At 64.8% G+C, this 56,054-nt stretch carries 51 protein-coding genes, 4 pseudogenes and 2 riboswitches (2 of these 57 running past the window's edge); of the genes and pseudogenes, 26 read left to right on the top strand and 29 right to left on the bottom strand.

The window, feature by feature from the left end:
- From AUC70_RS05775 to AUC70_RS05755, 5 genes and pseudogenes are all read right to left on the bottom strand, one after another.
- Positions 1 to 1,187 (bottom strand): annotated as a pseudogene (locus tag AUC70_RS05775) (DUF3141 domain-containing protein); it reaches 1,242 nt to the left of the window's first position.
- The gene (gene fabI, locus AUC70_RS05770) at positions 1,102 to 1,866 is read right to left on the bottom strand and encodes an enoyl-ACP reductase FabI (RefSeq protein WP_069443963.1); all 765 of its coding nucleotides are present in this window, start codon (positions 1,864 to 1,866) and stop codon (positions 1,102 to 1,104) included. The pseudogene AUC70_RS05775 and the gene fabI overlap by 86 nt, the downstream one beginning before the upstream one ends.
- Before the next feature lie 156 nt (positions 1,867 to 2,022).
- A complete protein-coding gene (locus tag AUC70_RS05765) occupies positions 2,023 to 3,201 on the bottom strand; it encodes an osmoprotectant NAGGN system M42 family peptidase (RefSeq protein WP_069443962.1) in 1,179 nt (392 codons plus the stop codon).
- Between the two features lie 72 nt (positions 3,202 to 3,273).
- Positions 3,274 to 5,037, bottom strand: coding sequence for an N-acetylglutaminylglutamine synthetase (ngg, locus tag AUC70_RS05760; protein WP_083241297.1), 1,764 nt, complete (start codon positions 5,035 to 5,037; stop codon positions 3,274 to 3,276).
- Positions 5,038 to 5,044: 7 nt separating this feature from the next.
- Positions 5,045 to 6,820 carry an N-acetylglutaminylglutamine amidotransferase gene (locus AUC70_RS05755; protein WP_069443961.1) on the bottom strand — a complete coding sequence of 592 codons (1,776 nt, stop codon included), beginning with the start codon at positions 6,818 to 6,820 and terminating at the stop codon, positions 5,045 to 5,047.
- 455 nt (positions 6,821 to 7,275) lie between these two features.
- Between AUC70_RS05755 and AUC70_RS05750 the strand changes: the two genes are divergently transcribed.
- Entirely contained in the window at positions 7,276 to 10,626 is a 3,351-nt protein-coding gene (locus tag AUC70_RS05750; RefSeq protein ID WP_141701977.1) for a L,D-transpeptidase scaffold domain-containing protein, read from the top strand.
- Positions 10,627 to 10,635: 9 nt separating this feature from the next.
- On the opposite strand, the gene AUC70_RS05745 is transcribed toward AUC70_RS05750, so the two are convergent.
- From AUC70_RS05745 to cobS, 4 genes are all read right to left on the bottom strand, one after another.
- A complete protein-coding gene (locus tag AUC70_RS05745) occupies positions 10,636 to 11,952 on the bottom strand; it encodes a UDP-N-acetylmuramate--L-alanine ligase (protein WP_069443959.1) in 1,317 nt (438 codons plus the stop codon).
- A complete protein-coding gene (locus AUC70_RS05740; RefSeq protein ID WP_069443958.1) occupies positions 11,876 to 12,574 on the bottom strand; it encodes a L,D-transpeptidase in 699 nt (232 codons plus the stop codon). The genes AUC70_RS05745 and AUC70_RS05740 overlap by 77 nt, the downstream gene beginning before the upstream one ends.
- Positions 12,575 to 12,654: 80 nt before the next feature.
- A complete protein-coding gene (locus AUC70_RS05735; protein ID WP_141701975.1) occupies positions 12,655 to 12,936 on the bottom strand; it encodes a hypothetical protein in 282 nt (93 codons plus the stop codon).
- A 145-nt stretch (positions 12,937 to 13,081) separates the two neighbouring features.
- Positions 13,082 to 13,831: an adenosylcobinamide-GDP ribazoletransferase gene (gene cobS / locus AUC70_RS05730; protein ID WP_069443956.1), complete on the bottom strand. Its 750-nt coding sequence runs from the start codon at positions 13,829 to 13,831 to the stop codon at positions 13,082 to 13,084.
- Between the two features lie 52 nt (positions 13,832 to 13,883).
- Here cobS and cobT point away from each other — a divergent pair.
- Positions 13,884 to 14,901 (top strand): annotated as a pseudogene (gene cobT, locus AUC70_RS05725) (nicotinate-nucleotide--dimethylbenzimidazole phosphoribosyltransferase).
- Here cobT and AUC70_RS05720 read toward each other — a convergent pair.
- From AUC70_RS05720 to AUC70_RS05705, 4 genes are read right to left on the bottom strand one after another with little or no spacing between them, the layout of a single operon-like run.
- Positions 14,902 to 16,215, bottom strand: coding sequence for a cobyrinic acid a,c-diamide synthase CobB (locus AUC70_RS05720; RefSeq protein WP_069443955.1), 1,314 nt, complete (start codon positions 16,213 to 16,215; stop codon positions 14,902 to 14,904). It lies immediately after the preceding pseudogene.
- Positions 16,212 to 16,973, bottom strand: a complete 762-nt coding sequence (gene cobM, locus AUC70_RS05715) for a precorrin-4 C(11)-methyltransferase (RefSeq protein ID WP_069443954.1) — start codon at positions 16,971 to 16,973, stop codon at positions 16,212 to 16,214. The genes AUC70_RS05720 and cobM overlap by 4 nt, the downstream gene beginning before the upstream one ends.
- Positions 16,970 to 17,356 (bottom strand): cobalamin biosynthesis protein, encoded by a 387-nt coding sequence (locus AUC70_RS05710; protein ID WP_069443953.1) that lies wholly within the window; start codon positions 17,354 to 17,356, stop codon positions 16,970 to 16,972. Before AUC70_RS05710 ends, cobM begins: the two co-directional genes overlap by 4 nt.
- The gene (locus tag AUC70_RS05705; RefSeq protein WP_069443952.1) at positions 17,353 to 18,600 is read right to left on the bottom strand and encodes a bifunctional cobalt-precorrin-7 (C(5))-methyltransferase/cobalt-precorrin-6B (C(15))-methyltransferase; all 1,248 of its coding nucleotides are present in this window, start codon (positions 18,598 to 18,600) and stop codon (positions 17,353 to 17,355) included. The genes AUC70_RS05710 and AUC70_RS05705 overlap by 4 nt, the downstream gene beginning before the upstream one ends.
- Between AUC70_RS05705 and AUC70_RS05700 the strand changes: the two genes are divergently transcribed.
- A complete protein-coding gene (locus AUC70_RS05700; RefSeq protein WP_069443951.1) occupies positions 18,599 to 19,357 on the top strand; it encodes a cobalt-precorrin-6A reductase in 759 nt (252 codons plus the stop codon). The two genes, AUC70_RS05705 and AUC70_RS05700, sit on opposite strands and share 2 nt — an antisense overlap.
- Here the strand turns inward: AUC70_RS05700 and AUC70_RS05695 are convergent.
- The 8 genes and pseudogenes from AUC70_RS05695 to AUC70_RS05665 all read right to left on the bottom strand — a co-directional run bounded on the left by AUC70_RS05695 (position 19,321) and on the right by AUC70_RS05665 (position 27,474).
- The gene (locus tag AUC70_RS05695; protein ID WP_069443950.1) at positions 19,321 to 20,085 is read right to left on the bottom strand and encodes a precorrin-3B C(17)-methyltransferase; all 765 of its coding nucleotides are present in this window, start codon (positions 20,083 to 20,085) and stop codon (positions 19,321 to 19,323) included. The genes AUC70_RS05700 and AUC70_RS05695 overlap by 37 nt on opposite strands.
- Positions 20,082 to 20,801 (bottom strand): precorrin-2 C(20)-methyltransferase, encoded by a 720-nt coding sequence (locus AUC70_RS05690; RefSeq protein WP_069444161.1) that lies wholly within the window; start codon positions 20,799 to 20,801, stop codon positions 20,082 to 20,084. Before AUC70_RS05690 ends, AUC70_RS05695 begins: the two co-directional genes overlap by 4 nt.
- A 19-nt stretch (positions 20,802 to 20,820) precedes the next feature.
- Complete coding sequence (locus tag AUC70_RS05685) at positions 20,821 to 21,453, bottom strand: precorrin-8X methylmutase (RefSeq protein ID WP_069443949.1); 633 nt, start codon at positions 21,451 to 21,453, stop codon at positions 20,821 to 20,823.
- Positions 21,446 to 21,577 (bottom strand): hypothetical protein, encoded by a 132-nt coding sequence (locus AUC70_RS18315; RefSeq protein WP_280138228.1) that lies wholly within the window; start codon positions 21,575 to 21,577, stop codon positions 21,446 to 21,448. The genes AUC70_RS05685 and AUC70_RS18315 overlap by 8 nt, the downstream gene beginning before the upstream one ends.
- 5 nt (positions 21,578 to 21,582) lie before the next feature.
- Positions 21,583 to 22,725, bottom strand: a complete 1,143-nt coding sequence (locus tag AUC70_RS05680; RefSeq protein ID WP_158007369.1) for a precorrin-3B synthase — start codon at positions 22,723 to 22,725, stop codon at positions 21,583 to 21,585.
- Positions 22,722 to 26,058: pseudogene (cobN, locus tag AUC70_RS17365) on the bottom strand (cobaltochelatase subunit CobN). Before cobN ends, AUC70_RS05680 begins: the two are co-directional and overlap by 4 nt.
- A 16-nt stretch (positions 26,059 to 26,074) precedes the next feature.
- Positions 26,075 to 27,127, bottom strand: coding sequence for a cobalamin biosynthesis protein CobW (gene cobW / locus AUC70_RS05670; protein WP_069443947.1), 1,053 nt, complete (start codon positions 27,125 to 27,127; stop codon positions 26,075 to 26,077).
- Positions 27,124 to 27,474 carry a DUF1636 family protein gene (locus AUC70_RS05665; protein WP_342021990.1) on the bottom strand — a complete coding sequence of 117 codons (351 nt, stop codon included), beginning with the start codon at positions 27,472 to 27,474 and terminating at the stop codon, positions 27,124 to 27,126. The genes cobW and AUC70_RS05665 overlap by 4 nt, the downstream gene beginning before the upstream one ends.
- Positions 27,475 to 27,658: 184 nt before the next feature.
- Positions 27,659 to 27,881, bottom strand: a riboswitch (cobalamin riboswitch).
- Positions 27,882 to 28,256: 375 nt separating this feature from the next.
- Positions 28,257 to 28,458, top strand: a riboswitch (cobalamin riboswitch).
- 36 nt (positions 28,459 to 28,494) lie between these two features.
- Between AUC70_RS05665 and AUC70_RS05660 the strand changes: the two genes are divergently transcribed.
- From AUC70_RS05660 to AUC70_RS05645, 4 genes are read left to right on the top strand one after another with little or no spacing between them, the layout of a single operon-like run.
- Complete coding sequence (locus tag AUC70_RS05660) at positions 28,495 to 29,124, top strand: HupE/UreJ family protein (RefSeq protein ID WP_069443946.1); 630 nt, start codon at positions 28,495 to 28,497, stop codon at positions 29,122 to 29,124.
- Between the two features lie 7 nt (positions 29,125 to 29,131).
- Positions 29,132 to 29,668: a bifunctional adenosylcobinamide kinase/adenosylcobinamide-phosphate guanylyltransferase gene (cobU, locus tag AUC70_RS05655; protein WP_069443945.1), complete on the top strand. Its 537-nt coding sequence runs from the start codon at positions 29,132 to 29,134 to the stop codon at positions 29,666 to 29,668.
- Positions 29,665 to 30,282 carry a cob(I)yrinic acid a,c-diamide adenosyltransferase gene (gene cobO / locus AUC70_RS05650; RefSeq protein WP_069443944.1) on the top strand — a complete coding sequence of 206 codons (618 nt, stop codon included), beginning with the start codon at positions 29,665 to 29,667 and terminating at the stop codon, positions 30,280 to 30,282. Before cobU ends, cobO begins: the two co-directional genes overlap by 4 nt.
- 2 nt (positions 30,283 to 30,284) lie before the next feature.
- Entirely contained in the window at positions 30,285 to 31,745 is a 1,461-nt protein-coding gene (locus AUC70_RS05645; protein WP_069443943.1) for a cobyric acid synthase, read from the top strand.
- A gap of 39 nt (positions 31,746 to 31,784) precedes the next feature.
- Here AUC70_RS05645 and cbiB read toward each other — a convergent pair whose 3' ends face one another.
- Complete coding sequence (gene cbiB, locus AUC70_RS05640; RefSeq protein WP_342021967.1) at positions 31,785 to 32,705, bottom strand: adenosylcobinamide-phosphate synthase CbiB; 921 nt, start codon at positions 32,703 to 32,705, stop codon at positions 31,785 to 31,787.
- Here cbiB and cobD point away from each other — a divergent pair.
- The gene (gene cobD, locus AUC70_RS05635; RefSeq protein ID WP_141701971.1) at positions 32,704 to 33,765 is read left to right on the top strand and encodes a threonine-phosphate decarboxylase CobD; all 1,062 of its coding nucleotides are present in this window, start codon (positions 32,704 to 32,706) and stop codon (positions 33,763 to 33,765) included. The genes cbiB and cobD overlap by 2 nt on opposite strands.
- A 21-nt stretch (positions 33,766 to 33,786) precedes the next feature.
- Here the strand turns inward: cobD and AUC70_RS05630 are convergent, their stop codons facing one another.
- The 3 genes and pseudogenes from AUC70_RS05630 to ligD all read right to left on the bottom strand — a co-directional run bounded on the left by AUC70_RS05630 (position 33,787) and on the right by ligD (position 35,994).
- Positions 33,787 to 34,008, bottom strand: a complete 222-nt coding sequence (locus AUC70_RS05630; RefSeq protein WP_069443941.1) for a hypothetical protein — start codon at positions 34,006 to 34,008, stop codon at positions 33,787 to 33,789.
- Between the two features lie 149 nt (positions 34,009 to 34,157).
- Positions 34,158 to 34,843, bottom strand: a pseudogene (locus AUC70_RS16150) (extensin-like domain-containing protein).
- 224 nt (positions 34,844 to 35,067) lie between these two features.
- Positions 35,068 to 35,994, bottom strand: coding sequence for a non-homologous end-joining DNA ligase (gene ligD, locus AUC70_RS05615; RefSeq protein ID WP_069443938.1), 927 nt, complete (start codon positions 35,992 to 35,994; stop codon positions 35,068 to 35,070).
- A 223-nt stretch (positions 35,995 to 36,217) separates the two neighbouring features.
- Between ligD and AUC70_RS05610 the strand changes: the two genes are divergently transcribed.
- Positions 36,218 to 37,102, top strand: coding sequence for an SDR family NAD(P)-dependent oxidoreductase (locus AUC70_RS05610; protein ID WP_083241294.1), 885 nt, complete (start codon positions 36,218 to 36,220; stop codon positions 37,100 to 37,102).
- A gap of 49 nt (positions 37,103 to 37,151) precedes the next feature.
- Here AUC70_RS05610 and AUC70_RS05605 read toward each other — a convergent pair whose 3' ends face one another.
- From AUC70_RS05605 to AUC70_RS05595, 3 genes are read right to left on the bottom strand one after another with little or no spacing between them, the layout of a single operon-like run.
- Entirely contained in the window at positions 37,152 to 37,805 is a 654-nt protein-coding gene (locus AUC70_RS05605) for a response regulator transcription factor (protein ID WP_045364002.1), read from the bottom strand.
- Complete coding sequence (locus AUC70_RS05600) at positions 37,806 to 39,326, bottom strand: ATP-binding protein (protein ID WP_069443936.1); 1,521 nt, start codon at positions 39,324 to 39,326, stop codon at positions 37,806 to 37,808.
- Complete coding sequence (locus tag AUC70_RS05595; RefSeq protein ID WP_069443935.1) at positions 39,319 to 39,870, bottom strand: hypothetical protein; 552 nt, start codon at positions 39,868 to 39,870, stop codon at positions 39,319 to 39,321. The genes AUC70_RS05600 and AUC70_RS05595 overlap by 8 nt, the downstream gene beginning before the upstream one ends.
- A 566-nt stretch (positions 39,871 to 40,436) precedes the next feature.
- Here AUC70_RS05595 and AUC70_RS05590 point away from each other — a divergent pair.
- The 14 genes from AUC70_RS05590 (at position 40,437) to AUC70_RS05530 (ending at position 53,269) form a co-directional block, all read left to right on the top strand.
- A complete protein-coding gene (locus AUC70_RS05590; RefSeq protein WP_069443934.1) occupies positions 40,437 to 42,344 on the top strand; it encodes a methanol/ethanol family PQQ-dependent dehydrogenase in 1,908 nt (635 codons plus the stop codon).
- Between the two features lie 183 nt (positions 42,345 to 42,527).
- Positions 42,528 to 43,412 (top strand): methanol oxidation system protein MoxJ, encoded by an 885-nt coding sequence (gene moxJ, locus AUC70_RS05585; protein WP_069443933.1) that lies wholly within the window; start codon positions 42,528 to 42,530, stop codon positions 43,410 to 43,412.
- Between the two features lie 77 nt (positions 43,413 to 43,489).
- The gene (moxG, locus tag AUC70_RS05580; RefSeq protein WP_083241292.1) at positions 43,490 to 44,113 is read left to right on the top strand and encodes a cytochrome c(L), periplasmic; all 624 of its coding nucleotides are present in this window, start codon (positions 43,490 to 43,492) and stop codon (positions 44,111 to 44,113) included.
- A gap of 25 nt (positions 44,114 to 44,138) precedes the next feature.
- A complete protein-coding gene (locus AUC70_RS05575; protein ID WP_069443931.1) occupies positions 44,139 to 44,435 on the top strand; it encodes a methanol dehydrogenase [cytochrome c] subunit in 297 nt (98 codons plus the stop codon).
- A gap of 171 nt (positions 44,436 to 44,606) precedes the next feature.
- Positions 44,607 to 45,665, top strand: a complete 1,059-nt coding sequence (locus tag AUC70_RS05570; RefSeq protein ID WP_069443930.1) for an AAA family ATPase — start codon at positions 44,607 to 44,609, stop codon at positions 45,663 to 45,665.
- Between the two features lie 172 nt (positions 45,666 to 45,837).
- A complete protein-coding gene (locus AUC70_RS17880; protein WP_244505508.1) occupies positions 45,838 to 46,014 on the top strand; it encodes a hypothetical protein in 177 nt (58 codons plus the stop codon).
- Positions 45,978 to 46,550 (top strand): DUF58 domain-containing protein, encoded by a 573-nt coding sequence (locus AUC70_RS17875; protein WP_483127772.1) that lies wholly within the window; start codon positions 45,978 to 45,980, stop codon positions 46,548 to 46,550. Before AUC70_RS17880 ends, AUC70_RS17875 begins: the two co-directional genes overlap by 37 nt.
- Before the next feature lie 133 nt (positions 46,551 to 46,683).
- Positions 46,684 to 47,466: a hypothetical protein gene (locus AUC70_RS05560; protein WP_083241291.1), complete on the top strand. Its 783-nt coding sequence runs from the start codon at positions 46,684 to 46,686 to the stop codon at positions 47,464 to 47,466.
- Positions 47,463 to 49,229 carry a pentapeptide repeat-containing protein gene (locus tag AUC70_RS18550; protein WP_069443929.1) on the top strand — a complete coding sequence of 589 codons (1,767 nt, stop codon included), beginning with the start codon at positions 47,463 to 47,465 and terminating at the stop codon, positions 49,227 to 49,229. The genes AUC70_RS05560 and AUC70_RS18550 overlap by 4 nt, the downstream gene beginning before the upstream one ends.
- Positions 49,226 to 49,843, top strand: a complete 618-nt coding sequence (locus AUC70_RS05550) for a hypothetical protein (protein ID WP_083241290.1) — start codon at positions 49,226 to 49,228, stop codon at positions 49,841 to 49,843. Before AUC70_RS18550 ends, AUC70_RS05550 begins: the two co-directional genes overlap by 4 nt.
- Positions 49,840 to 50,850 carry a vWA domain-containing protein gene (locus AUC70_RS05545; RefSeq protein ID WP_069443928.1) on the top strand — a complete coding sequence of 337 codons (1,011 nt, stop codon included), beginning with the start codon at positions 49,840 to 49,842 and terminating at the stop codon, positions 50,848 to 50,850. Before AUC70_RS05550 ends, AUC70_RS05545 begins: the two co-directional genes overlap by 4 nt.
- Positions 50,847 to 51,380, top strand: a complete 534-nt coding sequence (locus AUC70_RS05540) for an SRPBCC family protein (protein WP_069443927.1) — start codon at positions 50,847 to 50,849, stop codon at positions 51,378 to 51,380. Before AUC70_RS05545 ends, AUC70_RS05540 begins: the two co-directional genes overlap by 4 nt.
- A gap of 8 nt (positions 51,381 to 51,388) precedes the next feature.
- Positions 51,389 to 52,354, top strand: coding sequence for a YVTN family beta-propeller repeat protein (locus AUC70_RS05535; RefSeq protein ID WP_158007367.1), 966 nt, complete (start codon positions 51,389 to 51,391; stop codon positions 52,352 to 52,354).
- Between the two features lie 12 nt (positions 52,355 to 52,366).
- Positions 52,367 to 53,269: a trypsin-like serine protease gene (locus AUC70_RS05530; protein WP_069443926.1), complete on the top strand. Its 903-nt coding sequence runs from the start codon at positions 52,367 to 52,369 to the stop codon at positions 53,267 to 53,269.
- On the opposite strand, the gene AUC70_RS05525 is transcribed toward AUC70_RS05530, so the two are convergent.
- On the bottom strand, positions 53,253 to 53,876 hold the full coding sequence (locus AUC70_RS05525; protein WP_069443925.1) for a hypothetical protein: 624 nt from the start codon (positions 53,874 to 53,876) through the stop codon (positions 53,253 to 53,255). The two genes, AUC70_RS05530 and AUC70_RS05525, sit on opposite strands and share 17 nt — an antisense overlap.
- A 305-nt stretch (positions 53,877 to 54,181) precedes the next feature.
- Between AUC70_RS05525 and AUC70_RS05520 the strand changes: the two genes are divergently transcribed.
- The 3 genes from AUC70_RS05520 to AUC70_RS05505 form a co-directional block, all read left to right on the top strand.
- Positions 54,182 to 54,556 carry a hypothetical protein gene (locus AUC70_RS05520; protein ID WP_141701970.1) on the top strand — a complete coding sequence of 125 codons (375 nt, stop codon included), beginning with the start codon at positions 54,182 to 54,184 and terminating at the stop codon, positions 54,554 to 54,556.
- A 290-nt stretch (positions 54,557 to 54,846) separates the two neighbouring features.
- Positions 54,847 to 55,569, top strand: coding sequence for a response regulator (locus tag AUC70_RS05515; RefSeq protein WP_083241288.1), 723 nt, complete (start codon positions 54,847 to 54,849; stop codon positions 55,567 to 55,569).
- Between the two features lie 374 nt (positions 55,570 to 55,943).
- Positions 55,944 to 56,054, top strand: partial view of a PQQ-dependent dehydrogenase, methanol/ethanol family gene (locus tag AUC70_RS05505; protein ID WP_069443922.1) — the 5' end (the start) only. Its footprint extends 1,815 nt past the window's final position; the window shows 111 of its 1,926 coding nt (coding positions 1-111); it begins with the start codon at positions 55,944 to 55,946; its stop codon lies off the right edge, out of view.

Genomic DNA, 56,054 nt, shown 5'->3' with positions numbered 1-56,054 from the left:
TCGAGCACCGCCTCACCGCGTACCAGCTTGTTGCCCACGAAGAGATTCTCGACGATCCAGCGAATCTCCGCCTCGTTCATGAAGTAGAAGCCGGACCACCAGCGTTCGAAGTCCAGATAGCGCTCGGAGTCCCAATCGACCTTCGAGAAGATGTCGTAGTTCTTGCGCCAGATCGTCTTGCCGGGATTTAGCTGTTCGAAATTGTGGATCAGCGTCGCGCCGTCGAACTTGCCCGCCCCGAGATCGGCGGTCAGCAGCGCCGGAACGGCGCCGCCTTCCATGCCTGCGAGATACCGAAACGGATTCTGTCCGACCTTGCCGGCCCAATAGGAGAGCGGCGTGCCCGCGATCACCACGGGTCCCATCAGATCCGGATGGGTCGCGGCCAGGATCATGGCGGCCCAGCCTCCCTGACAATTGCCGGTGACCAGGGGTTTGGAACTCTTTGGATGGCGATCCCGAACCGCTTTCAGGAATTCCGCCTCGGCCGCGCAGACTTCGGCAAGGGTCTGATGCGGCTCGGGGTCCCGGAAGAAGATAACGAAATAGACCGGGTGGCCGTCGTTGAGGGCCTCGCCCACCTCGGACTCGCTCTTGAAGCCGCCGATGCCGCTTCCCTGACCGGCGCGCGGATCGATGATCACCCATGGACGGCGATCGTTGCGTGGTGGTGGCGTACCTTCCGGCGGAATGATTCGCACGAGCGCGTAGTTGGCCGGACGCTCGAGCAAGCGGCCGTCCACGATGATCTCGTAGTCGAAGGCGAGGACCGGCGTGAAGCCCTCGGCCTCCCGGGCCGCGCACGCATCGCCGCGCCGGCACAGCGTCTCGAGTGTCAGCACCCAGCGCTGGGCCGCATCCTTCCAATAGGGAGCCAAGCTGGCAGCGGCGAAGGGGACTGCGAAGCTTGCGGCTACCCCAGCCCACTCCGCGGCAAGCCCGCTCCAGACTGTGTGGGTCTTCTCCGCGATATCCGATCCGTGCCGTATCGAAAGCTCGCCGAGGAGGCGCGCTTGCGCCTGAGCCTGCTGCAGGTCTTCCGCCGCATGCCGGGCATAGGCGTCGCGGCTCTGTGCATGGCTACCGGTTCCGTTCGGGGTCTCATCCGACAATGTGATACCCGCCGTCGATGTAGTGCACGCCGCCCGTGACGTTCTCCGCCTCGCGGCTGGCGAGAAATGCCGCATAGGCGCCGATATCCTCGATCGACGCCAGGTGATGGGTGGGCGCGCGCTCGGCCGCCTCATTCATCAGTTCGTCAAAACGGGAAATGCCGGAGGCGGCGCGGGGTCTCAGCGGCCCCGGGGACAGGGCGTTTACGCTGATGCCCTTGGGTCCGAGTTCCGCGGCCATGTAGCGCGTGACCGATTCGAGCGCGGCCTTGGCCGGTCCCATGATGTTGTAGTTCTCGACAACCTTTTCCGCCCCGAAAAACGAGACGGTCATGCAACTGCCCCCATGGCGCATCAAGGGCTCGGCCCGGCGCACCATGCGGATGAAGGAGTAGACCGAGATGTCCATCGCCGTGATGAAACCGTCGCGCGAGCAGTCCACCACGCGGCCGTGCAGGTCCTCGCGCGGGCAAAACGCGATCGAGTGCAGACAGATATCGATATGGCCCCAGATTTGACGAATGCGGTCGAACAGCTGCCCGTACTGACCATCTTCGCGCACATCGAGGGGAAGTATGATGTCGGTGCCGAGCTTCTCGGCGAGCGGCCGCACATGCTTCTCGGCTTTATCGTTCTGATAGGTAATCGCAAGGTCCGCGCCTTGGTCGCGGAACGCCTTCGCGCAGCCGAACGCGATGGAGTCCTCGTTGGCGACTCCAAGGACGAGAGCCTTTTTTCCTGCAAGAGAGAACATGGTGTGACTCGGTAGGTCTGTGACAGTGGAACCTACCGGCGTAACATGACACTTCCGATTCAGTACGGTGGTCAGATTGCGCGTTATGGTCGCGGGCGCCCTGGCGTCCTGCGGACCTTCCCGTGCAGATTGGCGCTCGGGGGGCCGCTCGCGCCGCTACTTGTCCACGGCCTCGTCTTCGATCGCGTCCATGCGCACATCCGACGAGAGCTTTTGCTCTGCCTTCTCCGTAGGCTGGCTGGTGAAGTCCTCGAGCGTACTCACCTCCTCGGCGTCGCGCCAGAACGCGATCGGGCTGAGAAGGTAAGCTGTGATGAGTTCCGCCAGAGACCGCAAGGCGTGAACGTGAATGCGTTCCCAGCCGTGGGAAGCATCGATGCCGAAGCAGACCAAGGCCGTGCGGACGTCGTGGCCGGCCACGACAGCCGAGGCGACATCGGACCGGTAATGCCGGAAAACGTCCTTCTGGTAAAAGATGTCGTCCTCGCGGCACAGGCGCGCCAGTTTGCGCGTGAGGTGGTAGTCGAACGGACCGTTCTGGTCGGCCATGGCGAGTGTGACGCCGAACTCGGCGCTATTCTGGCCCGGCGCGGTCGTGCCATTATCGACCGCGATGAGCGAGGCGATATCCTCCGTCAAGATGTTGGCCGCGCCGATGCCGACCTCTTCCTCGATCGTGAAAAGGAAATAGGCATCCACCGGAAGCTGTTCCTTTACCGCGATCAGCGCTTTCAGCGCCGCGAACATCACCGCCACGCCTGCCTTGTCGTCGAGATGCCGCGAACTGATGAACCCGTTCTCCATGAACTCCGGCTGGGGATCGATGGAGACGACGTCGCCGACCTCGACGCCGAGCCGGGTAGCCTCTTCCGCCGTCGAGCACCGCGCATCCACACGGATCTCCACGTACGGCCAACCCGACGGCTGCTCGTCGACATCGTCGCCGAACGTGTGTCCGGAGGCCATCAGCGGCAGGATCGTCCCGCGATAGCTGCCGCGTTCGGTGAAAATCGTGCAGCGCGCACCCTCGGCAAAGCGCGCGCTCCAATAGCCGATGGGCACCACGGCCAAGCGTCCATTGTCCTTGATGGCCTTCACTTGAGCGCCGAGCGTATCGAGATGGGCTGCAATCGCGCGCGCCGGCCGCCGCTCCTTGCCACGCAAGACGGCCCGGATGGCGCCACGCCGCGTGACCTCGAACGGAATGCCAAGCCGGTCCAGTTCCTCGCCGCACCACCGCACCGCATTGTCGGTGTAGCTCGTGGGGCTCGGAATATTGAGGAAAGTCTCTAGCGTGTCGGCAAGATAGTCGAGATCGATGTGGAGAATAGTCATCACGCAGCCCTGGTGTTCGGAGCGCTTGTCGGCGCGCCCTTCATGGATTGGCTATGGGTAGTACGAGGACGCCTACATTTGAAGCGCTTTGCGCACCGTGGCAGGCACGGTCTGGGGGAACAGAAGGTCGATAAAGCGCGCTGCGGTCGGCTGGGGCTCGTGATTGGCAAGCCCAGGGCGTTCATTTGCCTCGATAAACCAGTAATCCGGTTCCGTCGGGGTCTTCACGATGAAATCGATGCCGGTCACGGGGATTTCGATCGCCTTGGCGGCATTGACCGCGGCGTCGATCAACGTCCGGTGAAGGATGCCCGTCACGTCGTGTATCGTGCCGCCCGTGTGCAGGTTCGCCGTTTTGCGGACGGCGATGGAGGCGTCGGTCTCGGGAATATCGTCGTAGGTATAGCCCGCCGCGGCCAGGCATCGTTCCGTCTCCGTGTCCATCGGTATGGACGATTCACCGCCCGTCGCGGCGAGCCGGCGTTTGGTCTGGCGCTCGATGAGTTCCCGCACGGTCGACTTGCCGTTGCCGATAATGGTGGCTGGCTTGCGGATCGCGGCCGCAACGACGCGGTAGTTGATGACGACGATCCGAAGATCGACGCCTTGGACGAATTCTTCGAGGATGACCTCGTTGCAGAGCGTCTTGGCGTAGTCGACCGCCGCCTTCGTATCGTCCCAGTTCGTGAGACCAACGGCGATGCCCTTGCCCTGCTCGCCGCGGGCCGGCTTCACCACGATCGACCCGTACCGCCCCATGAAGGCGCGGGCCGTATCCTCGTCATCCACCGTGATCTGCTCGGGAACTCTCACGCCCGCTGCGCTGACGATGCGCCGCGTGACCCGTTTGTCGTCGCAGATGCTCATGGCGATAGCGGTGGTGAGCGCGGTCAAGCTTTCGCGGCAGGCCACGGAACGGCCGCCATAGGTGAGCCGGAAGAATCCGCCCTCGGCGTCGATGATCTCAGCCGCGATGCCGCGCCGTTGAGCCTCGTCGACGATGATTCGCGCATAGGGATTGAGCGCGTCGTACTCGTCCGAGGTCTCGGTGAAAAGCTGCTCGTTGATGACGTTCTTGCGTTTGACGGTGAACGTGGCCCAGCGGATGAAGCCCAGCTTCTCGTACAGTGCGATGGCCATCTTGTTGTCGTAGAGCACGGACAAGTCCATGTACGAACAACCGCGTTCCTTGAAGTGCTCGGAGAGGCGGCGCACCAGCGCTTCGCCGATTCCAGGCAGCGTCGACTGGGTGTCGACGGCAAGGCACCACAACGAGGAGCCCTTTTCCGGATCGCCGAAGGCCGCGTTGTGGTCGACGCCCGTGACCGTTCCGACGATCGTCTTGGTCTTGTTGTCCACGGCGACGAAATACGTGATGGCCTCGCTGTCGCGGTTCTCCCAGAAGAAGTTCGGCGCGACCGTCACCATGCGACGCGCCGCATAGATGCGATTGATCTCCTCGGCGTCCTGCAGCGAGTCCAACCGCCGGATCTGAAATCCGGGCGGCGCCGTCGTCGACGGCTCGTAGGCTTTGAGATCCAGCCGATAGGTGTGCGAGGGATCGAGGAACAGTTCCTGGGGCGCCGCCGCCAGCACCACATGGGGATCCAGAATGTAGAACGCGATGTCGCGCCGCCCGGGACCTTCCGCACGCAGGCAGTCGGCCAAATCCGACGCGCTGGCGAATGTTTGGCCGAACAGAAGGCGTCCCCAGCCGCAGTCGAACGCGACGTTGCTTTGGGGTCCACCTTGCGGCGACAGGTCCGCGCGTGGGGTCGTGCCGTGCGGAGCGCCGTTTTCCGTCGCGCCTTCTACGCTGCTTTTTTCCGTGCTCATGCCGTGCCTAGATGTTGTGGGACTGAAGCCAGAGCTCCAACAACGCACATTGCCAAAGCTCCGATCCGCGCAACGGTGTGATGTGCGCTTTCGGGTCAGAGAAAAGACTGTCGAGATAGGCCGGCCGGAACAGGCCGCGATCGCTCGCGGCCTGGCAGGACAGTGCGTCGCGCGTCATCTCCAGGACGGGACCGTCGATATACTTCAGCGCAGGCACCGGGAAATACCCCTTGGGCCGGTCGATCACGGACGAAGGAATAACATCGCGGGCCACATCTTTCAGCACGCCTTTGCCTTCGTCCTTCAGTTTCATCTCGGGCGGTACGCGCGCGGCGAGTTCCACGAGTTCGTGGTCCAGGAACGGCACCCGTGCCTCGAGACCCCAGGCCATGGTCATGTTGTCGACGCGTTTCACCGGATCGTCGACGAGCATCACGGTGGTATCGATGCGCAAGGCGCGGTCCAGCGGCGTCTCGGCGCCGTCTTTCATGAGGTGCGCTTCCACGAGCCGGGCGGGCTCGTCCTCGTCGGCCATCCAGGTCTCGTTCAGGTGCGAGGCAAGTTTCTCGCGGCCACGGTCGAAGAACAGGGCCTTGTAGTCGGTCAGCACGTCGTTGGAATTCGCCAGCTTCGGATACCAATGGTACCCGGCGAAAACCTCGTCCGCGCCCTGGCCGCTCTGGACCACCTTCACGTGCTTCGCCACTTCGCGGGAGAGCAGGTAGAAACCCACATTGTCGTAGGACACCATCGGCTCCGACATCGCCGCGATCGTCTCCGGCAGGGACTCGAGCATGTGCCCCGTGGGAATCATGATCTTGGTGTGGTCGGTGCCGAAATGCTTGGCGATGATGTCCGAGTATTTGAACTCGTCGCCGGCTTCGCCGTGCGCGGCCTCGAAGCCGATCGAGAACGTCTTCAGATGCTGTTGGCCGGCCTCGGCCAAAAGACCCACGATCAGGCTGGAATCGACGCCGCCGGAGAGCAGCACGCCCACCGGAACGTCGGCGATCATGCGCCTGTCGACCGCGCGCCGCAGCGCGGCGCCGACACGGTCCTTCCACTCGTCGTCACTGGTGGCGAGATCCTCCGCCGAGCGATCGAAGCACAGCTCCCAGTACTGGGTGTCCTTGTAGCTTCCGTCGGGCTCGATCAGGCGCAAGGTCGCGGCCGGCAATTTGCGCACGCCACGCAGGATCGTGTGCGGCGGCGGCACGACCGCATGAAACGTCATGTAGTGCGCAAGGCCGACCGGATCGAGCGCCGTGTCGACATCGCCCGCCGCAACGAGCGCGGGCAGCGTCGAGGCGAAGCGAAGACGCTTGTCCGACATGGTATAGTAGAGCGGCTTGATCCCGAGCCGGTCCCGGGCCATCGCGACGCGGCCGGTGTCGCGCTCATAGACCACGAACGCGAACATCCCGTTGAAATGCTTCGGTGCTTCCGGTCCCCAGGCATGCCAGGCCTTGAGGACGACCTCTGTGTCGCTGGTGGAGAAGAACCGGTAGCCCTTGGCTTCCAGCTCTGTGCGCAGCTCTTTGTGATTGTAGATGCAGCCGTTGAAGACGAGCGTGATCCCGAGCTCCGAATCGACCATGGGCTGCTGGCCGCGTTCAGATAGATCGATGATCTTCAGGCGCCGATGGCCGAAGGCGAAGGTGCCGCGCGAGACGATGCCGCCGGCATCCGGGCCCCGCGGAACCATTGAGCAGGTCATGGCCTCCATGGCCTCGACCGATGCAGGCGAGCCGTCGAATGTGATCTCGCCGCATAATCCGCACATACTCTGATGCCTCTTTTGGGATGGTGGTTTCGGCTGGCCGCGCCAGGCCATTCCGAGAATAAAGCAAGAATGGGGCCGGACTCGCGAGGTTTCGCGCGCGCCGGCAACGGCGCTCCTAAGAACCTAGAATTGCGTTGATATTGGAAAGTATTGCATCGATGCGTGTATCGATCAAATTGAGGCCCGCTCGATGCCCGGGTCATATCCGCGCAGATGCCGTTTTTTTGGGCAGCGGCCAATGAAATCCTCGGCTCAACTCCCGGCGCGGCAAATATGGCCGTCGAGAAACCACCGGAAAGATGCGAGGCTGGCGTTTTTGTGATGGGCCGCCCCCCGGAAAGCCAAGGAACTGCCCTGTTTTGCCATTATGTTTAGGCTCTTGCGCGATCCTCTGCAAATTCATGAATGCGCCGACTACATTAGCGTTGAGGCGCGGAGCCTTTGAGGGACGACGAATGAGCGGACGATTCGCCATTATTGGGCTGACAGCGTTGGCCCTTTTGGCATTGGGGATTGGTACGAGCGCGGTTCCGGGTACGGCAACGGCGGAATTCCGCGTGCCCGGCCTCTTCGGCGGCAAAAAGGTCGTCAAGCGCAGACGTTATCGCCGGCCCCCGCCCGTCCAGCCGGTCCGAAATCCCGACCGGATATTCGCCGCCACGTCCGCCAAGACCGTCTCGCCTGATGTTGCCAAGGGCAGCGACACCGCGCTCGCCGTTGGCACCGCGTCGGCCGCCAGCGTGGCCATGGCGCTACCGGCGGCAACGCCTCTCGCGGCAAAGATAGATGATTCCGGCGAAGCGGCCGGCGACGCAAACAAGTCCAACGAGACCGATTCCAAAACCGAAACCGCGAATGCCTCCGACACGAAGCCGGAGCCGACGGCTGACGCGGAGGCCGAAGCAGACTCCGCGGACGACGACAAGACGGCTGTGACGGACTCTGAGCCCGCCGATGCCGACGAAAGTGCGTCCGAGGAGGCGACCGCCGAGGCGGATGACGCAGACAAGCCAGAGGATGCGACCGACACGGCAGCGGTGACGGAAGACACCGCCGATACGAAGTCAGCCGATGCAGAATCCGAAGAAGACGATAAACCCTCCGATACCAAGACCGCCGATGCGGCGAACGAGGACGAGGCGTCTGATGCGAAGCTGGCCGACACCGAGCCGGACAAGACCGATACCGAGACGGCAGCCGATTCTGAGGCGAACGCCGACGAGGCCGACGCTCCGGTAACAGCAGATGCCGAACCGGACGAAGAGAAGACGGCCGAGACCAAGACTGCTGAGTCTAAGACCGCTGACGACGAGACCACCGGCGCGGATGCTTCCGGTGAGCAGACGGCCGCGGGCGACAGCGACAAGACAGCGGAAGAGCCTCAGTCGAAGAGCGCCGCTGCGGACACGTCCGAAGAGACCGAACTCTCATCGGCCGATGCGTCCGCCAAGTCGGACGATGCCGCGGACAAGGACAAGCTCGACGAAGCCGCCGACGAGCCGGCGAAGGTCGCCGACACCGCCAAGGACGAAGCGGAGACAGCAGCGACGGCTGCGGCTGCCGCAGCGACCGCCGCAGCGACCGCCGCTGCGGCCGCGGCTGGAGCCATAGCCGAGAGCAAGGACGCCGAGACCGACGAGCCGGCGAAGGTCGCCGATAGCACCGAGCACGACGACGCGACGGCCAAAGACGCGAAGGTCGAAGACTCGGAGGACGTCGCCGCCAAGCAGGCGGATGACGAGGACGTCGATACCAAGAGCGCCGACACCAAGACTGCCGACGCTAAGGACGCTGACGCCAAGGCTGCCGAGGACGCGGATAGCGAGGACGTCGCCGAGAACGTCGAGGTGCCCGCCGGCAAGGCCGGCGATTCCGAGGGCGAGATCGTCACTGCGTCTCTCCCGCCCGCTCCGGAGCCGAAGCCCGAGATCGCCCGCATGGCGAGCCCGGCCAACACGCCGGAACGTGCGGCCGAGACCGCAACAGACGATGAAGACACCGAGCCGGCCCCGGACGACGAGGTGACTGCCTCGATCTCACCGTCATCCGAGCCCGACGGCATGGCTCAATCGGACGAGGCGCAGGACGTTACGGATGTGACGCGCTCGTCGGACGAGGATCTGGCGGAAGAACGCCTCGAGCTCGATCCGCGCGCCTATTCCGCCACGGTCGTTCTCGACGTCTCGCCGCCGCCAGGCGCCGAGGCGGACGGTGAGGACGCCAAAGTCGCAGCACTCGAACCCGGTTCGGCGCGTTTGACCCCCGACGATGCTGCGTCCGAAAGCGAAGACACGGAAGAGGCGGTCGATCTTGGACCGCCGCCCCCGCCGCCTGTCGATCCTGTCATCGCGGCCGTGCGCGCGAAGCTGGACGGCTCCGCACCGCCCAAGGTGGCCACCGCGGATCTGGAAGCGCTCAAGACGCTGTATGGCGAGCGTGACGACGATCCGCTATGGGTCGCCGAGGATGGCCTGACGCCCAAGGCGAAGACTCTAGTCGCGACCATCCGCGACGCGGACGACTGGGGTCTCGACGCGGATGCCTACGACGTGCCGTCCGCCGACGATACGCTGACGACGGACGAAGCCCGCGCCGATGCCGAACTCGCCCTCTCGGCGGCGACTTTAAAGTATGCACGACACGCGCAGACCGGCCGTATGACGCCGTCGAGCGCCCACAAACTCTTCGACTTCCACCCGACGGCACGTGACCCCAAGACGGTCCTCACGGAACTTGCCGCGTCGGACGCACCGGACAAATCGCTTCTCGCGCTTCATCCGCAGAGCGAGCAGTATCAGCGCCTGCATGCGTCCTTGGTTCAGGCGCGGGACGCGGCGAAGCAGTCCGGCCGCAACCCGGACAATGACCGGACCGTCCAGCTCATCGCCATCAACATGGAGCGTTGGCGCTGGCTGCCGTCCGACCTCGGCAACTTCCACGTCTGGAACAACATTCCGGAGTTCAAGTTCCGGGTCCTGAAGGGCGGCCGCACGATCTACGAGGAAAAGACGATCGTGGGGCAGACCCAATACGCTACGGCTTTCTTCTCCGCGCCGATGCGGAACATCGTCTTCAATCCCAATTGGACGGTCCCGCCGACGATCGTGAAAGAAGACATCGCACCGAAGTTGAAAGGCCCGCAGCGCTCAGGCGGCTTGTTTGGCGGACGCGAGTCCCGGAACAGGATGCTGAGCCGCTACGGCTTGAAGGTCAGCAAGGGCGGCAAACCGGTCGATGCGGACGCCGTCGACTGGCAGAGCGTGAATGTCCACACCTACACGTTCCAGCAGGATCCGGGGCCTCACAACGTGCTCGGCCAGTTCAAGTTCAACTTCCCGAACAAGCACGCGATCTACATGCACGATACGACCCAGAAGGAGCTGTTTGGGCGCCGCGTACGGACGCTGAGTCACGGGTGTATCCGCGTCAATCAGCCGGCCCGCTTCGCTGCTTTCCTTCTCAATGAGGACAAGGGCTGGTCGATGGGCACGGTCCAGGACATTCTGGCCCGCTCCCAAGGCCAGACCAAGGTGATCGCGCTCGAGCACAGGATCCCGGTCCATCTCACCTACAATACGGCGATCGCCGACGGCTACGGCTCCATCCGTGAATTCGGGGACGTGTACGGCATCGACAACCGCATGGCGGCGAAGCTCTTCAAGAATCCGGCGCACTTCAACGTGCCGGTGTCCGGGCCGGAAATCGCCGAGACGTCGCCAACCCAACGGTATTCGGAGCCACGTCCACGCCGGCGGCGCACCGCGAATAGCGTCGACGACTTCATCTCGGGAATTCTCGGCAATTAGCCGGGCGGTTTAGGCGCTCTCGATCGCACCTAGAATGTCGCGTGCGAAAGCCGTGAGCGATGGATCGCGGGCGCCCATGACAAGAACGACGTCGCCTTCGCGCGCCTCGCTTGCGATCGCTTCAATCAGCCAGTCCCGCGACGGTGCGAACGCGGCTTGCGTCCCGGTCGCGGCGATCTCGTCCACGATGTCCGCGGCGGAGAAGTCCCGCGTGGCCGTGCCGCCCGCGTAGAACACTTCGAGCATGAAAAGCCGGTCGTCCGCCGAGAGCTCGCCCGAGAACGTCCGCACGAAGTCCTGCCACAGGAAGCGCGTCGGCCCATAGCCGTGCGGCTGGTAGATCGCGAGCACACGGCGCCCGCGCAGTTTCGCTGTCCGGATCGCGGCAGCGATCTTCTCAGCATTGTGTGCGAAGTCGTCCACAATCTCGATGCCGTTCGTGTGGCCGATCGTCTGGAACCGCCGCCCGATGCCGGAGAAGCCTGCAAGCGGCTCCGCCATGCCCTCCAGCGGCAGACCCGCGGCGCGGCAAGCCGCGATGGCGGCAAGCGCGTTGGTCACGTTGTGCAGCCCGGGAACGGGAATCGCGAACGAGACGCCCTCCACATCGAAGCGCGCGCCGTCGGCACTGTGTTCCACGTTGACCGCGCGAATGTCTGCGCGCTCGCTGAGGCCGAAGCGGGTCGCGCCGCCAGAAAACGCGTCGAGGTTCGCATCGTCGCCCACGACGAGGGTCTCGCGGGTCCGCGCGCGCAGCGTGGCGAACATAGCCGCAACCTCCTCCATCTCTTTGTGGTCGCGCTGCAGATTGAGGATGATGCCGATCGACGGCGCGTAGCGGACGAGGGAACCGTCGCTCTCATCCGCTTCCACCACCAGCAAGTCGGAGGCGCCGGCGAAGGCATTGCCGATCAGCCCTTCGGCTTGCAGCGCTGGGAGGTCGCCGCCGGTGATGACGGACGGATCGGCGCCCATCCCGCGCAGGATCTCGAACGTCATGCCCGTCACGGTCGACTTCCCGCTCGTACCCGTCACCGCGATGGAGCGGTAGGCACCGACGAAATGGGCGAGCATTTCGGAGCGGTGCACGATCGGTACGCCACGGGCTCTGGCCGCGGCGAAATCGGGCACGGTCTCTTCCACCGCCGTCGATACCACGAGCGCGGCGCAGTCTTCCCCGATCCCGCTGCCGTCTTGGGTGAACACGCCGATGCCAAGCGCTTCGAATTGGGCGCGAACAGCCGCGCGCTCACCCTGGTCGAAGGCGCGGTCGCTGCCGCTCACGCGTCCGCCCTTCATCGCCTGAAACTGGGCGAGGGCGCTCATGCCGGAGCGCCGAGCCCCGCATAGTGAAAACGGCCCGACGACAGCTCGGGGATGTCCCGGCTCTCGACGGCGCGATCAGTATGAGGTCCCCCTCCTGTGCCGCGTCGAACAGGGCGGTGACATCGGCGTTGCTCATGCGGACGCAGCCGCAGGACGCCGGACGCCCGATATGCTCCTCGTGGTTGGAGCCGTGGATGTAGATGTAGCGCTCGCGGGAGTCGCAGCCCGGCCCGCGGTTCACGCCGTCCTCGAGGCCGTCCAGCGTCAGGATCCGTGTGAGGATGAGGTCGGTTTCGCAAGTCTCGCCCTGCCAGCGTTCGCCGGTCGGCTCGCGCGACGAGAAGACCGTGCCTGCCTCTGCGCCCGCGCCGATCTTCCGGTCGATGCGGTGCCAGCCCGGCGGCGTCTTGAAGGAGTTCTCTTCGCCGCCGATCCCTTTCAGCGCCGTGGAGACCGGCCAAGATCCCACAGCCGCCCTGTCCTGGATCAGCGTCGCCGTCTGCCGCTCGACGTCGACGACGAAGAGCCGGCCGGGAAGGTCCTGCGGCGCGCCGGGGCGGGCGCGGGCAGCCTCAAAAAGCGCAAGGGCGCGGGTGGTTATGGCGGAAACAGGCGGCGTCACGCGGCGCACTCTGCCACAAGGGCAAGGCGCCGTGTCACTCTTTTATTGCAGCCCCATGCAACGCAGGCCCATGAACCGGGTCAGCGCCCGGAACTGAACAGCGGTCCGCCGTACGGATAGTAGAATTTCCAATAGCGGTACTGGTAGGGGCGCCTATAGCGCTTGCATTGCCAGCCGCAATTGCGCGTGCTGCGGCGCACGGTCTTCCGCTTGCGCTTGGCGACCGTCGTGACCATCGATCCGGCGTCCTCGGCGATCGTGTGGGCCGCGGTGCCGGACAGCGGCACGGGTGCCGCGTTCGCGGGCGTAGCGGCAAGCCAAGCCGCCCCAACCATGACAAGGGCTGCAATCGCAATTCGCATGGGACAGAACTCCTTCTGGCCGGATGCATCTCGTGGCCGCTCTCAAGCAACGACGTGCACACCATATCACGCCAGTCTTTCGGCCGTCTTACGCGGCTCTTAGCGATTTGGTTACCTTGACGGCAGCCGCGATCCGATCTTCGCCTCAGGGCAGCGCGGCCGCCGTGAGCAGGATCAAGACTTCGCCGGCTTGTTCGGCCGTGCCCAGCACATCTCCGGTCTGGCCGCCGATTTTCCGGATCGCCATCCGTGCGAGCAGCACGAGCGCCACCGCAACCAAGACCGCTGAAACGAGTGTCGCGCCGAACCCGAGGCACACGAGCATCACGACAATGCCGAGGGCTACGGCGCCGGCCGCCACGTTTGCGCTGGGCCGGCCCGCGCCCGCCGACAATCCGTCCTCACGGGCCCGCGGCACGGCCCGCATGAGAAGCGGCAACGCGCCTCTTGCGCCGGTATGGGCGGCGATCAGCGCGAGGATGGCGGGGCCTGCACCCGCGGCCGCAAGGCCTGACAAAGCGCCGATGCGCAACAGAAAGGACACGATCAAGGCGATGACGCCATAGGTGCCGATCCGGCTGTCGCGCAGGATCTCCAGCACCCGCGCGCGTTCATGACCGCCGCCGAACCCATCGGCCGTGTCGGCGAGCCCGTCCTCGTGAAGGCATCCCGTCGCCAGCGCCGTGGCGGCAACGGCCAGCGTCGCCGTCACAAAGGGCGGCAGATTGAGCGCCAAGGCCACATAGAGCACCACGCCGCCTATCAGACCGACAACGGTACCGGCGATCGGGAACGTCCAGGCGGCATCGGCCAGCCGTGCGCCCGCCGTCGCCGTGACAGGCAGCCGCGTGCAAAAGGCTAGGCCCGCCCGGAGGTCCGTGGTAATGCCGCCCATAGAGTTGAATTCCCCCGTCTTTCCAGACTTGCTTTTGCGACCCTACGCTGAAATGTCCCGATTTTCCTCTCTCAAACAGTTGCGCGCCGCCTGTCTCGACCTGCCGGCGCCGGATCAATCCGCCGCGGATGCCGCCGCCGCGCGCGAAGCCCAGTTGACCAAACCGCCGGGCTCGCTCGGGCGGCTGGAGGAGCTGACCGCTTGGCTCGCCGCCTGGCAGGGCCGCAACCCGCCCGCCTTGGACAAGTGCGAGATTCTGATCTTCGCCGGCAATCATGGCGTGGCAGCCCAAGGCGTGTCGGCCTATCCGCCCGAGGTCACGGTGCAGATGGTGGCCAACTTCGCCGGTGGCGGCGCGGCCATCAATCAACTCGCCCGTGTCAACGGGGCAGCTTTGCGCGTAACGCCGCTCGATCTGGACCGGCCGACCGCCGACTTCACCGAAGCGCCTGCCATGAGCGAGGACGAGTTTCTGGACGCCGTGGGGACCGGCTACGGCCAGGTGTCCGACGGTGCGGATCTGATCATTCTGGGTGAGATGGGCATCAGCAACACCACCGCCGCCGCGGCGCTTTCCGGCGCACTCTTCGGCGGTGGCGCGCGCTTCATCAGCACCGGCACCGGTGTCGGCAAGGACGGCTTCGGCCGCAAGCGCGCCGTGATCCAGCAGGCCCTGCTCTGCCATTCCGACGTTTTGGGCGATCCTTTGCGCGCGGCGGCTGCCGTCGGGGGGCGCGAACTCGCCGCCATGATGGGCGCGTGTCTTGCCGCCCGGCACAAGCGCGTGCCGGTGCTGATCGACGGTATGGTGAGTTCGTCGGCGGTGGCGCCACTCAAAGCCTTAAGGGCCGATGCCCTCGATCACGCACGGGTCGGGCACAAATCGGCGGATGCCGGACACGAATTGCTCTTGCACGAACTCGGTATGACGCCGCTTCTCGATCTCGGCATGCGGCTCGGCGAAGGCACGGGCGCCAGCGTGGCGCTGCTGATCCTGCGCGCGGCTCGCGTGTCACACGGGCATGGCCACCTTCGACGAGGCGCAGGTCTCGGGGAAGGCGGCGTCCTAGCTACGCAGCAGCGATCGCGTGGAAGAAGGTGCCGGTGACGGTGCCGCGCCGACCGCCGGAAGTACCGAGCGGTTTTCCTTCGCCGTCGGCGAGCGCCGCCAACGGGGCATCGTCCCCCGGATCGATCACGGTCGCATAATGATACTCGTGGCCGCGTACACTCGCGCCGATGCCCCCGAGCACGGACAGTTCGAGCAGCTTCGCTTCGCGATAGCCGAGATGCATCTTTCGGTCCGCGAAACTGGTGGCGTGGCTCAAAAGTCCGGTCATGCCGTGGTGGACGCCGTCCGCGGCGACGAGCCCCTCACCCAGTACCATGTACCCGCCGCACTCCCCGTGCACAGGTCGCGTCTCGGCGAAAGCCGCGAGTTTGGACTTGAAGCCGCCCGCGGCAGCGATCCTGCCCGCATGTAGCTCCGGGTAACCGCCCGGAAGCCAACAGGAATCGCAATCGGGATCCGGGCCTTCGTCCGCCAGCGGCGAGAACGGCACGAGGGTCGCGCCCTGTTCCCGCCAGCCCTGAACGAGGTGCGGATAGAGAAACGTAAAGGCCGCGTCCTGCGCCACCGCGATCCGCATGCCCGGCGGGGGCAGGTGGCCCGATATCGGATCGCTTTGCAGGAGTGGCGGCCGCGCGAGGGCGAGGATCGCATCGAGGTCGAGATGCGCCTCCGCTAAGGCGGCCAAGGCCGCAAGCCTGTCGTCCAAATCGTCATGCTCGCCGGCCTGCACGAGACCCAGATGCCGTTCCGGCAAGGTCACGGTTTTGTCGCGCGGGAGCATGCCGAGAATCGGGATTCGCAACGCTTCGATGGCGCGGGACACCAGTTTCGCATGGCGCTCGCTTGCCACCCGATTGAGGACCACGCCGGCGACCTGCACGGCCGGGTCGTGAGTGGCGAAGCCCCTGAGAAGCGCGGCGGCGGATTGGGCCTGCGACGTGACGTCGATCACAAGGACGACCGGCAGCCCGAACCGGGCCGCAAGATCGGCGGTCGCACCGGTGCGGCCGGCAGCGCCCGCGATTCCGTCGAACAGGCCCATGACCCCTTCCACCACGACGACATCCGCATCGCTCGTGGCCCCGCTCATGAGGGCGTTCAGCAGCCCCGGCGGCATGGCCCAGCTGTCGAGATTGACGCTGCCGTGGCCGGTTGCCCGCTCATGAAAGGCGGGGTCGATATAGTCCGGTCCCGCCTTGGCTGCATGGACGGCCAGGCCCCGGCGCTTGAGGGCGGCGAGCAGCGCCAGCGTCAGCGTGGTTTTACCGGCGCCCGATTTGTGCGCGGCGACGACGAGCCCCCCGCCGCTCATGCGGGGCCTCCCCGGTAGCGGCGGCGATAGTCCGGATCGTAGAGGGAGCTCTCTCTGAAGTCGGAGGCGGCAAGCGCCGGCCCCACCAGGATCATCGCCGTGCGCTCTATCGGGTTGGCCTCGAGCTGTGGGCCAAGCGTACCCAGCGTCCCGCGCAGGATCGTTTCGTTCGCGTGGCTAGCATGAGCAACAATGGCGGCGGGACAGTCCGCGCCATAGTAGGGCAGCAAGGTCTCGACGATGGCGGGGAGCGCGTGAATGGCCAGATGAATCGCGAGCGTCGCGCCGGTGGCGGCAAACGCTTCCAAGCTCTCGCCGTCCGGCATCTTCGAGGCCCGGCCGGACACGCGCGTCAGGACCACGCTCTGCGCAACCTCCGGGACCGTCAATTCGCACCGAAGCGCGGCGGCGGCGGCGGCGAAAGCCGGAACGCCCGGCGTCAGTGTGTAGGGAATGCCGCGCGCGTCGAGCCGCCGTATCTGCTCGGCCACGGCGCTGTAGACCGATAGATCTCCCGAATGGAGCCGCGCCACGTCGTGCTCCTGGTCGTGGGCCGCCACGTATTCGGCTTCGATCTCGTCGAGCGACATCGGCGCCGTGTTCACGATGCGCGCGTCTGCCGGGCAGTAGGTGAGCAGTTCTTCCGAAACGATCGATCCCGCATAGAGGCAGACCGGGCAACGCGCGATGAGATCGCGTCCGCGGACCGTGATCAAGTCCGCGGCGCCGGGCCCTGCCCCTATGAAGTGAACGGTCACGTCTTCGGTGCGGTGCCCGCGATGGCGCAGGTCACGGGCCCGACGATCGTGCGGGGGCCGAACAGGGCGGAGTCCGGACCTGCGGCGGCAAGCGCTGCGGCTTCCGCGACGGACGGCACGCCAAACATCTCCTTGACCTTCGGCGAGAAGGACTGCGTTCGCGGTCCGGCCGCTTCCAGAGCTGCAGGCTTGATGAGGATGAGTTCGAGGCCGAACGCGGCAGCGGCGTCGACGAGACCGGGCTCGCTGCCCTTGCCGTCCGACGTGGCAAGCGACGTCAACGCCGCGCGCGTCTGTCCCGTCTCCGCAAGGGCTGCCTCGATGGCCGCGTCGATCTCCTGAGCCGTGGCGCCTTTGCGGCAGCCGATTCCAGCGACAATCATACCTTCTCCCAAGTCCATTGCGTCACGGGCATTGCCGAACGCCAGCCGGTCTTTCCGCCGACGGCGTCCGCGCGCGAGATGGCTACGCGGGTCAGCGTTCCGCCCCGCGCGGCATGCCTCGCGATGAGTTCCGATTCGGTCTCGAGCGTCACCGCGTTGGCCACAAGACGGCCGCCGGGCTTCAATGCCTCGAGACATGTGTCGAGCACGCCGTCGCCGCTCCCCCCGCCTCCGACGAAGATCGCGTCGGGTCTGGGCAAATCGGCAAGCGCTTCCGGCGCGCGCGCTTGTCTCACATCGAGATGTGGCACGCCGAAGGCAGCGGCATTCCGCGCGGCCCGCGCGGCGCGCGCTTCGTCCGCCTCGATCGCGATGGCACGAAGCGAGCCATGTGCGAGCAGCCACTCGATCCCGATAGACCCGGAGCCGGCGCCGACATCCCACAGGAGTTCGCCATGGCGCGGGGCCAGCGAGGAGAGGGTCAGCGCCCGCACCTCGCGCTTGGTGATCTGGCCGTCATGCTCGAACAGGTCGTCATTCAGGCCGGGCGTAAAGCTAAGAACGCGCGCTCCCGGCTCGGCGACGACCTCGATGGCGACGGTGTTGAGCGCGGCGACGTCGGTCAGGCCGAAACCTTGTGCGTCCGCGGTCTGGACGCGTTCGCGTGGGCCCCCCAAAGCCTCCAACACGGTCAGGCGCGATGGGCCGAAGCCCACCTCGGTGAGGAGTTGCGCCAAGGCCGCGGGGCCTTCGGCGTCCGACGTGAGCGCAAGGAGCTTCGCACCCGGATGCAAGTGAGGCCGAATGCGGTCGAGCGCACGACCATGCACAGAGACGATCGTCGCGTCCTGAAGCGGCCAGCCCATCCGCGCGGCGGCAAGGCTGAACGCGGACGGCGCCGGCACGACCCATGTCTCGTCGGCTGCGATGTGGCTCGCGAGCGTCGCGCCCACGCCATAGAAAAAGGGATCGCCGGAGGCGAGTACGCAGACGCGCTGGCCCCGCAAAGCGACCACCTGCCCCGGCGCCAAGGAAAAGGGCGAGGGCCAGGGCTTGGCCTCGCCGCGAATGAGCGGCGCGGCGAGCGCGAGGTGGCGCACGCCCCCGAACACGATCTCCGCGTTTTCGATGAGGTCGCGTGCGCCGCGGCCAAGGCCGTCGATCCCATCCTCGCCAATCCCGACGATGGACAGCCACCGCTGCAATGGGGCAGGCTCCGCCGCAAACGGATTAGGACCGGACATGAAGATCCTCATTCTCGGAGGGACCACGGACTCGCGTCAACTCGCCGGGGCGCTCGATGCGCGCGGCGATGCCGAGGTCACCCTGTCGCTGGCGGGCCGCACGGCCGCTCCGCGCGCTCAAGGTGTGCCGACGCGCGTTGGCGGGTTCGGCGGCGCCGAAGGTCTTGCCAATTTCATCGAAGCCGAAAGTATCGGCGTGCTGATCGATGCGACGCACCCCTACGCGGATCGAATCTCGGCAAATGCGGAGCTGGCGGCGGAGAAGACCGGCGTCCCGTTCCTGGCGCTGCGCCGTGCGCCTTGGGTCGCCGTTCCGGGCGATCGCTGGATCGAGGCCGCGACGGTCGCCGAGGCCGCTGCGATTGGGCCCGACCCTGTGCGTGTCTTTCTTGCCCTTGGCCGCAAGGACATCGCGCCGTTCGAAAGCGCACCGCAGCACACCTATCTCGTGCGTAGCGTCGATCCCATCGATCCGCCGCTCGCGGTTCCCAATGCGGAATACGTGACGGCGCGCGGGCCGTTCAGCGAAGCCGACGATCGGATGCTTCTGGAGCAGAACGGAATCGAGGTCGTTGTGTCCAAGAACAGCGGAGGCGAGGCCAGCTACGGCAAGATCGCCGCGGCGCGGGCGCTTCACATTCCGGTCGTGATGATCCGGCGCCCGGACTTGCCCGACGCGCCGTCGGCTGCCACCGTCAGCGAGGCTCTCGCGTGGTGCGATCATGCGCTCACCGTGGCGGCCATGCGCGGCGTGTAAACGAGCGGCGGCTGCCCGTCGCGGGCGATCACGCGGGTTTCCGGCGAGCCGACAATGATGAGGGTCGCCATGTCCGCCGGCGTTTCGGCCGCCTTGTTCAGCGTCGTCACAGTCACCGCTTCGTCGGCGCGCCCCACGGCGCGCCCGAAGATCACTGGCGTGTCCGCAGCAAGGTGACGGCCGAGTCGTTCGAAGGCTTGGCCGAGCTGCCAGGGCCTAGCCGTGGAGATCGGATTGTAGAACGCGATCACGAAACCGCCCGTGGCGGCGGCATCGAGGCGTCGTTCGATCAGCTCCCAGGGCTTGAGATTGTCCGACAGCGAGATGGCGCAGAAATCGTGTCCGAGCGGCGCCCCGGCGCGAGCGGCAACCGCGAGCATGGCTGTCACACCCGGCAGAATGCGCACATCGAGCGCACGCCAAGCCTCTGGTCCATCTTCGATCTCTCCGCACACCGCCGCAGCCATGGCGAACACGCCGGGATCGCCGCCCGAGACCATGGCTACATGTGCGCCCTCCGTCGCGTGGGCGAGGGCAGCTTGGGCCCGGTTGCCCTCGACGCGATTGCCGGACGGATTGCGGGCCTGTCCCTCGCGCATAGGAACACGGTCGAGATAGGGGCCGTAGCCGTAAAGCGCCTCGGCGCTCGCCAGCGCCTCCCGCGCTTCGGGGGTGACGAAGCGGTCGTCGCCGGGACCGAGCCCGACCACGGTCAAGCGTCCACTCATCGGCGCTCCTCCCAGCCGGGCACGAGCACGATGGCGAAATAGGGCGCGGTCACGTCGAGCTTGTCGGTGAGCTTCATCACGGCCGAGTTCGTCATCGTGCCGCGTTCCACATAGATGGCCCGGTCGAGGCATCCGGCCCGTTCGCAGGCGCGGCGGATTTTGGGCAGGTGCCGCCCGATTTTCATCACCACGGCAGCGTCGCTGTCGGCCAGGCGCCGTTCGAGTTCCACTTCGGGCAAGGTCCCCGGCAGCACGGTGAAGATGTCGTCGCCTTGGGTGATGGGCGCGGCGGCCGACGACCAGCAGCCCGACATGCCGGTGACGCCGGGGATCACCTCCGTCGGGTAGTGCTGGCTCAGCCGCACGTGGATATGCATGTACGAGCCGTAGAACAGCGGATCGCCTTCCGACAGGACAGCCACGTCCCGCCCGTCGTCGAGATAGGACGAGACCGCAGCAGCGGAGACGTCATAGAAGTCCGCGATGGCGTCGCGATAGGCGGTGTGCGCCTTGGGGATCTCGGTGGTGACGGGATAGAGCAGCGGCAGCTCTTCGGCGCCGTTAATGGCCTTCCACGATCCGCCGCGCATTGCTCTGATTGCCGGCCTCGCGAAATAGGCGACCACGTCTGCCGACTGAAGCGCCTTCAACGCCTTCACCGTCAGAAGTTCAGGATCGCCGGGCCCGACACCCACCCCGATCAAACGCCCGGTCATGCGGCTCATACGCCCATCCTCATATGCCTTCGCGCGCGAGCGCGTTCAGCGCCGCCGCTGTCATGGCGCTGCCGCCCATGCGGCCGCGCACGATAAGCCAGGGGACGCCGCCGGACCGTTCCGCCAGCGCGTCCTTTGATTCGGCCGCGCCCACAAAACCAACGGGCACGCCGAGAATGGCGGCGGGCTTCGGTCCTCCCGCTTCGATCATCTCCAGCAGATGGAACAGAGCCGTCGGCGCGTTGCCGATGGCCACGACCGCCCCCTCGAGCCGGTCGCGCCACAGTTCGAGCGCCGCCGCCGAGCGCGTCGTACCGAGCTTTTCGGCAAGAGCCGGCGTGCGCTCGTCCCGCAAGGTGCAGATCACGTCGTTGTCGGCTGGCAGGCGCGCCCGCGTGACGCCGTGCGCCACCATCTGCGCATCGCAAAAGATCGGCGCCCCGTCCCGCAGCGCCTGCCGTGCGGCGGGCACGAAGTCGTCGGAGAACTCGAAGAACTCGGCCGCATCGACACGGCCGCACGCATGGATCATGCGCACGGCAATATCGGCCTGCTCGGGTGTAAACCGAGACAGGTCGGACTCCTCGCGGATGATCGCGAAGGAGCGCTCGTAGATCGCCGTGCCGTCGCGAATATAGTCGTGGTCAAGCATTCTCGTTCTCCGCGGCGACCCGGCGCACAATCTGCTCGATCAGGTCATCCGTATACACATCATTTTCCGGCACATTGCGAACGGAATCGCCGTCGATGATGCGCGCGCCTTGCTCGGTGCCCATTATCGTCAGGGGGGCCGGTCTTGGACAGGCGCAGCCCTTGCTGCAACCGGAAATGTGAAGCGCGAAAGTGCCTTGCGGCAGACATTCGGCGATGCGCGCCGCGAGTTCGCGTGATGGGATATGCCCCGACCTGCAGGCCGGCGCGCCGCGCAGGCGGCAATGCGCCGCCGTGGATCGCGGGCGTCCACGATGAAACCGAGCGTGTCGGCGGCCGTCCCGAGCGCAAAGGCCGTCATCTCGCCGATGGGCCCGAGAAGAAGCGTGCGCTGCGGCGCCAGCGCCACCCAGTCCGCACCGTTCGCGCCGGCAATGCGGACGAGCGCGATGAGGTCGAGCGCCTGAGCCTGGCCGAAAGGAAGCGCCACGCCGATCGCGCATGCTCCGCCCGCCAGGCGGTGCAGACCGATGGTTTCGGTGGTCCGCGCAGCAGGCCGCTTGGGGGGCGTGTCGAGGTGATCTCCCGCTGCACGCAAGAACCGCTCAAGGCCCTCGCGCGCGATGACATCACGCGCCCGTGCATTGGCGCTGCTTGCCGCCAAGGCCGCGAGCAGATTGACGGCAACCGTGGCTGCATGTTCCGGCCGCGTGACGCCGAGCGGTGTGGCCGTCTCGCCGTCGCCTCCAAGGCCGACCAAAACTTTCGGTGCGGATGACGATGAGTTCAACAGCGTCAGGCGTACATCGGCGGCCAACCCATCCAGCGAGATCGGGCCGCCGTCGTCGATGACGACCGAGACCTTAGGCGCAAGCTTCAGTGGGCGCTCCGCGATCCCGTCGCGGATTTCAGAGGCGAGGTCTTGAGCGTTGAAGCCGGCCCGAGGGTGCGCGGGTAGCGGCGACCCGACCACGGGGACATGATCGTCGAACGGAATGCCGAGAGCTTCGACGGCTGCTGCAAAACGCGGCGCGGAAGTATCCGACAGCCCCCGCACCTGTAGGCTGCCCCGGGCCGTGATCTCCATGAGCCCGTTGCCGTGGGTCCGCGCGGCGGCGCAAAGGGCGGCGAAGCCGTCGATCAGCACCGGCCTCGACAGCACAATCCGCGCCAGCAGGCCGTCACCCGTTTCCATGGGTTCGGACAGGCGGGGGCATGCGCCTCTCGGCCATCGCGTCTCCCTATCGTCGATGTGGCGCTGCACGTCACTCATTGCGCTGCCTCCGAGACGCCCAAGAGGTCGTCTGTCAAAAGATCGTTCCGCTTCGGATGCCATAACCCCTTGCGGCGCGCATCGTCGAGGCGTTCGGCGATGGCGCGGGCGGCCGGCAGGTTTTCGCGGATCAGGAAATCCCGCACGTTGGGGTCAGCAAGATAGGCCGCGTGGATTGCATCGAACAAGCTATCGGAAACGGCGTCCGTGATCTCGGCGAAGTCCGCCAGCCGGTCGACTGTCTCCGCCAACTCCGCCGCGCCGCGCGCGCCATGGCGCATCATGCCTTCGATGAAGGACGGGCTGATCGCGCGTGCGCGAACAATCCGGGCCAAGGCCTGCGGCAGCGGACGTGCCCTGGGTGCGTCAGGGTTGGTCGTGTCGAGCACGACCAGGTCGGGACTAGCGCCGAGTGCGCGCGCCGCGGCGGCAAATCCGCCGAGATGGGCGACGTCTTCCGAGCCTTCGAGGATGTCCCGCGTCGGGTCGTCGCTCACATGCACGAGAAGGTCGGCCGCCGCCACGCGGTCGGCGAAGGCGCCGCGCCGGGGAGTGCCCATTCCCTCGGCGCCGCCATAGACGTGCGATGTGGCGGCGAGATAGGCCGCGCTCAAGGCGTCGTCCGACACGCTCTCGGCGCTCTCGGACCCGAGCAAGTCTTCGATCCCCGCGCCATAGGCCCCTGGCGCATTGCCGAAGATGCGCGCAGGCGCGGCGTTGCCTTCACCGGCGGCCGCAGCGGCCAGCGGGTTTTCCTCTGCATCTTCGTCGCGCGCGGCCACGAGTTTCACGGCGGCGTCCAAGAGGGCGATCTGCGCCGGGAAGAGGTCGCGAAACAGTCCCGAGATGCGGAAGGTCACGTCGACACGCGGCCGTCCCATCGCGGCTGGCGGCAGAACTTCGACGCCGGTGACGCGGCCGGTGGCGGGATCCCAGACCGGCCGGCAGCCCATCAGTGCAAGGCCTTGCGCGATCTCCTCGCCGCCGGTCCGCAATGTCGAACTGCCCCAAAGGTCGATCACAAGCGAGCGGGGCATTTCGCCGTGGTCCTGCATATACCCCCGAACGATCTCGCCGGCCGCCCGCGATCCTAGCTCCATGGCTGTGTGGGTGGGCAGAACGCGCGGATCGGCCGTATAGAGATTGCGCCCCGTCGGCAGCACGTCGCGGCGTCCCCGCGCCGGCGCACCGGCAGGCCCGGGCTTCACGCGCTTGCCGTCGAGTGCATCGAGCAGCGCGGCGCGCTCCGTCCCCGCGCAAGCCAGCCAATTGGAATCGTCCGTATGCGCATCGCGCCCGAACACGTGCAGCCCGTCCTTGACCGCAAGATCCTTCAGATCGCACAGCCAGGTATCGATCTTGCGCAAGGCCTCCTGCTCGCACTCACCCTGGGCAAGGCCGGCCTCGGCGGCGAGGCCCGTCTCTTTTGCCTTGTCCACGATGAGGAGAGCGAGTCGGTCGCGACGCCGCGTGTCGAGTCCGTCGGCAATCGCATATTCATCGACGAGTTGCTCCAGCTCGAGCGCCGCGCCGGACATCTCCGTGCCCGTGAGCGGAGGTGGCAGGTGGCCGATGGTCACGGCCGCGACGCGCCGCTTGGCCTGCGCCGCCTCGCCAGGATTGGAGACGATGAAGGGATAGAACACAGGCAAGGCGCCCAGCACGGCTTCCGGGAAGCAGGATGAGGTCAGCGCAACGGCGTGCCCGGGAAGCCACTCGAGCGTGCCGTGCGCGCCCAGATGCAGCGCCGCATGGGCGCCGATCTCATGCTGCAGCCATAGGCCGAAAGCGAGTAGCGCGTGGCGGGGCGGCAGCGCCGGATCGTGATAGTCCGCGCGCCGCTCCGTGGTCTTGCCCCGGTCGGGCGGAAGCGCGGCGACGACATTGCCGAACCGGGCCGCCTTGAAGCGGAAGGCGCCGTCGCGAAATCCGGGTCGTCTTCCGGCGCACCCCATGCCTCGCGCATGGTCGCGCCGACGCACTCTGGAAGCGCCGCGAGTAAGCGCTCGTAGTCCTCGAGGGTCAGGGCCAGCCCGGCAGCCGGATCGGTGAGACGGGCCAGAAGGGCGCGGGAGTCCTCCGGAATATTTTCAACCGTGTATCCAGCGTCCCCGAGATCCGATAGGCAGGCCAGCACGCTCGCGGGCACGTCGAGCCCCACGGCATAGGCGGCCCGTCCGCCGGCGCGGGATAGTCCGGCAGCACGATTGCCAGCTTGCGATCCGCGCGCGGCGTGTGCCGGAGACGGACGAGCTTCGCGATCTTGTCGGCGACGGCCTCGATGCGATTGGGTTCGGGCCTGCTGACGAAACCTTCAAAGCCGAGCGCATCGTCTCTGTCGCGCTTGTCCTTGAAGCCGAGCGTGCCGATCAGGACGCGCCCGTCGAGCTCCGGCAGCACCACGTGCATGGACAGGTCCGACGGTCCGAGACCGCGCGGGTTGGAGGCCCAAGCCTCGCGCCGCGTATTGGCGACGATCGCTTGCAGCACCGGTGCGTCGCATCCGTCGAACACACCATCGCCGGCGGCAAAGGCTGTCGTCGTCACGATCACCGAAGGGTCGAGCCGTTCGAAGGCGTCGCGCACGAAGGCGATCGCATCCGGCGCTTTCAGGCTGGGGACGAAGAGCGGGACGGGATTGAGCCCGCGCGCTTCCAGCGCACTGCAGAGCGCATCGATTGGCCCCGTGTCCGCGGCAAGCAGCGAGGCGCGATAGAAAAGAATCGGAACGACGGCGTCCCGCTCCCGGCCCGGCGTAAGTTGGGAATCGAGGCCGGTCACGCCTGTGCCGCGCCGGTAGGCGCCCATGCGCGGAAAGGTTTGCGGCGCCGGCGCTTCGATCGCGGCGCCGCCAAGACGGGCCAGCCGCCGCAACAGCGCGCGCAGGTTCGCCGAACCGCCCTCGCGGAAATAGGCCAGAAGAGTCTGCAGCTCGGCTTCGTCCAGCGTCGACTGCTCGAACAGGCGCGGGTCGTCCCGGTCCTCGCCCGGCAGGATGGCCAGGGCGATGCCGCGCTCGCGGGCGAGGGCGGACAGCCTCTCGACGCCGTAGCGCCACCAATCGAGCCCGCCCAAGAGCCGGACCACGATCACCTTGGCGTGCCGGGCGACGGTCTCGATCCACAGATCGGTGGACATGGGATGGCGCAGGTCGCGCAAATGCGCGAGCCGCACGGACGGCACCTGTTCGCGCTCGTGCGTATACGCGGCCGCGAGTCCCGAGAGGTCGCTGTCGGTGAAAGACAAGACCGCGATGTCGCCAGGCGTTTGGCCCAGGTCGATCGGCTCGGCGATGTCGTCGAGCGTCGCGCTGCTTGTCTGCAGGAGGTGCATCCGAGGGTCCTATCGGTTACCCGGCCAGGGCTTCGTGCCCGGCCAAAGATCTGGCCACCGCTTCGCGGTCGAGGCCTTTCAAGCCGATCACGACGACCTTGCCTTGGCGATCCTCGGCCTGGTCCCAGGGGCGGTCGAAATAGTGGGTCACGCGCGGACCCACCGCCTGGATCAGCAGCCGCATCGGTTTGCCCGTCACGGCGGCGAAGCCCTTCACGCGCAAGATATCATGTGCCTCGGCCAAATCGGCGATGCGCTTCGCGATGTCTGCGGGATCGGCGACCTCTGCGATCGGAACCACGAACGTATCGAAGTCGTCGTGGTCGTGGTCCTCTTCGCTGTCATGGTGGGTCATGCGGTTTTCGATGTCGTCCTCCGCGCCGATGCCGAGACCAAGCAGGGCCGTGGCGTCGACCTTCCCTTCCGACACGGTCACCACACCGATGCCGCGCGGGAGAGCGTCGGTCACCGTCTTCATAGCGCGCTGCAGCCCGTCCGTGTCGAGCAGATCGCGCTTGTTCAGGACAATCAGATCGGCACAGGCGATTTGATCCTCGAAGACCTCCTCAATGGGGTCGTCATGATCGAGCGCATCGTCGGCGGCGCGCTGTGCCGAGAGCGCTTCGATGTCGGCGGAGACCTGACCGTCAGCCAGCGCCGCCCCGTCAACGACCGCCACGACCCCGTCCACTGTGACGCGGTTCTTGATCGCCGGCCAGTGGAAGGCCTGGACCAGGGGCTTGGGCAGCGCGAGACCGGAAGTTTCGATGACGATGTGGTCGACCGGCGGCTCGGCCGCCAGGATCTCGTCGAGCGCGGGCACGAACTCGTCTGCAACCGTGCAGCACAGGCAGCCATTGGCCAGTTCGACGATGTTCTCCTCGCTGCAGTTCTCGTCGCCGCAGCCTTTGAGGATCTCGCCGTCAATACCGACGTCACCGAATTCGTTGACGATCACGGCCAGACGCCGCCCGCCCGTGTTGGCGAGCACGTGCCGGATGAGCGTGGTCTTTCCCGAGCCGAGAAAGCCGGTCACGATCGTGCAGGGAATGCGGGCGACAGAATTCATTCGAAATCCTCCGGAATGGGGCCGAGTACGAGGGGTGGAACACGGGCGACGAGGCCGCCCTTCAGGGCTTCGGGCCGGCCCCTCCAGGGCAAAAGTCCGTCATCGGACTCCGCGAGAAGCATCGCGCCGTCGATGAGAGCTGTCGCATCGTCCGGGGCGGTCAAGTCACCGAAGACATAAGTCCAGCTGTCTTTCTTCCGCATCGCGGCACTGAGCGAGCGGCGGCAATTGGCAAGGCATTCGACCTGGCGGACCGTAACACCCGTCCCGTGCGCGCCTCGGCGGTGGCCTCGGCGAGCAGGAGCCCCGCGCGTGGTCCATCGCCGACCTCGCCCGGCTTGCGGCAGGTCACGCAGACATAGACGGTCGGCCCTTCCGGGGCCTTGGCGGCAGTGCCCTTGGCGTCTAGGGGAGTTGTCACCCTGATAAATCCCTCGGCGATCTCAAGCGAAAGCCACAGCAGACAGGGTGCAAGTCGGCCCAGATTCGGGCCGGACGAAGATCCAACCGTCGCAGAGGCACCCCGCCCGGCTGACGACTAGATCGACGGCAGGTCTCCTGGCTTCGCGGGTCTCTCCCTTCGCCGCCTTCCCGGGTCGACCCCAGTGGCGATGGCTCGGGCGCCCAAGACCGGTATCGAAACCGTTCCGTGGGCTCGCCGCTTACAGTTGCGGGGGCAGCCGCGGATTTGGGACATCCCCATACCGCGTTCCCTGTTCGCTCGAAATGAGCAACCGTCGATCAGGCACATAAGGGCTCCGGGCGTGTGTTTGTCAATGCGGGCCTTGCCCCGCTCGCCCTTGCCTAGTTCACCCTTGGGTCGCCGTGTTGAGAAAAGCACGTAATACGAGTATTATGCCACCATAAACAACCTATGGAGGATGCCCGCATGCCCACCTACCGGAAGAGGAAGGGGAGCGATACCTGGCACTGGTGCAGGAACTGCTCGCAATGGCCGACAAGCGACTATGACGAGGTCACCACATCCGGCCGGCCAAAGTCGGGAGAGCTTCACAACGAGTGCCGGTCAAAGGAAAGAGACGGCGACTGCCGTCAATAGCCCCCCTAACTCAGCCGCCCTACCCCCACACGGCGTCACGAGCTTGGTTGCGGCGCATGCGAACGTCGCTATAGTCGGGGCGCCGATGGTTTCCGCATGAGGCGGATACAAGAAGGGAATACGGTGAGGGTCATTACCCAATTCCGTGGCTGCCCCCGCAACTGTAAGCGGAGAGCGCCCCTCCTCAGGCCACTGGAGCCACCGCTCCGGGAAGGTGGAGGGGATGCGCAGACCCGCGAAGCCAGGAAACCTGCCGCGGCGCAAACCTTGAACCGCGCCCTCGGGTGGAGGGCGCAAGGGGGATCATATGACCCGTTCTTCACTCCAGCGCACCGCGTTTTTGGCGCTCGCCGCGCTTGTGCTCACCGCAGCGCCGGCCTCGGCGCATCACGCGATGGGCGGCGTCTTGCCGTCGACCTTCGCCCAAGGCTTCCTTTCCGGCCTCGCTCACCCTGTGATCGGGCTTGACCATCTCGCCTTTCTCATCGCCGTGGGTGTTGCGGTTGGCGTCGGCGGTCTCAATCTCGGCCTGCCCGTTCTCTTCGTCGGGGCATCAGCCATCGGTGTCGGCATCCATGTCGGCGGGTTCCAGATGCCCGGCGCCGAACTGATCGTGGCTCTGTCCGTGGTAATTGCCGGCGTTGTGCTTGCCGGTGGCCGCGCCCTTCCGCTGGCCGCCTGGACGGTGCTGTTCGGCATTGCCGGCCTGGCTCATGGCTATGCCTATGGCGAGTCGATCTTCGGGGCGGAGTCGACGCCGCTTGTGGCCTATCTGCTCGGTCTCGTGATCATCCAGAGCGCGCTTAGCGTCGGTGTCGCCATGCTCTTCCGCATGCGCTCCCCGTCCGTCTCGGCCATTGCGCCCCGTCTGGCCGGCGCCGTGGTCGTCGGCATCGGTCTTGCGACGCTGCTCGGGCAGATCATCCCCAGCGCATAGCGGTTCAATGTCAGGTACCGATCTCGAGGACGAGGGGATCACCTTCGTCCTCGGGGGCGCCCGCTCCGGAAAGAGCCGTTTCGCCGAGAGCTTCGTCACCAGTCTGCCCCGCCCATGGGTCTATATCGCCACGGCCGAAGCGCATGACGACGAGATGGCGGTGCGTATCGCCGAGCACCGGGCCCAGCGTGAAGCCGGTTGGCAGACTCTCGAGGCGCCCCACGATCTGCACGACGCCATAGGCGCGGCACCCAAGGGAGCCGTCGTGCTGGTGGACTGTTTGACCTTGTGGCTCTCCAATATCATGCACGGTCCCTACGATATCGAACACGCGATGACGGAACTGGAGCAGGCTTTGCACGCCCGCGAGAGCGCCACCGTGCTCGTCTCGAACGAAGTGGGTCTGGGGCTGGTGCCGGAAACGCCGCTGGGGCGCGCGTTCCGGGACGCGCAAGGGCGTCTCAACCAGCGCGTTGCCGCCATCGCCAGCCGGGTGATCTTCGTGGTCGCCGGGCAACCTCTCGTGGTGAAAGGAAGCACATGACCAAGTCGGTCGATGAAAAAGACCTTGAGCGCCATCGCGCCAAGATGGCGAACCGCAAAAAGGCGCAGGATGCCGAAGTTGCCGAGAAGACCGTCGAGAAGGGCCTCCTGATCGTTCACACCGGAACGGGCAAGGGCAAGTCGACGGCGGCTTTCGGTCTTGCCTTACGCATGATCGGCCGGGGCAAACGCGTCGGCATCGTGCAGTTCGTCAAGGGCGCCTGGCACACGGCGGAGCGCGATGCGCTTGAGCGTTTCGGCGATCAGGTCGCCTGGTATTCCATGGGCGAAGGCTTCACCTGGGAGACCCAGGATCTGGAACGCGATATCGCCGCGGCGGAGCGTGCTTGGGCCAAGGCGGTCGAGCTGATGGACGACCCCAGCTTCGGCCTCGTCATTCTCGACGAGCTGAACATCGCCCTGCGCTACGACTATCTGCCGTTCGACGAAGTCGTGGCCACGCTGAAGGCGCGACGCCCGGACCTCCATGTGATCGTGACGGGGCGCAACGCCAAACCGGCACTGATCGAAGCCGCGGACCTCGTCACGGACATGACGCTGGTGAAGCACCATTTCGCCGCCGGGGTGAAGGCGCAAGCCGGCATCGAATTCTAGCGATGACCGCCCGCGCGCTCATGTTTCAGGGCACGGGCTCCGATGTGGGCAAGTCCCTGATCGTGGCCGGGCTGGCGCGCGCACTCGTGTCCCGTGGACTGAAGGTCTTGCCCTTCAAGCCGCAAAACATGTCGAACAATGCGGCCGTCACCCTCGATGGGGGTGAGATCGGGCGGGCACAAGCGCTGCAAGCGCGCGCGGCCCGCGAGACCCCAAGCGTCACAATGAACCCGGTTCTGCTCAAGCCGCAAAGCGAGGTCGGCGCGCAGATCATCGTGCGCGGCCAGGTTTACGGAAAGGCCAAGGCCGCGGACTACCAAGCGCTCAAGCCCGAGCTCATGGACGCGGTGCAGGATAGCTTCGCCCTTCTCAAGGACGAGGCGGACATCGTTCTGGTGGAAGGGGCGGGCAGCGCCTCCGAAGTCAATCTCCGCGCAAACGACATCGCCAATATGGGCTTTGCGCGTGAGGCTGACGTGCCGGTCGTTCTCATCGGCGACATCGACCGGGGCGGCGTCATCGCCAGTCTCGTGGGGACCAAGGCCGTGCTCGCCCCCGACGATGCCGCGATGATCCGCGGGTTCCTCGTCAACAAGTTCAGAGGCGACCCGTCTCTGTTCGCGGACGGCATGGTGCGCATCGCAAGAGAGACCGGCTGGGAGCCGCTCGGCCTCATTCCATTTTTCGCGGGCGCAAGAGCCCTGCCGGCCGAAGACGCTCTGGCGCTCGAGCAGCAACAGGCGGCCAAGACGGATGCGACGCTGAAGGTAGCCGTGCCGGTGCTACCCCATATCGCCAATTTCGACGACCTCGATCCGCTCGCCGCCGAGCCGGCCGTCGAAGTCGTCCGTATACGGCCTGGCGAGGCGCTGCCAGGGGATGCGCAGCTTGTCATCCTACCGGGCTCGAAAGCGACGCTGTCCGACTTGCGCGTTCTTCGCGACGCCGGGTTCGACATCGATATCGAGGCTCATCTGCGCCGGGGCGGGTCGGTGCTCGGGCTTTGCGGCGGTTATCAGATGCTGGGGCGGGTCCTGCGCGATCCGGAGGGGATCGAAGGGGCGCCGGGAGAAGCCGAAGGCTTGGGCCTCCTCGATATCGAGACGACGCTCTCGGGAGATAAGCGCCTCGAGCCGGCGTCCGGCCACACCTTCGACGGGGTCCCTTTCGAGGGCTACGAAATGCACATGGGCCGCACGAAGGGCCCCGATTGCGGGCGACCCTTCGCCCGTCTCGACACGGGGTTCCAAGATGGCGCGATATCGGCCGATCGCCAAGTTTACGGTACGTACGTGCACGGGCTCTTCGCGGACGACCGGCAGCGCGCGGCATGGCTCGCTCGATTTGCTGCAGGCCCCTCGCAGGTCCACTACGATGAACAGGTCGACGCCGTTCTGGACGACCTTGCCGCCCATTTGGAGGACCATGTCGACATCGACCGTCTTCTTACATTGTCGCGCTGAGGATCATGCTGAGCGCGGCCGCGATCGCCACAAGTGCGATCAACAGGCCGTCGGCACGGGCGAAAGCCGAAGCGCGGCGCGAATGTCGGTTGCCGTGGCCGTACGCCGGCCATCGCCGAGCCAAGGGCCATCGTTTCTCGATCCGGCGTAGGTGCGCGGGCCCCCCAAGGCCACACCGAGCGCCCCCGCCATGGCGGCTTCCGGGTAACCGGCATTAGGGGAGGCGTGCTTGGCCGCATCGCGCCGCATCGTATTCCAGGCTTCCTTTGGGGACGCCTCCTTCGCCATGGACGCCGCGCCGACGAGCAACAGCCCGGAAAGGCGCGCGCCCGGCAGATTGACCACATCGTCGAGCAGAGCGGATGCGCGTCCGAAATCCGCATAGCGCGCCGAGCGATGGCCGATCATGCTGTCGGCGGTGTTGACGGCCTTGTAGAGCGCTCCGCCCGTGAGGCCGGCAAGGCCCAGCCAAATCACGGGCGACACGACGCCGTCGGAAAAATTCTCGGCGAGACTTTCGATGGCCGCGCGCGCGATACCAGCTTCATCGAGCTCAGTCGTATCGCGGCCGACGATCTGCGAGACGGCATTTCGTGCGTCCTCCAGCGCCCCGCTCTCGAGCGCCTCGGCCACGGCCGCCACATGACTATAGAGACTGCGCTGCGCGATCAGCGTGCTCGCCGCGAGCGCGGTGAAGAAGAGGCCGAAGGGCAGCATCGGCAGTGCGATCTCGAGAAGAAACGCGCTGGCGCCGACAATCAGCAGCAGGAGCACGAGCGCTATGAGGCCCGCACGCCGTCGCGCCTCGCCGTCCGCCGCGGGATCGTTGAGCCGCGTATCCAGCCAGCCGATCAAACGCCCCATCCAGGTCACGGGATGGCCTATGCGTGTTGCGAGCCAGGCCGGATAGCCGACGGCAAGCTCGACGAGCATCGCAAGAAGCGCTAGCGGTGCTGCCATGACGTCACCTGATCCATCCCCACTCAATGGCCTCAAAACCGCAAATGCCGCGGGCGAAACCCACGCTTCGTTGTTGCACGGCGGCGATCTCGCCGCAGCGCGTGCGCGGTTTCCCAATGCGCCTCTGCCAATCGTCGACCTGTCGACCGGCATCAACCCTCATCCCTATCCTATCGCGGCTCTGGGCGAAGAAGATTTTGCGCGGCTCCCCGAACCCGCGGCGCTCGCGCATCTCCTGGAACTGGCCGCGGCCTTCTACGGCGCGCCGTCGGCGCAAAACGTGGTGGCCGCGCCGGGAAGCCAGATCCTGATGGCGCTGATCGCCGATCTCATGCCGCAAGGGTCCGCTGCGATCTTGGGACCAACCTATGCGGAACATGCGCGCGTGGCGGCGCTGGCAGGGCATGAAGTGACGACTGTCGGGAGCCTCGCCGACCTCGGCGGCGCCTCGCTGGCCGTGGTGGTCAATCCCAACAATCCCGATGGGCGCGTGACGTCCAAAGACGACCTGTTGAACCTGGCTGAAGGGCAGAGGACGAGCGGCGGCATTCTGGTGGTGGATGAGGCCTTCGTGGATGTCGGCCCCGAAGCCGCCAGCGTCTCGGACCGCATCGAACAAGCCCCCATCGCCGTCTTGCGCTCGTTCGGCAAGTTCTTCGGTCTTGCTGGCTTGCGTCTCAGTTTTGCGCTGACGAACCGTTCCCTGGCCGAACGGCTTCGCGCCCGGCTCGGTCCGTGGCCGGCTTCCGGGCCGGCGCTGTCCATTGGCGCCGCGGCGCTCGCCGACCGGGCTTGGATAGACGGCACCCGAATGACACTGAGAGCCGCATCGGAGCGGCTGGAGACATTGCTGCGCACGGCCGGACTGACACCGGTAGGCCGCACGGATCTCTTCTGCCTCGTCAGCAGCCCGCGCGCGCAGGCGGTTTTCACAACGCTCGGCGAGGCAGGCATCTTCGTGCGCCGGTTCGGTGAGAACCCGCAACTCTTGCGATTCGGTCTTCCGGGAAAAGAAGTAGAGTGGCAACGCCTGAGCGGCGCGCTCAAATCCCCGTCTTAGGGGGCCTTCCGCGGGAGCGCCCTAGTGGGCCCAGCGGCGGTTATAGTGCTCGGCGAGTTCTATGCTGCCTTGAGCTTCTTCCGGCAGGAGCCTGGCGATCACACCCATAGCCAGTTCGACGGACACTTCGCTGCCGCCGCACTCTTTGAGTTGATCCCGAAGCCAGCCATAGACTTCCTCGTCGCCCGATTTCAGCCCTACGGCGATTTCCTCGAGCATTTGCACCAACGATTCGGCTGCCATCGCGTCCTCCGATCGAACGAAGCCCAAGGAAAAACAAGGGCTTACGCCTTGGTTAAAGCGTTCCTGGTGCGATTCTTCCCCGAACTGATCATACCCCAATGGTGCGTCTGCGAAGTTGCGGATGAGCCACAGTCGGCTGTTTTCTCCCCCTAGTGGGCAGGCCCCAGCGTGTACGCCGGCATCTGCTGGTCCGCCTCGGTCGTTCCGGTGAAGGGGATCGGCTTGACCGACGCCGTCGAGACCGGCGACGTGTCGTCGGCCGCCGCGAACAGGCCTTGCTTCGGCTGCGGCCGGCAGTAGTGGCCGCCACCCTTCGATACGTTGGTGATGAGCAGGTCCACGTGGAAGTGGTTGTAGTGGGCGCGGTCGCTGCCCGGCCCGAGAACCGTGAAGAACTCGCGGCAGGCGCCGGCGAAAGCCTCGCGCAGGAACGCTTTTTCGGCTCGCGTGCCGCGCCACCAGCCCTTGACGACCGTGATGGTCCGCCCGTCCGCGAGCGTGAATCCGGCGATGTCCAAGCGTTGCCGAAGGCGTGCTCGGACAGCTTGCCGGTCGATTTGCTGTTTCGGCCGCGGCAGCTATAGGCGGAGATCTGCTTGATCTCGACCACGGGCTGCCGGAACTGGCGCATGGCGGCACGCTGTACGGAATTGTTGAGCCAGCGATCCAGCGCCGCCGTCATCGGACAGCCGATGGTCGCGGTCGGCGTGACGCGGACACGGCCGCCGAGCGCCGCCGAGACCCTTAGCGGAGCCAAAATGCCGCAGGCGCTGCGGCCGCGGATCGACGAGGCCTGCGTCACGTAAGAAGACGCGCGCACTTGGCCCGACGCCATGCATTGTGCCTCGGCACGGTCGCGCCATTCCGCGCGCGTGTCGTTCGGAATACCGCCTCCGCCGCATGAACTGAGAAAGACAGCCGCTGCCAGCGCGGCGGCCGGATACGCAATACGAGCCCCCAACATGCGCACGACTTTGGGGCCAAGTTTGTGAAGAATTCTTCAATGCGAGGCCCTGACTGATCCCCGGTCTGGTCTTCAGAACGGCCGGAATTCAGCCGTCAATTGAGTCCGAGCGCCTTGCGGGCGCGGGCTGTCATCGACTGCCGTGTGGTGAAATAGCCCTTCCAAGGGTCGGATTTCAGCTGGGACAGGCGGCGGGGCAGCGTCTTGACCGAGTAAGGCGCGCCGCTCTTGAGGCCGGCCAGCTCGTCCCAGCGCAACGGCGTCGCCACGGGCGCGCCGGCTTTGGCACGCGGCGAGTAGTTGCAGATCGCCGAACTGCCCCGGCCGTTGCGTAGATAGTCGATGAAAATCTTGCCGGTGCGGGTGCGCTTGAGCGGGTTCGCCGTATAGCGATCCGGCACCTCCGCCACGAGCGCGTCGGCGACCGCGCGCGCGAAGGCCTTCACCGCCGGCCAATCGGCCTTGGGGGTCAGCGGCGCGACGACATGCACGCCTTTGCCGCCCGTTGCCTTGAGAAAACTTGTCAGGCCGAGCTCGGCGAGAAAATCGCGCACGTGCCTTGCAGCCTCTCTCAGAACGTCGAACCCCAGGTCCTCGTCCGGGTCGAGATCGAACACGAGCCGATCCGGCGTTTCGAGCTTCTCGACGGTGACGCCCCAATCGTGAATCTCCAGCGTCCCGATTTGCGTCAGCGCAAACAGGCCATCCTCATTGTCGATATAGAGATACGGCTGGTCGGTCTCGCCGCTGGGAACATCCACCTGCTTGATCGCCTCGGACATTCCCTTCGTTGCGTGCCGCTGAAAGAAGCGAGGGCCACCGAGTCCCGCAGGACAGCGCACGAGACTGATGGGCCGGTTGGCGACGTAAGGGAGCATGGCTTCCGCGATTCGGACATCGTATTCGGCCAGATCGCGCTTGGTCAGCGGAACCGAGGGATAGAGCACCTTGTCCGGACTGGTGAGCGTGATGGCGCCGAATGTGTCCCGATCGGGCTTCTTTGCCGTGCCTTCGGCCGCCATTTCGGCCCGCGCCTCCTATCGGTCTTGCCTCTTTGAATCTTGGCGTCTGCGCCCGTTCGGACAGAGGATGCCATGTCTCCGGCCGGTTCCGAAGCGAAGTTGTACCAATTGCCCGCAGCCTTCGCTTGCGCCAGGACGCGTTCGGTGGTTGCTTGCCGCCCGATTGGCGGACTTATCGGCGGGGGAGAACGGCGAAGTGAGCGGGCAACAATAAGTGGCAGGCATGGACTCGGCTAAGAAAACGCGACAGCCATTGAAGCCGGTCGCCGTCGTCACCGGGGCGACGCGGGGAATCGGTCGCGCTTTGGCAGAGGAGTTCGCGAAGAACAGCCATGCCGTCCTTCTTGTTGGGCGCAATGAGCCGGCCCTTGCTGAACTCGCCCAGCAGATCGCTGCCACCTACAATGTCGGCGCCTATTCCGTTGCGTGCGACCTCGCGACGCCGGAAGGCTGCGACAAGGTCGAAGACGCCCTGCAAGCGAATGGTCTCTATTGCGAGTCGCTGGTGAACAACGCGGCCATGATGACCGCGGGCCATTTCCAGGATCAGGACCGGGACACGCTGCTCAAGACGATCGATCTCAATCTGCGTTCGGTGATGGATCTCACGCGGCGCTTCCTGCCCGACATGATCGCACGCAGAGCCGGAGGCGTGCTGAACGTATCTTCGGTCGAAGGGTTCATGCCGGTGCCCTATCAAGCGACCTACGCGGCAACCAAAGCCGCCATGATCTCCTGGAGCCGGGCGCTTGCTTACGAAGTCATGGGAACGGGCGTGCGGGTTTGCATGGTTGCGCCGGGCGTGATCGAAACGGACATTCATGCAGAGGGCGGCGCTGAGAACTCCTTCTACGCGCGCTACCTGCCCAGGATGACGCCGGAGCGCCTGGCCGAAGCGTCCTATCGGCGCTTCAAGCACGGCAACTGGATCATCATCGAAGGCTGGCTGAACCACGCCGTCGTGACGCTCGCCCGCTTTGTGCCGGGCTACTTCCTCATTCCCACATCGGGTTGGTTCTTCCGCGTGCGTGACGAGAAAGGCACCGCGGCCGAAGCCAAGCCGCTCCCGCATCCTGACACCGCGCCCCCGAAGCACGACAAGAGTTGACGCGCGCCGACCTGGCAGCGCCGAGGCAAAGGGCGTCCGTCCGCTCTCGCTACTGCTTCAAGCTTCGTCCGGGCACGGACGGAAGGTTCTCGATCGCGAGCCGCATGAGCTCGGGCAGAGACTGAACCCGCAGTTTGGACTTCAGCTGACTGCAGGTGTTCGCAATCGTCTTGTAGCTCACGTGGAGGTCAGAGGCGATTTGGGCGTAGGACTTGCCTTCCGCCAGCAGCGACAGAATCTGCAGCTCACGCTCCGTGATCGCGTGCAGCGGGTTCTTGGTGTGCCCGCGCGCCTCCATAAACGCAATGTTGGAGGCGAGCTCATGGCTCAGATACGGGACGCCGTTGCGGATGGCGTCGAACGCTTTGACGATCTCGTCGCCCGACGTGTCCTTGAGGATGTAGCCGTTGGCGCCGAGCTTCAGCGCCTGCGACACGATGAAGGGGTCGCTGTGCATGCTGAACACAAGCACGGGTGTGCGGCTGTCGTGTAGCCGCAGGCGACGGATGAAGGACAGCCCGCCAAGCGCCCCGGTGCGCATCGCCAAGTCCACGATGATCACGTCCGGCTTCTTGCTGCGGTAGAGCTGAAACCCTTCCGCGAGACTTTCCGTCTGTACGATCTTTTTTGCCCCCGCGAACTTGAGAAGCTGCTTGCAGCCCTCCAGCACGATGGGATGGTCGTCGATTACGAGAACCTGCATTTATGTAACCTCGGTGTCGTCGAGTATTCTGGGTGCGGCGGCTTTGGTCTTCGCCAGCGCCGCGGTGACTGGAATGACGATCTTCAGCAGCGTGCCTTTCGATGACACGTTCTCGATCCGCCAGGTGCCGGACAGGGCCTGCACGCGTTCGCGCATGGCCGTCAGCCCAAAGCCGAGAGACGTGCCGGGCGACACGCCCTTGCCGTCGTCTTGAATAAGAAGGTGCAAGAGCCTGGCGCCGCGCTTGGGACGCTTGTCGAACAAGTCGACACGAATGGCTCGTGCGTTGCCGTGCCGGATCGCGTTGGTGACGCCTTCCTGAATACAGCGGTAGATGGTCAGGTCGACCAACTCGCCATAGCGCTCGCCCCGTGTCCGCAAGGAGGGGGTGATGTCTACGTCCGGATACCGGTTCTGAAGTTCCCCGACAAGCTCGCGCGCGAGCTCCGACAGAGCCACGTGATCGACCGCGACCGGGCGCAGCTTTTTTAGCATGACCCGGTTCATGTGCTTGAGCCGGTCGGTGATTTTCAGGATCTCGGCCAAGTGCTCGCCGAGTTCTGCGGTGGACTCGTCAGTCCGGTGTTCGATGAGCCGTTGCGCCGACATGGTGTTTGCCATGATCCCGAACAGGCATGGGCTCGCCTCGTCATGCAGCTCGTTGGCGATCTCCCGCCGCTCTTCTTCCTGTACGGTGACAAGCTGGCTGTAGAGCCGCCCGTTCTCCGAGCGCGTGCGCCCCAGCGTTGCCGCGAGCCGGTTGAAGCTCGATGCGATCGCGCCAAGTTCCATGACGCGCGGTGGGGTGAGGCGCGTGCCGTAATCGCCGTCCTCGAGCCGCGACAGACCTTTCGCGACGTTCGCCATCGGATCGAGCAGGCGCCCCAGCACGAGATAGAGCGTCGCGAGAACCAGGATATTGATCAGGCCGACGACAGGGGCGAGGGCGGTCAGGTCGGCCCAGACCTCCGCGACTTCGTCGGAAGGTTCGCCGGCAATCACCACGGTGCCGAGATCCCAGGTGCGTGGCCCGTCGAGAACCGGCATCTCCACCATCACGATCGAACCGGCCGTCTTTGCCGAGTGGACCACGCTGACGGTACTTGGCGCGACGTCGGGTGCGACGAGGGCTTCGAACCAGCGCGGCGCGGGTGGCGGAAGTGCCGGGTCACGCGTTGCGTTGGGTACGGGCGACAGTTGCACCAGGGCGCCCGTCGCGTCGGCCATGTAGATGCGCACGTGCCGGAGATTGCCGATGCGAAGCCGGCTTGAGAGCTGGTCTACGTTCTTGGAGATATCCTCGGGGCGCGTATTCGGCGACAGCGATTGGATGGCGACCCGGACGAAATTCTTGGCCAGCTCGACCGAGGCATCCATCTCGACCCGCGTCGCCTTGTTGGCATTGGCGACGAAGATCACGCCAACGATCAAGAGCGCAATGACGTTGATGACGCCGATGGCGATCATGAACTGGGCGCGGATCGTCCGATCGTACCAGATCGCATTCAGTAGCTTAGCCATGGCTTCGGTTGCTCCCGGGTGTACGCAGACTGAGTTCTTGCAGGCGTTCGACGGCGGCGTTGCGGTCTAAACCCTGCTGGCGAAGGATGAAGTATTGCTGGCATAGCGTGCCGAACCCTTGGAGGGCGCCGGGCTTGGCCGCGATGGGCACTAGGGCGGCGACGATGTCGGATGCGCTCTCGTGGATGCCTTGCTCCGCGAGCATGTTCTCAACTTGGACCGCGCGGTTGGCGATCATGCGTGGCTCGTCACCGAAGCGGTGCGCGGCGAGCCCCAGTTCCTTTCGGGCTGCTGCGACCCGCGGATCGTTCTGCGGCAGCTCGGTCTTGGCGGCGCGGCTCGCCAGCCATTGGGCCGGCGCTATGGGGGAGCCCGCGTCCAGCCAAGTGATCTGTGAATAGACGGAACTCTCGGCGTCCTGCGGCACGGGCGTCAGTGTGGCTGTCTCGGTGTCGTCGTCGCAGGCGGCGAGGCAAAGTGCCGTCAGCACAACCAAAAAAAGGCGCGAAAGGCGCGCGGCGACAGCAGGGAGCGAAGGGGACATTTGGGTGTCGGCTCTCGAGTTATTTGGCAAGATGCCCGGGCCGCATGCGCTCCGCGCGCTCGCTCTCGACGGCATCTACTCGGTAGCAATAATGTCACCAAGTTTCTTGCTACCGTTGCCCAATCGGTCTGCTCGCTCTTCCCGAAAAATTGCTTACCCCTGCCGCTGTCCGAAGCGAATCCGTCAATGGCTGCCGGGAGAAAACGCACGCCTGTTCCGTCACTTATCCACATGCCTGCGATGAAGTTGCGCCCTTAGGTTTCGAGCAATGCTCCAGGGAGGTTTCTGGGAATAGGCCCAAAGACGTTTCAGCGAGCGCGGCCATAGACTTCGTCCACCGCCAGGGATGTGGGCGCCCTGTAGAAACAGGCTGCTCCCTTCTCCTGACTTGGCCAGACTTCAACACGTGGTTTGAACATTTGGCTTGGCGGCTGTGTGAAGCGCCGACGGCATCGTTCGCCCAAGGCGTTGTCGCGCAGAAACCGAGCGGAGAGGACGAGTCCCTCGATCACGAGGGCTCTTGGACCTCTTCGTCATAATGGGAGCGAAAACGCGAGGGTTCGCATATGAGGAGATTTCACAGTATCGGTGGGTATGTGTCGGCGTCATGCGTCGCGCTGGCCCTCGGTGGCCTTCTAGCAGGGGCCGCCAACGCCAACGACCGTCTGGTCGAAATGGCGAAGAATCCAGAAAACTACGTCATGCCGGGTCTCGACTACACGGCGGACAACTACAGTGAGATGGATCAGATCAACACGGGGAACGTTAAGGACCTCCGTGTGGCTTGGACTTTCTCGACGGGTCTGCTGAATGGTCACGAAGGCACGCCGCTCGTGGTCGATGGCGTGATGTACGTCAACAGCTCTTTCCCGAACAACGTCTATGCCCTGGACCTCAAGAATCCGGGCAAGATCAAATGGCAGTACAAGCCGAAGCAGGATCCTGCGGCCCGTGCCGTGGCTTGCTGCGACCTGGTCAATCGTGGTCTCGCCTACTGGCCGACCGACGATAAGGGCAAGACGCCGAACCTCATCCTCTCCAACCAGTTGGACGGCCATGTGGTGGCGCTGAATGCTGACACGGGTGAGATGTACTGGAAGGTCGAGAACTCCGACATCAAGGTCGGGTCGACGCTTACGGTTGCACCTTATGTCGTCAAGGACATGGTCATTGTCGGGTCGTCGGGCGCTGAGCTCGGTGTGCGCGGCTATGCCACCGCATACAACGTCAAGACCGGCGAGCAGGTCTGGCGCCGTTATGCCACGGGTCCGGACGCCGAAATCGGCATCGGCGACGACTTCAACAAGGACAACCCCCAATACGGTCAGAAGGGTCTCGGCCTTGCGACTTGGGAAGGCGATGCCTGGAAGATCGGCGGCGGCACCAACTGGGGTTGGTATGCCTACGATCCGTCTTTGGACCTGATCTACTACGGCTCGGGTAACCCCTCGCCGTGGAACGAGACGATGCGTCCGGGCGACAACAAGTGGACCATGACCATCATGGCCCGCAACGCCGACGACGGCATGCTCAAGTGGGGGTATCAGAAGACCCCGCATGACGAGTGGGACTACGCCGGCGTCAACGTGATGATGCTCTCCGATCAGAATATCGATGGCAAGGACCTCAAGCTGGTCACCCATCCGGACCGGAACGGCATCATCTACACGCTGAACCGCGTCAACGGCGACCTTGTCCGTGCCGACTTCCTGGATGACACCGTCAACGTTTGGACGCATGTCGACATGAAGACGGGTATTCCGGTTCGTAATCCGGAATACGGCACGCGCATGGACCACAAGGGCAAGGACATCTGCCCGTCGGCCATGGGCTACCACGACCAAGCTCACGACTCGTACGATCCGGAGCGGGGTCTCTTCTACCTCGCCATCAACCACATCTGCATGGATTGGGAGCCGTTCATGCTTCCCTATCGCGCCGGTCAGTTCTTTGTCGGTGCCACCCTGTCGATGTACCCGGGTCCGAAGGGCGACCGCGCCAACTATCTTGGCCTCGGTCAGGTCAAGGCCTACAGCGCGCCTGAGGGCAAGTACAAGTGGTCGGTCATGGAGCGCTTCGCTGCTTGGGGCGGCACGCTCGCGACCAAGGGCGGTGTGATGTTCTATCCCACCCTCGACGGCTACCTCAAAGCCCGCAACTCCGACACCGGCGAGCTTCTCTGGAAGTTCAAGATGCCGTCTGGCGGAATCGGCTATCCGATGACCTATGAGCACGACGGCACGCAGTATGTCGCAGTGTACTACGGTGTCGGCGGTTGGCCGGGTGTTGGCCTGGTGTTCGACCTCCAGGATCCGACTGCGGGTCTCGGTGCCGTGGGTGCGTTCCGCAACCTGCAGAACTGGACCCAGCAGGGCGGTGGCCTTCTGGTCTTCTCGCTCGACGGCAAAGGCCCGTACAGCGAGGACGTGAATCTCGACGAGTACTCGACCGAGATCATCACGGACGGAACCTAGTCAGATGAAGGGTCTGCCAGGGCGCCTCGGTGCGCCCTGGCGGAACCCGCTTCCCCGAGACATTGCGAGGGTCGAATAGGCCGCCTGATGGACAAGAGAACGATCGGCAACCGCCGGTCCGCCGTCGTCGCCGCGCCAAGTCGAGCCCTCCGAACAACACGACAGTCTGTAAGGACACATGTGATGGACATGAAATTCAACTTCCTAGGCAAGGCGCTTCTGACGACCGCTGCCGCCGTGGCCCTGTTTGCCGGGCCTGCGAATGCGGCGAGCGGCGCAAAGAGCGACGAGGCCCCCTTGCGGGTCTGCGCGGGCGCCAACGAAAACCCCTACTCCCTGAAGAGCGAGGAAGGCTTCGAAAACCGCATCGCGAAGGCGCTCGGCGAGGCCATGGGCAGAGATGTGGAATTCGTGTGGGAGGACCGGCCTGCGATCTACGTGGTGCGGGACCTTCTCGACAAGGACAAGTGCGACCTGGTGATCGGTGTCGATACGGGCGATCCGCGCGTGCTCACCACTTCGCCCTACTATCGCGCGGGCTACGTCTTCGTGCAGCCCTCGAACTCCAAGCTCGAGATCGAGGCGTTCGATAGCGAGGACCTCGCCAAGGCGAACAACGTGGGCTACGAGCCCGGCGGTCCCGCCGAAGTCATGATGGTGAAGCACGGCCTCTTCAGTAAGAACTTCAACTACGTGAAGTCGCTGACCAACTTCAAGAGCTCCCGCAATCAGTACCTGCGGATCGATCCCGCACTCATGGTGAGCAATGTGTCGTCCGGCAAGTCCGACGTCGCCATCGCCTTCGCGCCATCGGTTGCCCGCTACGTCAAGGAGTCGGACGGCAAGCTCAAAATGACCGGCGTGCCCGACAACAATTTCCGCTTCGACGGCGAACCGGTGCTGTTCCATTTCGATCAGTCCATGGGCGTGCGCAAGGACGACGAGAAGCTTCTCGCCGAACTCGAAGAGGCTTTGGAAAAGGCCAAACCGCAGATCCAAGAGATTCTGATCGATGAAGGCATTCCGGTCGAAGAGCCCACGAAGCCGCCGTCGGATACGAAGTCGTAGGACGTTGCATGCGGGCGTCTGGGTGCCCGCCATAAAGAAGACTTGAGAAAGAAGAATCGAGAAGGAAGCGAAACGTAATGAGGCAGGGTTTTAAAGTTGCAGCCGTGGTGGCCGCGCTTTCGTTGATACCGCTGATGGCTCTCGCCCAGCAGATTCAACTTGTTCACACGATCACCGGCATGCCGCTCGATCTCAGCCTTTCGCCTGAGGAAGGCCGAGATACGCCGGCCGTGAAAGAGTTCATGAAGACCGGCCACAATCCCTATAACGGGGTTGAGAGTTGCTTCCATGAAGCCGAGGAAGTGTTCCTCACGGCTTGCTCGGGATGTCACGGCCATATTGGCGAAGGCAAGCTCGGCCCCGGTCTCAACGACGACTATTGGACGTATCCCAAGAACCAGACCGACAAGGGTCTGTTCGAGACGATCTATGGCGGCGCCCGAAGCATGATGGGCCCGCAAGCGTCAGCCAGAACAATGGACGAGATCCTGCTGGTGATCGCCTGGGTTCGTCACCTGTACAAAGGGGACGTGGAAGGCGCCGTCTGGCTCACCGACGAGCAGAAGGCCAACTTCGTTGCCTTCGACCCCGACCACCACAAACCTGAAGCCGAAGAATTGGTTTGCGAGATTCCCGCGCAAACGGCCGCAGTAGGTGCGGACAGCGCGGAGAAGAAGACGGAAACACCGTCAGAAAACTAGCGACTGAGCACGGAGGAACTGACCCATGAAGAAGACACTACGCATTACAGGCGCGGCGCTTGCGGGCGCTGTTGCGCTTGCCATGACGGCGGGAAGCGCTCTGGCCTATGACGGCACGAACTGCAAGGCCCCCGGCAATTGCTGGGAGCCCAAGCCGGGCTATCCGGAGAAGGTTGCAGGATCCAAGTACGATCCGAAGCACGACCCGAAGGAACTCGCCAAGCAAGGCGATTCCATCAAGGAAATGGAAGCACGCAACGCGAAGCGTTCTGCGCACTTCAAAGAGACCGGCAAGTGGGTCTACGACGTTTCCAAGCTCTAGCTCTGTCTTGCTTCTCCCAGAGCTAACCCTCGAAACAGGGCGTCCATCACTGTTTTTCGAGGGAGGGGTGCAGCCAAGGGCTGCACCCCCTTTTGTCTTCGACAACTCGGACGTCGTGCCGCGCGCCTGCGCTTGAGCGAGAGCGGCGCAACGCAACAGAGGGGCATTGCTATGGCAGGTCTTGCTGAGTCGCCTGCGGACTCCGCCAGCCGGGACCAACGGATCGATCTTGCCAATTGGCGCGACCGCGCCCTGGCGTTCGAGGGCGTCCTGAGGAACACAATCATCGGACAGGACCGCGTCCTTCGTCTGCTGACGATCGCGATCTTCGCGCGCGGCCATGTGCTGCTGGAAGGGGATGTCGGCGTCGGCAAGACGACGTTGTTGCGGGCTGCGACCCGCGCGCTCGGTGGCGCGTTCGAGCGTGTCGAGGGCACGATCGACCTCATGCCCGCCGATCTGATTTATCACACATACCTCGACGAGGACGGGCGGCCGCGCGTCGAGCCGGGTCCCGTCCTGCGCCAGGGTGAGGATCTTACTGTCTTCTTCTTCAACGAGATCAACCGCGCCCGCCCTCAGGTGCATTCATTGCTGCTTCGCCTCATGGCCGAGCGCAGTGTCACCGCGTTCAATCGCGAGTACTTCTTTCCGCATCTCCTCATCTTCGCCGACCGCAACAGGATCGAGCGTGAGGAGACATTCGAATTGCCCGCCGCCGCACGCGACCGCTTCTTCATGGAGATCTCCATGGAGACTCCGAAGGATCGCGAGATTCGCCGCGCCCTGGCCTTTGACCGGCGCTTCTACGATGCGGATGCGCTGGTGCAATCGGTCACGGAGGATGTCCTCGACCACAGCCTGTTGAACGATGTGGCGCGCGGCGTACAGGCGCGAATCCAAACCAGCGAGGCGCTCGAGAAATACACCCTCGATCTATGGTCCGCCATTCGGGATCCCGTGTCGGCCGGTATTGAGATCAGCGGTGTCGACATGTCCCGCCTCGTTCAGGGTGGCGCGTCGCCACGCGGCATCGCCTATCTCGTGCGCGGCGCGCGTGTCGAAGCCTGGCTCAATGGACGCGACATGGTGGTCCCGGAGGACATCCGATCCGTGTTCCCGGAGATCATGTCGCACCGCGTCTTCCTCGATCCGATCTACGAGCTGCGCCGGGAAGCCCTGGTCGAAGCGTTGTTCGCGGAGGTCTTTGCGAAGGTACCGGCCCCATGAGCACGGCTTCTCACGAAGCCAGTTCAGCTATCGAGGTGCCTTACCGGCTGGCCTGGCGCGCGGCCGGCGTGCGCATCGGCGCCCATCAAGGAAAGATGGAAGGCGCCGGCGGCCTCTTCAAAGATCACGAACTCTTGTTCGCGCGCGGGAGCCGCGCCGGATCGACCTGCGGGTGTCGCTGCGCGATCCGTTCGGAAACCTCTATGCCAAGCGGTTTTCGCAGCGAAGCGCCATCACCGTCTATGCGCTCGTGGACCTGTCAGCCTCCATGGGGTTCCTCGGACAGGCGCGCATCATCGACGTGCCACGGATCTGTGCGCGGCCCTGGCCGGGTCAGCCCGGCGCATAGGCGATACGTTCGGCCTCATCGGCGCCAACCGCCGCATTGTTCCGACGTGTTTCTGGCCGGCGACCGCGTCGCGGGGAGCCGAAGCGGAGATGCTGACCTATCTGCGCGCCTTCGATCCGGCCGAGCAGGGCGAGCTCGGCGACAGCGCGGAGGGTCTTGTCGATGCCGCCGCAATCATCGCCGGCCGCCGCAAGCTAGTGTTTCTCATTTCCGACTTCCTCATGCCGGAGGACACGATCGAAGCTATCTTCGAGGCCCTGGCCGGACATGATGTGATTCCGATCGTGCTGCGCGATCCCCGTGAGCTGGAGGACCTGCCGCGCTACGGCCTCGTGTCGTTCGCCGATCTCGAGACGGGTGGCAGGCGTCTCTATGTGATGCGGCCCGCCTTGCGGGCGGCGCTGATCGCCGATGATGCGGAGCGATCCAAGCGCCTGCGCTCGCTCGCCATGCGTTACGGCCGTCCTCCGTTCGAGATTGTCGGCAAGATCGATTGGGACAGGTTCGGCGCGTATCTCATGGGTGAGGTGGGATGATCGCGTTTGTGCTTGCGCTGCTGCTTTCGACGCCGGCATTCGCGGCCGATGAGCCCGCATCGCCGGTCTGTCTGTCAGCACGGTCGAGCCGCGCGGCTTCGGTTACTTCGTCGGGGATCTGCTGACTCGCGAAGTGCATGTTGACGTCGCCAAACCCTACGTCCTCGAAGCGGCATCCCAGCCGAAGCCCGGCCGTCTGGCCTATTGGCTCGACCTTCGTTCGGTCGATGTGACCGAACGGGAGGAGACCGGAGCGACGCGCTACCGCCTCAAGCTCGTCTACCAAACGCTCTACGTGCCGTTGTCGCCGGCCGAGCGCTACCTGCCGGCATTTGAGCTTCGCTTCAAGGATGGCGACGACGTCGCCGTCGCCAAAGTGCCGCCCTTCAAATTCATCATGGCACCGCTGCGGGAAGTCATTCCGGAGGTGCCGGCAGAGGGGCCGGAAGGCTATCTGAGGCCCGACGCCAAACCGCAAGCGGTGTCCACGCGCCGCGATCGCATTCTTTTCGGCGTGGGCCTCGGGCTCGCAGGGTTGGCGCTGATCTTCCTGGCTTACGATCGGGCGTGGTGGCCGTTTCGCGCAAGGCCCGACCGGCCCTTCGCGCGCGCCTCCCGCCGGTTGCGGTCCCTCGCACGCCTGAACGATGACGAGGCCTATCGCGCGGGGCTCCTCGATCTGCACCGGGCCTTCGATGCCTCCGCTGGGCGCCGTGTTCTCGCAGAAGATGTCCGCGGATTTCTGGAAAGCCACGGGGTGTTCCGCGCTCAAGAGCGCGAGATCGATCGGTTCTTTGCTGCCTCCCGCCAGGCCTTCTTCGCAAACGATGTGAGCGGCGCTGAAAAGGCGATGCCGTTGCCGGCGATGGCAGCGCTCGGCGCGGAGCTCAGTGCAGCGGAACGGAGGGCCTCATGAATCTAGCCGTCAGCCATCCTTGGGTTCTGTTGCTGCTCCCGTTGGCACTCCTGCCACTCTTGGCCGCGGCGCGTGAGGCGGATCCCTATCCATCGTTGCGGGCAGCTAAACCGGACCCGCTCTCGCAAGGCATCGACGTGGCCTTGCGCGTGCTCGGCGCTGTCGCGATCGCCGCACTCGTGCTTGGGCTGGCGGGGCTCCACGTCAAGGGCCAAAGCATCGAGCGAACCGGTGAAGGCGCCAGTATCGTACTGCTCTTCGATCGCTCGGCGAGCATGAACGACACGTTCGCCGGCCAGGCGCCGACACGCAGCGGCGAAGAATCGAAATCGGCGGCGGCGCGGCGCTTCCTGAAACAGTTCGTCGCCACCCGCGAGCACGACCGCTTCGGCGTCACGGCCTTCTCGACGGCGCCCATGTTCGTGTTGCCGCTGTCGGATCATAAAGACGCGACGCTTGCCGCCATCGACGCCATCGTCCAGCCGGGCCTCGCGCTTACCAATGTCGGCAAGGGGCTCGCCATGGCGCAGTCCATGCACGACGCGGATATCGTGTCCGTCGACGACATGGCCGGGGGCGTTGCGAACCGCGCCATCGTGCTGGTCTCGGATGGCGCAGCCGTCATCGACCGCAAGATGCAGCAGAAGCTCGAGGCCGCCTTTCTGAAGCGGCCGGTCAACCTGTACTGGATCTTCCTGCGCACGGAAGGCTCGCGTGGCATTTTCGAGGCGCCCGATCCGGACAAGCCCGACACGCCTCGGGCCATGCCGGAGCGTCACCTCAATCTGTTCTTCGAGAACCTCAAGATTCCATACCGGGCTTTCGAGGTGGAAAACCCATCCGCCGTCGGAGAGGCGATCGCCACGATCGACAAACTCGAGCGGCGCCCCATGCGCTATCACGAGCGCATTCCGCAAAAGGACCTGTCGGCGCTCGCCTACAGCATTGCCCTCGGTGCCCTGATTCTTCTCGTGCTGGCCAAGCTCGCCGAGGTGAGAGTTTCGCAGCCGGGGATACGGGTAGGCCGTGTCGGTCACGCGAGTCTCGGTCTTGTGCTCTGCGCTCTAGCGGTTGCGAGCGCACCCACTGACCCGGCACGGGGCGCCGAAGTCACGCGCGAGCAGCTCCTGGCGGTTCTCGAAGCCTTTGGCGAGGACCGGCCCGATCTGTCGCGGCGGGATCTCACCGGGCTCGATCTCTCCGGTATCGACTTCAAGCGCGCCGATCTGTTCGCAGCCAATTTGAGTGGCTCCATGGTGCAGGGCGCAAATTTCGCGGGCGCCAACCTCAATCGCATGGTCGCCAACGAGGCGGACTTCTCGGGCGCCAACTTCGAAGGCGCAAGCATGTTCGCCATCGTCATGAACGGTTCGGACCTCACGGGCGCCAATCTGTCCAAGACGCGGATCATCGGCCAGTTGGCCAAGGCGCGCTTGAACAAGGTCAAGATGGTGGGCGCCGATCTCGGCGCGGACCCCGCCAATCAAGGCATGGTTCCGGTGCGTCTCGACATGGCCGGGGCTAGCCTTGAGGGCGCCGACCTCACGGGCTCGAACCTTGTCCATGTCGTTCTCACTTTCGCCGATCTCCGCGATGCCACCTTGGTCGATACGCGGTTCAACTGGGCGAAGATGTCCGGCGCCAAGCTCGATGGAGCGAATGTCGCCGGTGCCGACTTCTCCAATGCCGATCTCGATGGCGCCACGCTGAGCGGACTGAAGGGGCTCGACACCGCGACCGGCCTGCAGGAGCAAGCCCAATGACGGCCGCCCGGCACTCAGTCCGCACACGAGGGCTTCTGCGCGGCGCTTTCGGCGCAATCCATGCCGCGCGCATCGTCTTCGTGTGGCTTCTGCTTGCCATTGGCCTGGCGCTCGCGATCTCGTCGGCGTGGAACTGGTACAAGGCCTGGAACGACAACCGCACGATCGCCGCGCTGGCCGCCGGGCAGAATGTCGAGATTCGTGCCGACACCGCGTCGCCGCCGGTGCTGTTCGCGCGCGCCTACTATCTCCTCCAGCGCGATAGGGTTGGCGAGGCGCAGGTCCTCCTGGATCAGGCGAACTTTCGCGCCGACGACGAGACGCGCGTCGCCATGCTGTACGACGACGGCAATGCGCGCCTCAGGACGACCTTCGCCGCGATCGAACAGGGCAAGTTCGACAAGGCGACATCGCTCGTCAATCTCGCCAAGGCCGACTACGAGCAGGCGCTCCGCCTCGATCCCGGCGCCTGGGACGTGAAATACAATCTGGATGTCGCCGCTCGGCTCGTGCGGGATCTGCCGACAATCGTGCAGACCGAGGAGCCGATGCAGCAGGAGCCGCGCAAGGACCTTTGGAGCGACTTGCCGGGAGTTCCGCGGGGAGAGCCATGAGCCGCTTCCCGCTACGCTACGCCATCCACGAGCATCGCTTCTGGCTGCTCGCCGCTGCGTTGCTTCTGGTCGTCGTCGCTTTGTTCCTGCCGCGCGTGACGTTGACGCGAAAAGCTTATGACGTGATGGCATTCGTCGATGTGACGGCAAGCATGAATGCCCGCGATGGGGTTCTGAACGGGCAGCCGGTCAGCAGGCTCGATTTCGTCAAGGATCGATTGGAAGGCCTCATCGCTGAGCTGCCGTGTCAAAGCAGGCTGGGGCTCGGCATTTTCACGGCGCGCCGCGTCTTCGTCTTGTTCGAGCCGATTGAGGTCTGCGAAAACTTCTCCAGTCTCGATTCCGCGATCGATGCGCTCGATTGGCGCATGGGATGGGAGGGCGACAGCTACGTGGCGCTCGGCGTCTACGACGCATTGGCCGTCGCCAAGACATTCGACGACGCGGTGGTGTTCTTCACGGACGGCCATGAAGCGCCGCCGCTCCCCTGGACGGGGCTCCCGCCCTTCGAGGGCAAGCCGGGAGAGGTGCCCGGTCTGATCGTCGGCGTTGGCGGAAAGACTTTGGTCCCCTTGCTGAAATATGACGACTCGGGACGCGAGGTCGGCAACCTGGGGCCGTATGACGTTCTGCAGGAAAATCGCTTCGGGCCGCCGCCCCCCGATGCTTCAAGCCGTCCGGGCTGGCATCCGCGTCAGGCCCCCTTCGGCGATTTCCCCGTCGATAACAACAATCACATGAGCTCCGTAAAGGAGGAGCACCTGGAAGCGATCGCCGCTGTGACAGGGCTGACTTACGCGCATCTGGGAAGCACAGGGGCGCTGGTTAAGGACTTCGAGCGGGTCACGCCGGGCCGAGAGGTGCGGGTCGCGACGGACGTTCGCGCCTACCCGGCCGGTTTGGCGCTGCTTCTTCTCGTCATTCTTTTCGGCGTCCTGCCGCTGCGGGAGCGCATCGCACGCCGCCGCCCACACTCAAAACCAACACTGAATGAGGTTTATCCATGACGTTGTTTAGAATAGCCGTGCTGCATGCTTTCCTCCTGCTCGGTGCTGCGTCCGCAGCGGCGCATGGGCCCACACCACAGAAGGTCGAAGAAGGCATCGCGATTGCTGCGCCGCCCGCAAAGGTGTGGGACCTGGTCAAGAATTTCGACAGCCTCGTGTCGTGGAACCCGCTCGTCGAGACGAGCATGGGGACCGGCGGCAACGAGGCGGGTGCGGAACGAACGGTCGTTCTGCGCGATGGCGGCCAGCTCAAGGACAGTCTCGATGAATATGTCGAGGAGGAGATGTCGTACTCCTACCGCCTCGATACGCCGGACATCGAAGCGTTCCCCGTGAGCTTCTATTCCGCCACCCTGGCCGTGAAGCCGGGCGCGGACGGCGGCAGCGAAGTCACATGGGACGCGCGCCTGTATCGCGCCGACACCGGCAATTTCCCCTCGGAGGAACAGAACGATGCGGCGGCGATCGAAGCCGTAACCAAGTTCTACAAGGCGGGACTCGAAGAGCTGAAGAAGAAGGCGGAGGAATAGAGGTGACCGTGGCGCGGCAACCTATTGCCGCCGGGGCCGCAATCTTTGCGGCGCTTTTCGCCACTTTGTTTGTGGTGAACGCCGCCGCCGCGCCGCGCCTCTATGTCACCAACCAAGAGGCGGGTCGCGTGGTGGTGATCGACACGGCGACCGACGAGACGGTCGAAACGATCTCGGTCGCACGGGGGCCGGCCATCATCGCCGCCGCGCCGAACGGGCGCACGCTGTATGTCACCTATCCCGAGATCGGCCGGATCGACGTTCTGGATCCCAGCATGCCGGACGCTCCGCGCACGATCACCATCGCCGGCACGCCGTTCGGGATAGCCGCCTCCGACGACGGGCGCCTCTTCGTCAGTGACTGGAACAGGAACCTCGTGTCGGTCGTCGACAGTGCGACGGGCAAGGTCCTCGCGGAGATCGAGGTTGGCCGCGCGCCGGCGCATGTGGCATTTGCCCCGCAGCTCAGCCGTGTCTTTGTGGCGAACCGGGAGGACGATTCCGTCACGGCGATCGATACGGACGCATTAAAGGTCGTGGGCACGGTCAAGGTCGGCAAGGCGCCGTTCGCGTTGGCCGTCTCGCCTGCGGGGAAACGCCTCTACGTGGCGAATGTCCGAAGCGGCGACGTCTCAGTCTTGGATGCGGCTTCTCTGGAGACGCTGGGGACCGTGCGGACCGGCGCCATGCCGTATGGCGTCGCGGTCTCGCCGGACGGCGAGCGGGTGTTCGTGGCGAACCAGCAGTCGGGCACCGTGAAGGTTCTGGATGCCGCCTCGCTCGATCCCGTTCAACGAACCAAGGTCGGAAAGTATCCCGAGAGCATGGGCATGCTCCCCGATGGCGGGCGCCTGTATGTAGTCAATTGGATGTCGGGCGACATCTCCGTCCTCGACGGCCAGACGGGAGAAGAACTGAAGCGCATCGCCGTGGGCGAAGGAATTCGCGGCCTCGCCATCGCCGCGGCCGAGTAGAGAGCGCTGCCGATGCCGCGCCCGACACACTTCCTCGACATCGCGCTTTGCCTGGGGATTCTGGTTGCGATCACACTTCCGGGGGTTCCGGCACGCGCTCTTCCCAATGGCATCGAGGATCGCGATGAGCGCTATCCGTTCGTCGTGGAGATCGCCCAGCGCGGCCGCATGATCTGCTCGGGCACGGTCCTCTATCCTCGCGTCGTCGTAACCTCGGCGCACTGCGTGCAGCATGTCGCCACTGCATTGGGCAAGCGCATCTACGTCGACTCCTATCTGCAACCCGAAGAACTCTTCGTACATGTGTTCAAGCAGGGGCGCATGCGATCCTATGCCGTGGAAGCCGTTAAGGTCGCACCGGAGTGGCGCCAGAACGACACGAGCCAATGGAGAACCGCCCGGCTTCCCCATGACATGGCAATCCTTGTGACGGCGGCGCCGATCGATGTCGAACTGCCGCTCGGCGAGGTGAACGCGATGGGGCCTTCGTTGCCACGCCCCGCGACGACGGGGCCCGGACGCCAGGGCGTTCTTGTGGCGTATGGGGGGCTGAGTTGCGTTGCGGCCGAAGATTGCAGCAACGCGGGAGTGCGCCGCTATCTGCCCGTCAAGATCAAAGACGCAGCCGAGTGCTTCAAGAGCCGGCTGGATCGAGAGGCAGGTCTGCACGAGACGCTATGGTGCATGGATGAGAATGTTTCGCCGGGCGATAGCGGTGGTGCCCTTCTGATCGAGGACGACGACGAGGTGTTGCGCTATGTCGGCGTCATCTCGGCTCAGCGGGGCTTGCCGCCGGAACTGGCCGCGGTCTTTGGTCGCCGCGAGAGCGCCGCCACGGCGCTTTCCGCAAACCTTCCGTTCATCGAAGAGACAGCGCGTTCGCTTGGCTACGGGCCGACTAGTTCGGATCCATGATCGGCGCGAGCTTGTCCTTCATCGCAACGATCATCTCGTAGTTCTCGTCGGACGGCTCGAGGCGCTTGAGGCTGGACGCGATCCGCCGATACATCTCGATGATGTCGGCCTTTTGCTCCGCGGTGAGATTCGGATTGCGTTCGGCATGCTCGACGTTCAAGCGGAGAGCTGTGTCGGTCGCGCCGGGCTTCTTGCCTTGGGCCAGGAAAATATATCCGCGGACCACGGTCCCTGCCGTGTCCGACCACTCTTCCAGATTCTTGAAGCCGTGCTTTTGGGCAACCGCTTCGAGGGCGGCATGCTTGTCGGCCGGCAGGGCATCGAGGTCCGAGTCGCCGCTGCCCGGTAGGGGCGGCTTCTCCGGCAGCTGCGTCTTGGAGAACTTTGCCCCCGTCTTCCGTATCTCCGGGAACGACGCGATCAGCCGGGTCACGTTGTCCTCGGTGAGCTCCACCTGACGCACGGAAGCGGTCATCGCTTCGAGGTCCGCAGGATCGAAGCCCCCTTCCGCAAGCCCCTGCGCATGCGCGGCGTTGATGAAGGCAAGTGCGAGGAACGTGGCGAGGCTCAGACACAGTGCGCGAAGAGCCGGAATACGAATGGACATGGGAATACTCTCTTTTCGGGGGGCACAAGAGTCTTCCCTTAGACGATCGCAGGCCCTGGTAGCGATGCCATCTCCCGCAAATCTCCCGGTGGAAGAATGCCTAGGACATAAGGGCTCAGAGCTCGGAAGTGCCCAGTGAAAATGGCCGAAATTCCAAGCAAGAAGGGACGAAACAGGGCCAGACTAGTGCCAATACGAGAGTGGCAAACTTTCCTGCCAACCCCCAGGATGTTCTTGACCTGGTGCCGGGTGATGTTGACAATTTTGCCTCAACGCAAATTTGCAGGAACCAGGACAGGCTATCCATGCAGGCAAAAACTCTCTTAGTTGCGTTGGCGGGCATCTTCGCGGCCCTTCCCGTGGTCGCGGGCGAGGCCAGCTCTCCTTCAAAAGTCAACGCCATGCTGTGCGAGACCGAGGCGCAGGCCATTTCTCTTGCGTCGGAGTTGTCGGCGGGCAAGACGGAGCCCATCGCGGTCAATGTGGTCAACAAGGCTGCAGGCTCTGAAGTCTGCGGACGCTTCATCGGCTACGCCGTCGTGGAAGTCGAGAAGACCAAGAATCAGTCCGGAGCCTTGTTCATGCTTGCCGGTCTTCGCTTCGCCGAGGACGGGCGCTTGGGCTGGACGGCATCTTGGATCACGCCCTTCGACGGGCTCAGCGTCGCGCGCGGCATCTGATCGAACCCGTGTAACGCACGGTGTCCGCCTGGAAGAACCGGCGGTCGGAGTGCTGTCTTACGAGCGGCCGGTCTCGCGGCGCCCTGCGCTGAGCCTCGACCTCTGATCTCACCGCGTCGCCGGTGCGATGTCGTCCCCGATCCCGGCGTTGGCGAATATTGTTCCTCGCCTTGCCAACGCGATGAGTGACGCTTCCCGTTTTTCTACAGGCGCTCTGGAATATCAGGCATGGCACCCTCTGCTAGCATTTCCCCGTCGAGGCGATTCGAAGCGGGGCGAACTGAGATCCGGTGCCGAATGATGAAATCCAGAACGATCGGCAGACTGACTCGGACGATGTCATTCTGCTTGTCGACGATCATCCGGTCGTCTTCGCCGGTATTCGCCTGCTGATCGAAGAGACCCGCGGCACGGTCATTCGCAACGCGCAAAGCTTCGCCGAAGCCTTCAGGTTCTGCCGCTCCAGGCGCCCCGCTATCGTCATCGTGGACTTGGCCATGGGCGCCGGCGCGCTTGCGGGGCTGTCCTTCATCAGGCGGCTCCGCCGCTACGACGAGAGCGTGCCGATCCTCGTGCTCAGCATGTACGACGATCCGCGCATTGCACACGAAGCGCTGAAAGTGGGCGCGAATGGCTATGTTGTGAAGGACGCACCGAACGACGAGATTGCGATGTCGCTAGCGACGGTGCGTGAGGGACTTCCCTATGTGAGTCGGATCCTGGCGTCCGATCTCGCGTTCCTCAGAAATCGCGAACCCAAGACGTTGGCCCTCGAGGCCCTATCGTCCCGGGAACGTTTCATCCTTTCTCTACTTGCGGATGGGAAGTCCTACACGCAAATCGCCGACAATCTCGCCCTCAGCTACAAGTCCGTTGCTCACATTTGCAATCGCCTGAAACCGAAGCTTGGCGTGCAATCGCTGCAGGAATTGGTGCACTTCGCGGTTCAGAACTTTCCGGCACCCCCGAATGTTGCGCGCCCGCTTGCCAAAGGTTCCAAAAAAACCGGCTAGATCTTCCCCATGCCCCGGGAACCCACTGGGGAACATGTGTTGCACAAAGTCGGGATAAATTCCCCAAAACCCAGACATGCGTTTCGCAGTCGGCGCACAATCTTCTCTGAGAGGTCTGGAACACCAAGCAGCGTGACACTCTGTAGCATCCCAGTCGTCGGGAGCCCCTATGGCCCTCGGTTTGTCAGAGTGTTGACTTCGTTTCGAACCCGCGTCTGGGCACTTCTTCCCAACTCGACTTTCCCTCGGAACATCGCGCTCACGGACAAGCTAGCCAGCGAGTGCTTCGCCGACGTCACGCCCCAAGGGGGCAAGTTTGGCGCGCAGGAACAAATCCTACGAGCCGTCCGGATAATTCGGGAGGAGCAACCGAAATGAAGTTTGAGAAACTAGGCCTAGGTATTGGCCTGACAGCCGCGCTTCTGCTCGCGCCGGTGTCGGTGATGGCGGACCAGTCCGCATCGGCCGAGATCGACGAACGAGCT

Origin of the sequence: Methyloceanibacter stevinii, from assembly GCF_001723355.1 — a bacterium.
Classification (GTDB): Bacteria; Pseudomonadota; Alphaproteobacteria; order Rhizobiales; family Methyloligellaceae; genus Methyloceanibacter; species Methyloceanibacter stevinii.
Note: the sequence above shows the minus strand (reverse complement) of the source record. Positions and strands in the feature narration are given on the sequence as shown.

Excerpts from the sequence above, each read along its gene's own strand:
- cobO (WP_069443944.1), top strand. The coding sequence starts at position 29,665 with ATGACCAAGTCGGTCGATGAAAAAGACCTTGAGCGCCATCGCGCCAAG.
- moxJ (WP_069443933.1), top strand. The coding sequence starts at position 42,528 with ATGGACATGAAATTCAACTTCCTAGGCAAGGCGCTTCTGACGACCGCT.
- AUC70_RS05765 (WP_069443962.1), bottom strand. The coding sequence starts at position 3,201 with ATGACTATTCTCCACATCGATCTCGACTATCTTGCCGACACGCTAGAG.
- AUC70_RS05605 (WP_045364002.1), bottom strand. The coding sequence starts at position 37,805 with ATGCAGGTTCTCGTAATCGACGACCATCCCATCGTGCTGGAGGGCTGC.
- AUC70_RS05690 (WP_069444161.1), bottom strand. The coding sequence starts at position 20,801 with ATGACCGGGCGTTTGATCGGGGTGGGTGTCGGGCCCGGCGATCCTGAA.
- AUC70_RS05595 (WP_069443935.1), bottom strand. The coding sequence starts at position 39,870 with ATGTCCCCTTCGCTCCCTGCTGTCGCCGCGCGCCTTTCGCGCCTTTTT.
- AUC70_RS18550 (WP_069443929.1), top strand. The coding sequence starts at position 47,463 with ATGAATCTAGCCGTCAGCCATCCTTGGGTTCTGTTGCTGCTCCCGTTG.
- AUC70_RS05545 (WP_069443928.1), top strand. The coding sequence starts at position 49,840 with ATGAGCCGCTTCCCGCTACGCTACGCCATCCACGAGCATCGCTTCTGG.
- AUC70_RS18315 (WP_280138228.1), bottom strand. The coding sequence starts at position 21,577 with ATGGGCACCGAGCAAGGCGCGCGCATCATCGACGGCGATTCCGTTCGC.
- AUC70_RS05685 (WP_069443949.1), bottom strand. The coding sequence starts at position 21,453 with ATGCTTGACCACGACTATATTCGCGACGGCACGGCGATCTACGAGCGC.
- AUC70_RS05745 (WP_069443959.1), bottom strand. The coding sequence starts at position 11,952 with ATGAGCGCCCTCGCCCAGTTTCAGGCGATGAAGGGCGGACGCGTGAGC.
- AUC70_RS05600 (WP_069443936.1), bottom strand. The coding sequence starts at position 39,326 with ATGGCTAAGCTACTGAATGCGATCTGGTACGATCGGACGATCCGCGCC.
- AUC70_RS05660 (WP_069443946.1), top strand. The coding sequence starts at position 28,495 with ATGACCCGTTCTTCACTCCAGCGCACCGCGTTTTTGGCGCTCGCCGCG.
- AUC70_RS05695 (WP_069443950.1), bottom strand. The coding sequence starts at position 20,085 with ATGAGTGGACGCTTGACCGTGGTCGGGCTCGGTCCCGGCGACGACCGC.
- ligD (WP_069443938.1), bottom strand. The coding sequence starts at position 35,994 with ATGGCGGCCGAAGGCACGGCAAAGAAGCCCGATCGGGACACATTCGGC.
- AUC70_RS05525 (WP_069443925.1), bottom strand. The coding sequence starts at position 53,876 with ATGTCCATTCGTATTCCGGCTCTTCGCGCACTGTGTCTGAGCCTCGCC.
- AUC70_RS05710 (WP_069443953.1), bottom strand. The coding sequence starts at position 17,356 with ATGATTGTCGCTGGAATCGGCTGCCGCAAAGGCGCCACGGCTCAGGAG.
- cobU (WP_069443945.1), top strand. The coding sequence starts at position 29,132 with ATGTCAGGTACCGATCTCGAGGACGAGGGGATCACCTTCGTCCTCGGG.
- AUC70_RS05680 (WP_158007369.1), bottom strand. The coding sequence starts at position 22,725 with ATGAGTGACGTGCAGCGCCACATCGACGATAGGGAGACGCGATGGCCG.
- cobD (WP_141701971.1), top strand. The coding sequence starts at position 32,704 with ATGACGTCACCTGATCCATCCCCACTCAATGGCCTCAAAACCGCAAAT.
- AUC70_RS05705 (WP_069443952.1), bottom strand. The coding sequence starts at position 18,600 with ATGTCCGGTCCTAATCCGTTTGCGGCGGAGCCTGCCCCATTGCAGCGG.
- AUC70_RS05750 (WP_141701977.1), top strand. The coding sequence starts at position 7,276 with ATGAGCGGACGATTCGCCATTATTGGGCTGACAGCGTTGGCCCTTTTG.
- AUC70_RS05520 (WP_141701970.1), top strand. The coding sequence starts at position 54,182 with ATGCAGGCAAAAACTCTCTTAGTTGCGTTGGCGGGCATCTTCGCGGCC.
- AUC70_RS05550 (WP_083241290.1), top strand. The coding sequence starts at position 49,226 with ATGACGGCCGCCCGGCACTCAGTCCGCACACGAGGGCTTCTGCGCGGC.
- cbiB (WP_342021967.1), bottom strand. The coding sequence starts at position 32,705 with ATGGCAGCACCGCTAGCGCTTCTTGCGATGCTCGTCGAGCTTGCCGTC.
- AUC70_RS05645 (WP_069443943.1), top strand. The coding sequence starts at position 30,285 with ATGACCGCCCGCGCGCTCATGTTTCAGGGCACGGGCTCCGATGTGGGC.
- fabI (WP_069443963.1), bottom strand. The coding sequence starts at position 1,866 with ATGTTCTCTCTTGCAGGAAAAAAGGCTCTCGTCCTTGGAGTCGCCAAC.
- AUC70_RS05700 (WP_069443951.1), top strand. The coding sequence starts at position 18,599 with ATGAAGATCCTCATTCTCGGAGGGACCACGGACTCGCGTCAACTCGCC.
- AUC70_RS05530 (WP_069443926.1), top strand. The coding sequence starts at position 52,367 with ATGCCGCGCCCGACACACTTCCTCGACATCGCGCTTTGCCTGGGGATT.
- AUC70_RS05590 (WP_069443934.1), top strand. The coding sequence starts at position 40,437 with ATGAGGAGATTTCACAGTATCGGTGGGTATGTGTCGGCGTCATGCGTC.
- AUC70_RS05575 (WP_069443931.1), top strand. The coding sequence starts at position 44,139 with ATGAAGAAGACACTACGCATTACAGGCGCGGCGCTTGCGGGCGCTGTT.
- AUC70_RS05720 (WP_069443955.1), bottom strand. The coding sequence starts at position 16,215 with ATGAGCGGCGGGGGGCTCGTCGTCGCCGCGCACAAATCGGGCGCCGGT.
- ngg (WP_083241297.1), bottom strand. The coding sequence starts at position 5,037 with ATGAGCACGGAAAAAAGCAGCGTAGAAGGCGCGACGGAAAACGGCGCT.
- AUC70_RS05570 (WP_069443930.1), top strand. The coding sequence starts at position 44,607 with ATGGCAGGTCTTGCTGAGTCGCCTGCGGACTCCGCCAGCCGGGACCAA.
- cobS (WP_069443956.1), bottom strand. The coding sequence starts at position 13,831 with ATGGGCGGCATTACCACGGACCTCCGGGCGGGCCTAGCCTTTTGCACG.
- moxG (WP_083241292.1), top strand. The coding sequence starts at position 43,490 with ATGAGGCAGGGTTTTAAAGTTGCAGCCGTGGTGGCCGCGCTTTCGTTG.
- AUC70_RS05540 (WP_069443927.1), top strand. The coding sequence starts at position 50,847 with ATGACGTTGTTTAGAATAGCCGTGCTGCATGCTTTCCTCCTGCTCGGT.
- AUC70_RS05610 (WP_083241294.1), top strand. The coding sequence starts at position 36,218 with ATGGACTCGGCTAAGAAAACGCGACAGCCATTGAAGCCGGTCGCCGTC.
- AUC70_RS05630 (WP_069443941.1), bottom strand. The coding sequence starts at position 34,008 with ATGGCAGCCGAATCGTTGGTGCAAATGCTCGAGGAAATCGCCGTAGGG.
- cobW (WP_069443947.1), bottom strand. The coding sequence starts at position 27,127 with ATGAATTCTGTCGCCCGCATTCCCTGCACGATCGTGACCGGCTTTCTC.
- AUC70_RS05735 (WP_141701975.1), bottom strand. The coding sequence starts at position 12,936 with ATGCGAATTGCGATTGCAGCCCTTGTCATGGTTGGGGCGGCTTGGCTT.
- AUC70_RS05755 (WP_069443961.1), bottom strand. The coding sequence starts at position 6,820 with ATGTGCGGATTATGCGGCGAGATCACATTCGACGGCTCGCCTGCATCG.